Here is a 57671-nt window from a genome sequence, read left to right on the forward strand (position 1 = left end):
CGCAACGTGGAACTGGGGAGTTCATCGATCCCAAGGAGGCGGATGCCAGCAATGTGGAGGACGTACGCGGTCAGGGACATCGTGCCGACCGCGATGACCGGGCGGACCAGGCGGTGGAAGCGTGGGAAGGCGTCGACGGCGGTGAGACAGAGTGCCAGGACTGTGATGGCCACACCGGTGTTGGCGATGATCGAAAGGGTCGTCTCGCTGTGCGGGGAGGCCACCAGCAGTTCGGCCGGGGTGTGGCCGTCCGGGTAGCCCCAGGCGTTGGACCACCAGGCCGACGTGGCTGATCCGCCGTTGCTCCAGCGGGAGGCGCTGATGGCAGGTATGGCCTTGGGAAACAGGTGCAGGGCGAGCCAGGAGCCGCCGTAGCCGAGGACGGTCAGGCAGACGCCGGTGACCGCCAGGCGTATGCGGACGGCGGAGGCGGGCAGGTCGAGGCGGGCCACGGCCATACCGGCGATGACGAAGGGAATCCAGGCAAGGGCGGGGTAACCGCCGGTGAACAGCAGCGAGACGATGCCGTCGGCGTTCGAGGGCCAAGCCCAGACGCCGTCGGCGCCGTCAGCGGGGAGCACGCGCTTGATGCCGTAAAGGACCTGCGGCAGGACCAGCGCACCGGCTCCGGCGGTGATGGCCAGTGAGCGGGCGCTGAGCTGGTACAGCGGCAGGACGAGCAGGAAGTACAGACCGTAGAAGGCGAGGATCACCTCGACCGAGGTGCCGGTCATGGTGAGTGCGGTGCCCAACACCAGCAGGACGAGCGCCCGGATCACCACCTTGGCGACCGCCTGACGGCCCGCCCGGCCCGTCTTCGGGGAACGGCGGCCCATGATCAACATGATCGAGAAACCTGCCAGAAAGGCGAAGAGCGCGGACGCCCGGCCGTGCGCCAACTCCATGAGGAATCCCGTGGCACCTCCCTCGGAGGGGTTGGGGCCGACATGGGCCGCGAACATCCCGTAAACCGCGAGGCCGCGGGCCAGGTCGACACCGATAAGGCGGCCCGTCGGGGCCCGTCCACCCGGGGGATCCGCGGCCGCCGCGGTGTCGGTGGCGCCGGCCCGGGTGCTGGTCGGCGACGTGAGCGCCGGGTCGTCCGTGTTCTGGGTCATGCTTCCAGGCTGGAGAGCCGGCCGGGCGGGGAGTATCCGTAAGGTGTCCGGTCCGACCCCGTCACCCGGCGGGTGCGGCCTCTGCCGGGTGGGGCCGGCCTGGCGCGCCCACTCGCCCTGCCCCGTGATGGGGTCCGGCGGCACCTGGCCAAGCCCCCCTGACGGCTGGAGCCCACCCCCCGACTGGCGGGAGAGTTCCGCCTGGCCACCCCATGAGGCGTCCCTCGTTCTACGGTCGGAGCGTGGGAATCGACATCGATGTGCGGGCTGAACCATGCGCACCAGGACGACGAGGCGGAGCGTGCGTGATCCGGGTCATAGTTGTGGACGACGAGGCCCTGCTGCGGTCAGGATTCCAGCTGATCCTCAGCGCCGCCGCCGACATCGAGGTCGTCGCGACCACGGTCGGCGCCGAGGCCGTCGACACCGTACGGCGGGTGAGCCCGGACGTCGTCCTGCTGGACATCCGCATGCCCGACGTGGACGGACTGACCGTACTCGGGCAGCTACGAGCGCTGCCACGGCCTCCCATTGTGGCCATGCTGACCACATTCGACGCCGACGAGTACATCCTCACCGCACTGCGCTCCGGCGCGGCGGGCTTTCTCCTCAAGGACACCGAACCCGATCAACTCGCCCAGCTGGTCCGCTCGCTGGCCGCGGGCGGCGTCGTGCTGTCACCGAAGGCGTCCCGCGCCATCTGGCAAAGCCACCCCGGGGCCACCGCGGCCATCGACGCCCAGGCCGACCGCGTTCAACGACTCACCGAGCGCGAGCGTGAGGTGCTCGTGCTGGTCGCGGAGGGACTCTCCAACACCGACATCGGCACCCGCATCCATCTCAGCGCGGGCACCATCAAGGACCACGTCAGCGCGATCCTCACCAAACTACGGGTGGGCAGCCGCGTCCAGGCGGCGCTGCTCGCCCAGCGGGCCGGCCTGCTGGACGGGCACGGCCGGTCGGAGCCGGGGCGATGACCGCGCCCAGGGGAAGGTGGGCCCAAATCCCCGCCCCCATCGTCGACGCCGTCGTCGTCGCGATCGCGGCAGCGGACGTCTGGCTCAACCTGTGGGACGCTACCTCCTCGCAGACAGCGATCGCGGCCACGGGCTGTGCCGCACTCGCACTCCGGCGGCGCTTCCCCCTCGCGGTTTTCATGTGCACGCTCCCAGCCAGCCTCGTGCTGTACATCGTGTTCGCGCCGTTCGCGGCCCTCTTCACCCTGGCGGAGCGGTCTCGCAATCGCCGCCTGCTCGGCGCGTGCGCCGTACTGTTCGCCCTCGCCTCCGCTGCCCCTGGCCCCTGAACAACGCCAGCCCGCACGAGCGCACCTGGGTTCTGGTCTACTTCATCTACACACTCGCCACCGCCGCGGCACCCGTGCTGCTGGGCCAACTCGTCCAGGCACGGCGTGATCTGGCCCGTAAGCTCGTCGAGATCGAGGAAGCACGCGAACACGAGCAACTGCTGCACTCCCAGGCCGTACTCGCTCACGAACGAGCCCAGCTCGCCCGTGAGATGCACGACGTCGTCTCCCACCAGGTCAGCCTGATCGCAGTACAGGCCGGTGCCCTCCAAGTCGCCTCCAGGGACGCCGATTCCAAGGAGCGCGCCCGCACCATCCGCACGCTCAGCGTCGACACCCTTGATGAACTGCGCCACATGGTCACCCTGCTGCGTGCCTCCGGTGGACGGGACACCGAACTCACCCCGCAACCGACCCTCGCCGACCTCCAGAAACTCGTCACCACCAGTGGCATCGATACCGAGCTGACCGGTGAACTCCCGCCGAACATCGCCACCACGGCGCAACGAGCCATCTACCGCACTGTGCAGGAAGCCCTCACCAACGTCCGTAAACACGCTCCCGGTGCCGCCGCTACCGTTTGCCTCTCGCGCAACGCCGAAGCCTTCGGCGTGACAGTGACAAACACCCCGCCCACGTACCCCTCCCTCCCCCTGCCAGGATCCCACCAGGGCCTGATCGGCCTCAGGGAGCGTGCCGAACTCCTGGGCGGCACCCTCACGTCCAGGCCCACCTCCGACGGCGGTTATGAGGTGAGCCTGCGGATTCCGATCCGCACGGACTGACGGGCACGTGGGGCGTTCCGGTGCCGCTGTGCCAGGGGAGGACCTTGCCCCACTGGATGAGCTGGCCGTATTGGGCGGGGTCGGCGCTGTCGGCGAAGACGAGGTCGAGGATGCGGCGGGCGGCCTGGGCGGGAGTTTGGCAACGTCGGACGCCTGGTCGTTCGGGAGGCTCCGCGGCAGGGTTACGAAGTGACCGCAGTGGTGCGCGACCCGCTCATCGGACGGCCACCACGGCGCCCAGGTGGCCGTCCAGGGGCGCGCGCTGTCCGGACGCGAGGTCGGGGCCGTGCGCCGCCGCGCGGGTAGTTCATGAGTGTCGGGTGGTAGCAGACCAGCGGGTCCGGTGGTGCCCGGTGCTCTTTGAACCGAGCAGCGCGCGGCGATCTCGGCAGGCGAGATTTATGTGCACATGGCATGGAGAGATGTCGGTTTGATGCTGGACGTCGATTCGGTGTTGCCCGGAAACTCTCGCGTAGCGCCCCTGACCGCGCTGTCCATGCCTTGTTTCTCCCTGATGGAGGGCTGATGGTGAGCTCGTTCGCATGGTTTCGGCGCGTTCTGGCCACCTTGGCCTCGACCTCGGTGGTGCTGCTCCTGATCGTGCCGACCGTAGCCAGGGCTGACGGTTCCCGGAGCGGATGCGCCGATCTGACCGGCCTCCGGCTGCCGGACGCGACGGTGAGCGTCGCTGAGCCGGTGCCCGCCGGGCAGTACACCGCGCCCGACGGCCGGACGATGCCCGTACCGGCGTTCTGCCGGGTGCGGGGAGTCGCGAAGCCAGTACCGGATTCGGCCATCGGGTTCGAGGTCTGGCTGCCCCAGCGGGGCGGGAACGACCGGCTGGTCATGTTCGGCAACGGCGGATACAGCTCGGCCATCGACTTCGGTTCCATGGGGCGTCTGCTGTCCGCCGGATATGTCACCGTCGGCACGGACACCGGCCATACCGGCGATGACCCGGAGGTCTTCGTCCAGGGCGCGGCCAACCCGGAGATCATCGTGGACTGGGGGCACCGGGCGGTGCACGAGTCCATCGTGAACGCGAAGCGCGTGGTGAAGGCGTTCACCGGTGCGAAACCGGGCCACTCCTATTTCGTCGGCTGTTCCACGGGCGGTCAGCAGGCGCTGATGGAGGCACAACGTTATCCGGACGACTTCGACGGCATCGTGGCCGGAGCCCCCGGCAACAACCGGATCAGCCTCAATGCCGGGTTCCTCTGGCAGTACCTGAACAACCATGAGGCGGGCGATGACAGCCGTCCCGTCATCCCCGCCTCGAAGCTCCGCCCGCTCACCGACGCCGCGGTGCGGCAGTGCCGCGGCCAGGACGGCGGGAGTGCCACCGACGGCTTCCTCACCGATCCGCGGCGGTGCTCGTTCGATCCGGGGCGCCTGCGCTGTGCCACGGACGACAGGCCCTCCTGCCTGACCGATCAGCAGGTGCGTGCGGTGCGGAAGATGTACGCCGGGGCGCGTGACCCGCGTACCGGAACGCAGGTCTACCCGGGCTGGCCGGTGGGTAGCGAGGCGCCGGTGGTGGACGCCTCGGGTGGTGTGCTGTCGGGTTGGAGCAAATACTGGGGCACCACCGAACCCGCGCGGGCCAACTTCTGGCGGTACTGGGTGTTCGGCGACCGGAACTGGAACTGGTGGAGCTTCGATTACCACCGCGACATGCGGTTCGCGAAGGTCAAGCTCGGCTCGATCATCGACGCGACAGACCCCGATCTGCGCCCCTTCCGGCGCGGCGGCGGAAAACTGCTGATGTACGCGGGCTGGGCCGACCCGGTCGTCTCGGCCTACGACACCATCAACTACTACCGACAGGTGATCCGGGCCACCTCCACCGGCCCGGCCGGGAGCGCCGACGCGGTCCGGCAGACACAGCGGTTCGCCCGGCTGTTCACGGTGCCGGGCATGACCCACTGCGGCGGAGGCCCGGGGCCGAACGTGTTCGACACACTCGGGCCGGTCGTACGCTGGGTCGAACAGGGCATCGCGCCGACTGAGATCACCGCGACCAAGTACGTCAACGACGACCCGGCACAGGGCACGGCCCTGACACGGACCCTGCGCCCGTATCCATACGGGGCCACACGACAGGGTTGCGCGTGACGCCGGAGTCGGCGCGCGCTCGGAGTCGGCAGTCGGCAGAGACTCCGCCGGGTGAAGGAGCGAACGGCGAGGCTATGGCGCGCATCCGCTCCGGAGCGCTCCAGCGGCTGGCCGCGGAGCGCTCCGAGTGGCCCGGTTCAGAACGGGCAGGTGTCCATCCAGCGCGTGACCAGGGACGTGTTGTTCTTGTCGGAGTCACGCACGGCATCGCACAGGAACGGGCTGAAACGGGTGTCAGCGCGCAGCCAGCGGCTGAGGAACGACACGATCCACTTGCCCTGCTTGGCCTTGTTGCCGGATCCGGTCATCGGGCAGAGGTGGTCGCCGGGAACCTCGATGTAGAGCTTCTCGGCCTGGGCCATGGAGTTGTACCAGGGCAGCGCGTACCTGTTGCCGGGGGCGGCGACATCGCTTTGACAGGTGAGGAAGAAGGTGGGCTCGGTTACTCCGGAGAAGTTCGGGCTCATATGGAACGGGGCCGTGGGCACGCCCGCCTTGAAGCGGGAGTCGTCGCGGAGGGCCGCCATGACACCGCCGCCCCCCATCGAGTGACCGGCCGCGCCGAGTGTGCCGTTGAGCTTGCCGGAGACCGGGTTGCCGGTGGTGTTGCCGAGCGCGAGCAACTGGGTGCCGGCGGCGCTGATCTGGCGCCCGCGCGATTCGGGATCGTCGGTGAGCGTGTTGGTGCCGACGTTGATCACGACGAAGCCCCAGGAGGCGAGGCGGGGTGCGAGCCATTGCAGGTTCTGCTGGGTGCCCTGATAGCCCGGCATCAGCACGACGCCCGGGTATGACCCGGTGGCTGTCGGGTAGGTGACGGTGCCGGATCCATATCCGCTCGGGCTGGGAACGGTGTAGGCGGCAGTGGCCAGCGGCCCGCTTGCGGCCTCCAGCGAAGCGGTCGTCGGGTCCGGGATCCCGTCCCCGGGGGAGGTGCCACCACTGGACCCGTACACCTGGAACTCCCACAGCGAGTAGCCATAGGGGGTGCCGCGCTGCATGCCATAGACGCGGACGTACCGGCCACTTCCGGTGACGTCGAGGGTCTGCATGCCACCGGTGCCGGTGACGGTCGAGTGAATGGTGGTCCAGGCGGTGCCGTTGTCCGAGGTCTGGATCTGGAACGCTCGGGCGTATCCGGCCTCCCAGCGCAGGACGATTCGGCTGATGGTGGCGGTGGCGCCCAGGTCGACGCGTAGCCACTGGGGGTCGCTGAACACGCTTGACCAGCGGGTCCCGGTGTTGCCGTCCACCGCCGCGGACGCGGGGGTGGACGTGTTCTCGGTGGACGAGGCGGTCGCGGGTCTACCCTGCGACAGCAGCTCGGCGGCGGCCGCGGTCTTGTCCTGGGACAACGGCACGGCAGCGGCCGTCGGCGGGGCAGAGACGCTCAGCAGGGCCAGGGCAATGGCGGTGGCCAGTGCGATCAGCACCATTACGGCGCGGGGTCTGGTCCCTAACGGCCACGTCGCGCCGGCCGGACAATGAGATGAGCGCATTGATTTACCTCCGGTGAGGCATGCGAGTACATTTCCGGAAAACGCAGTGCGCCCACACCGTAGGCTCCGGCGTATCTACCGTGAAGCCATTCCTCTGCCCAGCGAGCGGATAAATAAATGACTGGGACGCATCAATGGTCCCAAATCGGAGCACATTTTCACACCGACCCGTCCCTGTCCCGGATTTCACGAGCGCGGTGGCGCGGTGCTGTCGCGGACGACGAGTTCGGTGGCGAGCTCCACCCGGGTCTGTGCCAGCGGTTGCCCCTGTGCAAGCTTGACCACCATCGCCGCTGCGGTGACGGCCATCTCGGTGAGCGGTTGGTGCACGGTGGTCAGTGGTGGCACGGTCCACTGTGCCGGGCGCAGGTCGTCGAACCCCACGACGCTGAGGTCGTCGGGGATGGACAGTCCGGCCTCGGCGGCGGCCCGGTACACACCGAGTGCCAGTGCGTCGTTGCAGGTGAACACGGCAGTCGGTGGACTGGGCAGGCGCAGCAGCTCGCGTGCGTGCCTGAGGCCGTCCTCCGCACGGTAGTCGCCGATGCGGACGAGGTCGGGGTCGACGAGCGCGCCTGCGGTCTCCATGGCGGTCCGGTAGCCGTCCACCCGGGCGCGGCTGGCGAGGGCGTTTTCGGGTCCGGTGATGACGGCGATGCGTCGGTGCCCGAGCCGTAGAAGATGGCGGGTGGCCGAGAGGCCGCCGTTCCAGTTGGTCGCACCCACAGAGGGGGACGCGTGGGCGGGTTCGCCATTGGGGTCGACGAGGACGAACGGAATGCCCCGGCTGCGCAGTTGGCCGCTCTGGGTATCGGCGAGGACGGAGTAGACCTCGATGATGCCTGCCGGGCGCCGGAACAGAACGTCCTCGACCCAGCCGCGTCCGGGGGTCAACCGGCCTTGCAGCTCGGAGATCACCACTGCGAGCCGGTGCTCGCGCGCCACCTGCTGCACGCCCTTGATGATCTCGACGTGGTACGCGTCCCGGATCTGGCGGAAGACGAGTTCCAGTACGGGGGCGGGGCGGGCGGCCCGCTTCTGCCTGCGGTGCCCGTGGCTGCGAATGATCTCTTCGATCCGAGCGCGGGTGTCGGACGCGACGTCCGTCCGCCCGTTGATCACCTTGGAGACCGTGGCGACGGAGACCCCGGCGTGCGCCGCTATCTCCGCGGTGGTCAGCGGCCCAGCGGCCAGGCCATCGCGAGCAAGCCTCTGATTTGTAGAGGACATGCCAGGAAGCCTAGATCCAAGAGCGAACTTTTCGAAGACCCGGGTGGCCGCGAAATTCCTTCTGTCCCATGGCCTTGACAGTCGAGAAAGCCCTTTCTACAGTCACTGCGCTTCACTGCGAAATCGCGAAAATTTCAGTGAGCCGGGTGTGGCTTCGACGTCTGTGTGGCCCACGCCGGCTGTGGCTTCGACCAGCCCTTTTCCCCCACGATGCTGGAGAAAGCATGACTTCACCTACCGCGAGCCATCGCAGAAACCGCCGCCGGCCGTACACCGTGCTGGCCGGGGCGGTCGTCCTGGGCGGCTCCCTGCTGGGTCCGCAAGCACTCTCCGAAGACGCCACCGCCGCCCCGGCCGTCAAGGCGTGGCCGGACGAGGCCGACGGGTTCGCTTCCCTGGGCGGCGGCACCACCGGCGGGGCCGCGGGCAAGACCGTCACCGTCACCTCCTTCGCCGAACTGGAGAAGTACGCCACCGCCCAAGACCCCTACGTCATCAAGGTCGGCGGGACGATCAAGTACCCGACGATGGGCAACGAGGTGCGCGTGGCCTCGAACAAGACGGTCATCGGTGCCGGAACCAAGGGAGAGATCGTCGGCGGAGGCTTCTTCCTCAAGAAGGGCGTCAGCAACGTCATCATCCGTAACCTCACCATCCGCGACACCCGGATGCCGGACGACGACCCGGACGACGACAGCTACGACTACGACGCCATCCAGATCGACACCGCCGACCACATCTGGATCGACCACAACCGCCTGGAGCGGATGAACGACGGCCTGATCGACAGCCGCAAGGACACCACGAACCTGACGGTGTCCTGGAACATCATCAACGAGAACCACAAGACCTTCGGAATCGGCTGGACGGACAACGTCACCTCCCAGATGACGATCCATCACAACTGGTTCAGTGGCACCCAGTCCCGCAACCCGAGCATCGACAACGTGGCCAACGCCCACCTGTACAACAACTATCTACAGAACACCGGCAGCGGAAACTGGTCGCGGGGCAAGTCCAACACCGTGATCGAGAACAGCTACTTCAGGGGCGTCACCGACCCGTATTACAAGGATGCCGACGCCCAACTCGTCGTCCGTGACAGCGTCGTGGTCGACAGCAAGGGCAAACAGCAAACGGGCGGTGGCGGCTTCGACCCGCGCAAGTTCTACGACTACACCCTCGACGACGCCGAAGACGTCCCCACCATCCTCAAGGACGGCGCCGGACCGCAGCCCGACATCGGCAACTAAGGCCCGCCAAGACGTTGGTTCTGACCGACGGCACGAGCACCGGGCGCACCGACGCAACCCGTCGGTGCGCCCGGTCGGAGGTGACGGCGATGCGATGGGCGGAGACTGGAACCCTGATACGTAGTTGGCGGAGCCCATCGGGCGTGGGGTACGGGTAGCACACGGGTCGCGCCGGATGAGTCGGATCGGTAGGACGGGACACATGTTGGACGCGGTCGAACGCGGGCTGCTGCAAGCGCTCCAGATCGATGGGCGGGTCGCGTTCTCGCTGGTCGGTGCGGTGCTGGGGGTTTCGGACCAGACAGTGGCGCGCCGGTACGCGCGGCTGCGGAACGAGGCGGGCGTTCGGGTGATCGGTGCGGTGTGGCCGGAGGCGGTGGGGCGGCAGCTGTGGCTGGTGCGGGTGCGGTGCGTACCGGAGGCGGTGGCGGGGCTCGCGCGAGCGCTGGCGAAGCAGGCGGAGACGTCGTGGGTGCAGATCGCCTCGGGCGGCGCGGAGGTCCTGTGCATGGTTCAGACGGTGACGGACCCGCCGGCCGCGGAGTCGACCGTGCTGTCTCGCCTGCCCCGCACGCCCCGGGTCACCGGAGTGAGTGCGCACCGCGTGCTGCACCCGTTCTTCGGTGGAAGTGAGAGTCCGCTGACGAAGAACGGGCCACTCACGGCGGAGCAGTGCGCGCGGCTGTCGCCGCCGGCGGCGAAACGCGTGTCCGGGCCGGTGGAACTGTCAACGGAGGACAACGCGTTGCTGGAGGCGCTCGCGCTGGACGGGCGGGCCGGGTTCCGGTCGCTGGCCACGGCGACGGGCTGGTCGCAGACGACTGTGCGGCGGCGGCTGGCGGAGCTGCGCTCGGGCGGGGTGGTGTACTTCGACGTGGACGTCGACCCGGCGTTGCTGGGGTCGTGGACGTCGGCGGGGTTGTGGCTGACGGTCGCGCCGGGTGAGCTGGCGGCTGCGGGTGAGGCGCTGGCGGAGCATCCGCAGGTGAGCTTCGCGGCTGCCACCACCGGCGTGTCCAACCTGTACGCGAGCGTGCAGTGCCCCACTGGCGCGGCGCTGTACGAATACCTGACGGGCCCGGTGGCGGCATTGCCCGGGCTGCTGTCGGTGGAGACCGCGCCGAGTATGCGGGTGGTCAAGGGGGCGTCTCCGATCGTCGGATAGCGCCGCGTACGAGGCCCTCCGTGTCGGATAGCGCCCACTGGGGCGGTGTTTCTGCCGCGGGGCTCAGCGCGAGGGGATTGTGGCGGGGCACGAAAACACATCGCTCCGAGAAAGAACTCCCGATGCCGAACGCATTCGACCCGATCTCCATCGGACCGCTTACCCTGCCCAACCGCGTCGCCATGGCCCCGCTGACCCGCCGCCGCGCCTACGGCGACGGCCTGTCAGCGACCCCGCTCATGGCCGAGTACTACCGGCAGCGCGCGACCGCCGGGCTGATCGTCGCCGAAGCCGCCCAACCCAGTCATGTCGGCCAGGGCTACACCGACACCCCCGGCCTGCACGACCCGGCGCAGGTCCTGTCCTGGCGCCCGGCCACCGACGCCGTGCACGACGCGGGCGGCCGGATCTACACACAGCTCATGCACGCCGGCCGTAACAGCCACCCCGAACTCCTCGGCGGCGGGCTGCACCCGCTCGCGCCGTCCGCGTGTGCCGCCGAAGGCGTCGTGCGCGTCCACGGCGGCGAACCGGCCGTGCGCAAGCCGTACCCGATACCGCAAGTCCTGACCATGCGGGGCGTCGCGGATACCATCGCCGACTTCGCCGATGCGGCCGCGAACGCGATCGACGCCGGGTTCGACGGTGTCGAACTGCATGGAGCCTACGGTTACCTCATTCAGCAGTTCCTCTCCGGCAACGCCAACCGCCGCACCGACCGTTACGGCGGCAGCGTCGCCGGGCGCGTCCGGTTCCCGCTCGACCTCGTTGACGCCGTCGCCGCGCGCATCGGATCCGAGCGGCTCGCCCTGCGGATCTCCCCCGGCTGCACCGCGTTCGGCCTCGACGAGCCGGACCTGCACGAGCTCTACCTGACCCTGGTCGACGGTCTGCCACGCGACCTGGCCTACCTGCACGTATTCGAGTTTCCGGGCCACCGCGACCTCACGGTGAAACTGCGGGAGCACTGGGAAGGAGTGTTCATGCTCAATCCGCACGAGACTCACCACGACTGGCCCGCCGGCCCCCGGCAACTGCGCCTGGTCGACGACGGGCTGGCGGACATCCTCTCGTTCGGGACGCTGTTCATCTCCAACCCCGACCTCGTGCACCGCCTCCGCCTCGGCGCGCCGCTCGCCGAGGCCGACGAGACCACGTTCTACCGCGGGGACCACCGCGGCTACACCGACTACCCCTGCCTGGGGGAAGTCCTCTCGTGACCGCTGTCCGGCTCCACATACGCCAGCTTGATCTCCATTGGAGTTCCTCCCCTTTGGCCGGGTTCGGTGCGTGTGTGCCTCCAGATTGCGTCGTGCGTTTGGACGAGGACTGGACGTCCGGTGGACACGGCCGCGCCGGGCCCCTGTCAGGGCACCTCAGGCCCGCGGTACTCGCTCATCGCGTCGATGAGCCAGCGCGCCAGATGGTCGGCGAACGAGGACCGCGGGAGGAGCCGGTACGTCGGCGCGTCGTCGAGCTGCCGGAGCAGCACCGGGACGGGGCCCACCGTGGTCGACACCGCCCGGCCGGGGCCGAAGGCCCGGGGGTGCAGGTCCAGCCGGCAGCCCTTCTCCAGCACCTGGCGGGCGGCCGGGCCGCTCAGCTCCAGCGTGGTGCGGTTGGCCGAGACGTCCACGACCGAGCCGGGGTCTCCCGCGAGCGCCTGCCGCAACTCGGCGGTGTCGATGGGCTCTTCGGACAGCACGAGCCACTCGTCGGGGCCGAGCCAGGCGACCGTGAGGGGGCCGGACCCGGTGGTGTGGCCGCACGCTCGCGGGAGTGGTGCCCCCAGGGTCTTCTCCATGCGGCCGGCCGCTTCGGACGCGGGGTCGAGGCGCAGGTTCACCATGGAGATGAACGGCCGCTCGGCCAGCGTGACGCCGCGGGCGCCGGTGACGGCGGCCGCGCGCATCCGGTCCGCCAGATGTGCCAGGGGGCTGGTGCGCAGCGCCACCGGGCTCGCGTCGGTCGGCTCAGCCATCTCGTTTGGTCCCTTCGGGGTCGTAGAGCACGGGTTCGGTGACCTGGACGGGGACGAGGTCGTCGCCGACGGGGGCGAGGAGCGTGTCCCCGACGCGGTCCCGCCCGGCGGCGACCAGGGCGAGGGCGAACGGACGGCCCAGCGCCTGGCTGTGGTAGCTGGAGGTGACATGGCCGAGCATCGGCACCGGCCCGGCCTCGGGGGTGACGGGCACGTTCGGCGCGATGAGCTGGGTGCCCTCGGGCAGCCGGGTGCCGCGATCGGTCGGCAGCAGGCCGACCAGGTGCTTGCGGTCGGGCCGGGAGGTGTCGGGGCGGGAGTACGAGCGCTTGCCGATGAAGTCCTTCTGCTTGGAGACCACCCAGGACATGCCCGCGTCCTGAGGGGTGACGGTGCCGTCGGTGTCCTGGCCGACGATGATGTAGCCCTTCTCGGCCCGCAGGACGTGCATGGTCTCGGTGCCGTACGGGGTGATGTCGTACGGTCGGCCCACCGCGTACACCTCCTCCCACACCGCCAGGCCGTACCACGCCGAGACATTGATCTCGTAGGCCAGTTCGCCGGAGAAGGAGATCCGGCAGATGCGGGCCGGGATACCGGAGGCCAGGGTGGTCTCGCGGAGGGCCATGAAGGGGAACGCCTCGTTCGACAAGTCGACGTCGGGGGCGAGATGGGCGACCACCTCGCGTGACTGCGGGCCGACGACGGCGATCGTCGCCCACTGCTCGGTCACCGAGGTGCAGTGGACGTCGAGCTCGGGCCACTCGGTCTGGAGCCACTCCTCCAGCCAGTCCAGGACTCCGGCGGCGCCGCCGGTCGTGGTGGTCATGAAGTAGCGGTTCTCCTCGAGGCGCAGCGTGACGCCGTCGTCGAAGATCATGCCGTCCGGCTTGCACATCACGCCGTAGCGGGCCATGCCGGGCCTCAGCTTCTTGAAACCGTTGGTGTAGACGCGGCCCAGGAACTCCCCGGCGTCCCGGCCCCAGATCTCGATCTTGCCGAGGGTGGAGGCGTCCATGAAGGCCACCCCCTCACGGGCGGCGCGGCACTCGCGGGCCACGGCCGAGTCCATGTCCTCACCGGGCCGGGGGTAGTACCAGGGGCGCTTCCACTGCCCGACGTCCTCGAACACCGCCCCCTGGGCGACATGCCAGTGGTGAATGGAGGTCATGCGCTCCGGGTCGAACAGCTCACCGCGCTCCCGCCCGGCGAGGGCGGCGAAGGCGACCGGCGTGTACGGCGCCCGGTAGGCCGTTGTGCCGATCTCTCCGGGTGACGCGCCCGCGCCGAGGACTTCGGCGATGACACCGATCGCGTTGACACCGGAGGTCTTGCCCTGGTCGTTCGCCGTGCCGAGCGAGGTGTAGCGCTTGACGTGCTCGACACCGCGCATGCCCGAGCCGGTGGACCGCCGGATGTCGGCGACGGTGGCATCGCGCTGAAGGTCGACGAAGTGGGTGTCCCAGCCGCCGGGCTCGCCCTCGGGGTCGGGCACCAGCCACAGTGCGCGGATCGGGCCGGCGCTTCCGGGCCGGGCCTCGTCCGGCGACGGCAGGGGGACCGGGAACCCGGCGTCCGTCGCGGCCAGCGCACCGGCCCGCGCCCCCTCGGCCAGACAGCCGTCGAGGTCGTAACGCCCCCGGGCCGCGCCGACGACCCGCTGGTCCCGTACGGTGCCGTCGGGCACGAACGCGACCAGGTCCGCGTCCCAGCGCAGCCTGCCCTGGCGCTGGCTGTGCAGATGCACCACCGGGCTCCACCCGCCCGACACGGCGAGCAGGTCGCAGTCGAACGACTCCGGCTCGCCGGTGAGTCGACCCTCCTCGTCGAGGGCCTGGACGGTGACACCGGTGAGCCGGCCGCCGCCCGCGGTGCCGACCACCGCACTGCCCGTCAGCACCCGTACCCCGGTCGCCGTCGCGACCTCGGCGGCCCGGCGGGACAGCTCGGGACGGGCGTCCACGACGGCGGCGATGCCGATCCCGGCGGCGTGGAGATCGGCGACCGTGTCATAGGCGCTGTCGTTGGTCGTGCTCACCACGGCCCGCGAGCCGGGAGCCACGGCGTAGCGGTTGACGTACGAGCGCACGGCCGCGGCGAGCATCACCCCGGGCCGGTCGTTCCCGGCGAAGACCAGCGGACGTTCGTGGGCGCCGGTCGCCAGGACCACCTGGCGGGCCCGGATGTGCCACAGCCGCTGGCGCGAGACGCCCTCGGAGGGGTCGGGCGCGTCGGCGCCGAGGTGATCGGTGCGCCGCTGCACGGCCAGCACATAGTTGTCGTCGTAGGCGCCGAACGCCGTGGTGCGGCGCAGGACGACGGCCTCCGGGGCGGCGTCGAGCGCCGCGCGGACCTCGGCGACCCACTCGAGGGCGGTCTGCGCGCCGACCCTCTCGGCGCGCCCGGACAGCAGCGAACCACCGGGCTCGGGCTGGTCGTCGAGGAGGATCACCCGGGCGCCGGAGCCGGCGGCAGCGGCGGCGGCCGCGAGCCCGGCCGGTCCGGCGCCGATGACCAGGACGTCGGTGTGGACGTACTTCTTGTCGTACACGGCGGGGTCGGGAGTGGGGTCGAGCCGCCCCATCCCCGAAAGCGTCGTGGCGGACAGCCCGTCGTACAGCTCAACGGCCGTCGCCGGAAGCATGCCCTCCGAGCAGGAACCGGCGAGCTGCACCAGGGCGTTGGGCTCCTCGACGCCCGCGGCGACGATGGAGCGCGGGCGGCCGCGGTAGATCGACGGGGCGACCTCGGCGACCCCGTTCGCCAGCATCGCCGAGGCCACGGTGTCCCCGGGATGCCCGGTCAGCTCCCGTCCGTCGACGGTGAACCGCAGTACGGTGCCGCGCTCGATACGGCCCCCCTGCCGGAGCCGACAGGGCTGGTCGGGCCGGCGGGGCTGGTCGGTCATCGGTTTCCTCCGGCCTGTGGCAGTTCGGGGCGGGGCGCGTCGAGCCGGTAGGAGGCCAGCACCTCGTAGCTGACGGTGTCGCGCAGGACGTTGAACCAGCGGCGGCAGCCGGTGCTGTGCGTCCACCGCTCGGCGAAGGGGCCCTTGGGGTTGTCCCGGTAGAAGACGTACGCGGCCCACTGCTCGTCGTCGAGGTCGGCGGGGCGCTCGGGGTAGGGGACATGGGCCTGTCCCCCGTAGTGGTACTCGGCCTCGTCGCGAGGACCGCACCATGGGCAGGTGATCAGCAGCACGGTGTCCTTCTCTCAGCGGGTTCTCGGCGGGCGCTCGGTGGGTGCTCGGTGGGTGCTCGGCCGGTTGTCAGTGGGCCACGGCCGCGGCGCCGTGTTCGTCGATCAACGCGCCCGTCGCGAAGCGTTCGAGCGCGAAGGGGGCGTTCAGCGGATGCGGCCCGCCCGTGGCGATGGTGTGCGCGAAGGTCCAGCCGGCGGCCGGGGTGGCCTTGAACCCGCCGGTGCCCCAGCCGCAGTTGACATAGAGGTTCTCGACGGGGGTGGTGCCGATGATGGGGGAGGCGTCCGGGGTGACGTCGACGATGCCGCCCCAGGTCCGCAGCACATGCGCGCGGGCGAAGACGGGGAACAGCTCGACGGCGGCGGCCATCTGCTGCTCGATGACGTGGAAGGAGCCGCGCTGCCCGTAGCCGTTGTACGAGTCGACGCCCGCGCCCAGCACGAGTTCGCCCTTGTGCGCCTGGGAGACGTAGACATGCACATGGTTCGACATGACCACGGTCGGGTGGACCGGCTCGTGCAGTTCTGAGACCAGCGCCTGGAGCGGATGGGACTGCACCGGCAGCCGGAAACCGGCCAGTTCGGCCAGCACACTGCTGTGCCCGGCGGCCGCGAGCCCGACCCGGCCGGCGTGGATGCGGCCACGGCTGGTCTCGACGCCCACCACCCGGTCGCCGTCCTTGAGGAAGCCGGTGACCTCGCACCCCTGGATCAGGTCCACCCCCATGGCGTCGGCCCGGCGGGCCAGCGCCCAGGCGACGTGGTCGTGCTTGGCGATACCGGCCCGCGGCTGGAAGGTGGCGCCGAGGACCGGATAGCGGGTGCGGGGCGAGACGTTGAGGATGGGGCAGACCTCGGCGACCTCGTCCGGTGCCAGCCACTGGGCGTCCACGCCGTTGAGGCGGTTGGCGCCCACCCGGCGCACGCCCTCGCGGACGTCCTGAAGGGTGTGTGCGAGGTTGAGGACGCCGCGCTGGCTGAACAGGAAGTCGTAGTCCAGCTCCTCCGGCAGCCCCTCCCACAGCTTGAGCGCGTGCTCGTAGATCGCCGCGCTCTCGTCCCACAGGTAGTTGGAGCGGATGATCGTGGTGTTGCGCGCCATGTTGCCGCCCGCCAGCCAGCCCTTCTCCAGGACGGCGACGTTGGTGATGCCGTGGTTACGGGCCAGGTAGTGGGCGGTGGCCAGGCCGTGGCCGCCCGCGCCGACGATGACGACGTCGTACGAGGAGCGCGGCTCGGGGTTGCGCCAGAGGAAGTCCGGGTGCTCCGGCAGCGGCTGGGCGGTCATGCCGCGGCTCCGTTCAGACGGGGGTAGAGGGGGAAGGCGGAGGCGAGCTTGTCGACCCGGTCGCGCAGCGGCCCCACGCGCTCGTCGTCGAGCCGCTCGTCCTTCAGGGCCTGGGCGATGATGTCGGCGACCTCCCGGAACTCGGCCTCGCCGAAGCCGCGGGTGGCCAGGGCCGGAGTGCCGATCCGCAGCCCCGAGGAGACCATCGGCGGACGGGGGTCGAACGGCACCGCGTTGCGGTTGACCGTGATGCCGACGCGGTGCAGCCGGTCCTCGGCCTGCTGCCCGTCGAGCGTGGAGTTCCGCAGGTCGACCAGGACCAGATGGACCTCGGTGCCACCGGTCAGCACCGTGATCCCGGCCTCGGCCACATCGTCGGCCAGCAGCCGCCCGGCGAGGATGCGGGCGCCGTCCAGGGTGCGCCGCTGGCGCTCCTTGAACTCCTCGCCCGCCGCCACCTTGAAGGCCACCGCCTTCGCCGCGATGACATGCTCCAGCGGGCCGCCCTGCTGGCCCGGGAAGACCGCGGAGTTGATCTTCTTGGCCAGATCGGCGCGGCTGAGGATGACCCCGCCGCGCGGGCCGCCGAGGGTCTTGTGCGTGGTGGTCGTCACGACGTCGGCGTACGGCACCGGGTTCGGGTGGAGGCCCGCGGCCACCAGCCCGGCGAAGTGCGCCATGTCGACCATCAGGTACGCGCCGACCTCGTCGGCGATCCGGCGGAAGGCGGCGAAGTCCAGCCGGCGGGGGTAGGCCGACCAGCCCGCGACGATCATCTTGGGCCGGTGTGCGAGCGCGAGCCGCTCGACCTCGTCCATGTCGATGCGCAGATCGGACTCGCCCACGTGGTAGGGCACCACGTTGTAGAGCTTGCCGGAGAAGTTGATCTTCATGCCGTGGGTCAGATGGCCGCCGTGCGCGAGGTCGAGGCCGAGGATGGTGTCGCCGGGGGAGAGCAGGGCGAACATCGCGGCCGCGTTGGCCTGGGCGCCCGAGTGCGGCTGGACGTTGGCGGCCTCGGCGCCGAAGAGCTCCTTGACCCGGTCGATGGCGATCCGCTCGACCACGTCGACGTGCTCACAGCCGCCGTAGTAGCGGCGGCCGGGGTAGCCCTCGGCGTACTTGTTGGTCAGGACCGAGCCCTGGGCCTCCATGACCGCCGACGGAGCGAAGTTCTCCGAGGCGATCATCTCCAGGGTGGACTGCTGGCGGCGCAGCTCGGCCTCCACCGCGGCGGCGACGTCCGGGTCGAGTTCGCTGAGCGGGAGGGTGAGCGGGGAGGCGAATGTGCTGGTCGACGGAGTGATTGCCATCTGTGCACCATCCTGAGAGCCAACTAATGGGCAACTGATATATCAGCCTCTGCGGTAAGGTATGAGAGCTCGCGAGACAGGTCAAGGGGGCATTTCATGCAGCAGGTGGCGACCGAATCCGCGGGCGAGGAGCTCTCCCTCGCCGAGCGCGCCTATCGCGCCATCCGCGACCGGCTCGTCATGCTCGAGATCCGCCCGGGCGCGCCGATCAACGAGGACCAGCTGGCGCAGTCCCTCGGCGTCGGACGCACTCCGGTGCGCGAGGCGCTCAAGCGGCTCCAGTACGAGCGCCTGATCACGACCTACCCCCGGCGCGGCACCTTCGCCACCGAGGTCAACATCACCGACCTGGCCTATATCTCCGAGGTGCGCCAGGAGTTGGAGCCCCTGGCCGCCGCCCTGGCCGCGCGGCGCGCCACGGCCGCGGACCGCGCGACCCTGACGGCCGCCCTGCGGGAGCTGGAGGGCGCGGAGTCACCTCAGCGCGACGCCGCCGAGCTGATGCGCCTGGACCTCCAGGTCCACCGCGCGATCTACGCCGCCACGCACAACCCGTACCTGGAGGACACGCTCGTCCGCCACGACAATCTGGCGACCCGCATCTGGTGTCTGTTCATCGACCGCCTGTCCGACATGGCCGGTCACGTCGGAGAGCACGGGCCGTTGATCGAGGCGGTCGTCGCCGGTGACCCCGACAAGGCGGCACAGCTCGCCCACAGCCATGTCGAGGGCTTCGAACGGGCGATTCGCGCCGCCATCTGAGACGGGGGCCGGGCGTCCGCGGCGTCCGGCCGCACTCAGTGCGTGGCGCCCCGCGCATCCTCCCGGTGCAGCCGGGGCCTGCCCGCCAGCGTGGTCCACAGGTGCGGGGCGACATCGTCCTCGGGGAGTTGGGCGATCATGAAACGGACACAGCGTTCGATCTTGACCCGCCACAGGCGGGCCGCCTCGTTGCCGTCGGCGTTGCGCAACGCGTCGAAGACGGCGGTGTCCTCGTTGGTGATGGCGTCGCACGCCTGGCTGTAGTCCATGCGCAGAACCGTGACGAACATGCGCAGCCGGGCCGTGAGGCGTTCGAAGGTCTGAGCGGCCTGCGGGAGGTCCGCGGTGCGCGCGAGCGCGTCCTGGAACCGCAAGTCGACTTCGCGGATGCGCACATGATCGTCGTCCCGGGCGGCGGCCCGGACCTCTCCTGTCGGCCGGTGGCGACGGCTGGCGGTGGATGCTCGCCAGCGCCACGCTGCCCGCCACCTTCATCGTGCTGCTGCGGCTGGGCATGCCCGAGTCCCCGCGCTGGCTGGTGAACAAGGGGCGCGCCGAAGCGGTCAGCGCACAGCGCTGGCGAGGGCGTTCGGATGCGCGCGGGTGGTCTACAACGACGCGCTCCGCGCTCGGGAGACCGCCCGTAGCGAAGGCATGCCGTTTCCGAAGACCGGCGACCTGTCCAAGCGGCTCATCACCGGGGCCAAGCAGACACTGGAGCGGTCCTGGCTCGGCGAGGTTTCGGCGGTCGTCCTCCAGCAGTCCCTGAGGGACCTGGACACCGCGTACCGGAACTTCTTCGACGGTCTGAAGGGCAAGCGCCCGCGCATGGGCGCGCCCCGGTACAAGTCGCGCAAGGACACCCGGCAGGCCGTCCGGTTCACCGCGAACGCCCGCTGGTCGATCACCACGGGCGGAAAGCTGCGCCTGCCGAAGATTGGCGACCTGAAGGTGAAGTGGTCCCGCGCGTTGCCGTCGACGCCGTCCACGGTGACGGTGGTCAAGGACTCGGCGGGCCGGTACTTCGCGTCCTTCGTCGTGGAGACCGGTCCGGAAGAGGTGCTGCCGGAGACGACGCCCGAGCTGGGCATCGACCTCGGCCTCGGGCACTTCGCGGTCCTCTCCGACGGCCGGAAGGTCGACAGCCCGCGCTTCCTGCGCCGGGCCGGGAAGCGCCTGAAGAAGGCGCAGCGCGCGCTCTCCCGCAGGGAGCAGGGCAGCAGGAACAGGGACAAGGCCAGGGTCCGCGTCGCTCGGGCACACGCCCGTGTCGCGGACGCGCGCCGCGAGTTCCACCACCAGCTTTCCACGAGGCTGATCCGCGAGAACCAAGCGGTCGCCGTGGAGGATCTGGCGGTGAAGGGACTCGCCCGCACGCGCCTGGCCAAGTCCGTTCGCGACGCGGGATGGTCGGCGTTCGTGAGCATGCTGGAGTACAAGGCCGCCCGGTACGGGCGCACCTTCATCCGGATTGGCCGGTTCGAGCCCACGTCGCAGGTGTGCTCGCGGTGCGGAGTGAAGGACGGGCCCAAGCCCCTGCACGTGCGCGTGTGGACCTGTGGGGCATGCGGGGCGGTTCTGGACCGGGACATCAACGCGGCGGTCAACGTCGCCAAGGCGGCCGGACTGGCCGTGACAGCCTGTGGAGCGCGAGTAAGACCGGGACTCCTCCCGGCACCGCGCAGCGAAGCAGGAACCCACTCGACACCGCAGCGTTCAAGGACGCGGTAGGCGGGAATCTCCCACCTACAAGGGGAGAGGATGTCAATTCAGCCTGGTGTGGAACATCGGGGCCGGTCTTTCCCAGAGCATCCTCGGCGGGGCGTCCACCCTCACCGAGAGCATTGCCGCGGCGCTGTCGGACCGGGTGCGACTGAACGCGAGCGTCGACGAGATCGTCCAGAAGAAGGCGTCGGTAATCGTCCGCTACCGGCAGGACGCCGCCGAGCAGGAGGTCGAGGCGCGCTGCGTGCACCGCCGGTCCCACGACGGCCACCGTTCGACGCGCGGCAGACGCACCGCCCCTGATCACCGGGGCCGACCTCCCTCCGGCCCGGCACTTCGTCGACGGGCCCTTCCCCGAGTGCCCACCCCGAAGGAGCCGAAGTCGCCCGCGAGGAGGTCTTCGGCCCCGTGGTCACGGTCGAGACCTTCGCCGACGAGGAGGAAGCGGTACGGCGGGCCAACGACGTCCCGCTCGGCCTGTCGGCCTCCGTATGGACCGAGAACGCCCGCCGCGGCCACGACGTCGCCGCGCGCCTGGACTTCGGAACCGTCTGGGTCAACTCGCATCTGGTGCTGGCCGCCGAAGTCCCCTGGGGCGGATTCAAGGGATCCGGCTACGGCCGGGACCTGTCGCCCTACGCGCTGGACGACTACTCGCGCACCAAGCACGTCATGCACCACCACGGTCGCTGATCCCGTCCCCGTCCTTCGCCCACGGCGTCCGGCTGCCTCGACTCCTTCAGGGGTGGCTGGTCAGATAGCCGCCCATGGAGGTGAAGTACTCCGTGGCGCCCATCTCGCGGCCGTCCTCGGTCCGTACGCGCGTGATGGCCAGACCGTGATTGCGGCCGGTGCGGGCGTCGGCTCCGGCGACGATCGCCACGCCGTCGCCCTCGCGGTAGAAGATGCGGCCGGGGGTGCCGCCGTACCGGCCCCGGGAGACGACCGCGGTCAGGATCTCGAGGCGCTTGCCCTTGTGGAAGGTGTAGGTGCTGGGGTAGGGCTCGGACTGGGCTCGGACCAGGCGTTCGAGGTCCTCCGCCGGCCAGGTCCAGTCGATGCGGCTGTCCTCGATGGACCGCTTGTGGAAGAAGCTCGCCTGGGACCGGTCCTGCTTGGTGAACTCCGTCTGCCCGGCGGCGATGAGACCGAGCGCGCCGATGGTGACCGGCGCGATGAGGTCGACGGTCTTGTGGAAGAGGTCGGTGGCGGTGTCCGTCGGTCCGACCGGCACCGCCTCCTGCCGGACGATGTCGCCGGCGTCGAGTTCGTCGTTCATCATGTGCGCGGTGACGCCCACTTCGCGCTCGCCGTTGATCAGGGCCCAGATCAGCGGGGAGAAGCCGGCGTACTTCGGCAGCAGCGCGTCGTGGACGTTCAACGTGCCGTGGCGCGGCAGGCCGAAGATGCGCGGAGGGATCCAGGTCCGCCAGTTGTTCGCCACGATGATGTCCGGGTCGACCTCCTTGAGGCGCTCGAACAGCTCGTCGTCGTCGGGGCGGTTGCGGAGCAGTACCGGGACGCCGTGCTCTTCGGCGAGTTCGGCGACGGAGTCACTCCAGATCTTCTCGTACGCGTGCTCGCTCTTGGGGTGTGTCACGACCAGTACCACGTCGTGTTCGGAGTCCAGGAGGGCTTGCAGGGTGCGGTGCCCCCAGGTCTGGTAGCCGAACATGACGACCCGCATGGGGTTCCTCCTCGAAGCAGGGGATGGCCGAGCAGTAAGTAAAGCAAGGCTTACCTTAGTCCGCAACGGTCCCATCTGATCTCTTAGTTGGTGAGTGCGGACGCTTGAGCGGCGCTATCGACAGTCTCGCGGGTTTAGCTTAGGCTCGCCTAAGTTGCCGCCATGTCGCCCGTCGGCGTGGCCACCGCGACTTCCCCATGCCTGACAGGCGATTGCCCCGCACGATGGGAGTGACATGTCACAGGTTCTTCCTGGTGACGCTCTACCGGTCCACGACCTCATTGGCATCGGCTTCGGACCGTCCAATGTGGCCATGGCGATCGCACTCAGCGAGCACAACGCACGCGTCGGTGGGCGAGAGGCGATCACCGCTCAATTCTTCGAGCAGCAGCCGCGCTTCGGCTGGCACCGAGGCATGCTGATCGACGACGCCACCATGCAGGTGTCCTTCCTCAAGGACCTGGTGACGCTGCGGAACCCGGCCAGTGAGTTCAGCTTCCTCTGCTATCTGAAGAGCAAGGGGCGGCTGATCGACTTCATCAACCACAAGAACCTCTTCCCGCTGCGGGTGGAGTTCCACGACTACTTCGAGTGGGCCGCGGCCCAGGTCGGGGACATGGTCTCCTACGGCCACGAGGTCGTCGGCATCGTGCCCGTCGTCCGCGACGGAGCCGTGGAGTACCTGGACGTGACGGTCCGGTCGGGGGAGGGGCTCGCGGTCCACCGGGCCCGCAACCTCGTCATCGGTACCGGGCTGCGTCCCCTCATGCCCGAGGGCGTGGAACGCGGCGACCGCGTCTGGCACACCTCCGAACTGCTGGCGAGGGCCGACGAGTTGGAGGGCACCTCGCCCTCCCGGTTCATCGTCGTGGGCGCCGGACAGAGTGCCGCCGAGAACGTCGCCTACCTGCACCGCCGTTTCCCCGGGGCCGAGGTCTGCGCGGTCTTCTCCCGATACGGCTACAGCCCCGCCGACGACAGCGGTTTCGCCAACCGGATCTTCGACCCCGGGGCGGTCGACGACTACTTCGCCGCGCCCGAGAAGGTGAAGCGCCGGCTGATGGACTACCACGGCAACACCAACTACTCCGTGGTGGACATCGACCTGATCGACGACCTCTACCGGCAGATGTACCAGGAGAAGGTCCTCGGCGTCGAGCGGCTGCGCTTCCTCAACGTCTCCCGGCTCGCCGACGTCAAGGAGACGCCGACGCAGGTCCGTGCCACCGTGAAGTCCCTCGTCACCGGCGAGGAGACGCTTCTGGACGCGGACGTCGTGGTCTTCGCCACCGGCTACCGCCCGGCCGACCCCCTGGGCCTCCTCGGCGAGGTCGCCGACCGCTGCCTCAGGGACGACGAGGGCCGCTTCCGCGTCGAGCGTGACTACCGCATGGTGACGGACCCCGGGCTGCGCTGCGGCATCTATCTGCAAGGCGGCACGGAGCACACGCACGGCATCACGTCGTCCCTGCTGTCCAACACCGCGATCAGGGTCGGCGAGATCCTGGACTCGCTGCTCGACAGGGGCGTCACATCCGCGTCCGGGGAGGCCCGGCCGACCGCCGACGGCGTCGGCTGCACCACCCGGTAGGGATGACGTACTGAGACATGGGCACGAGTGCGATTGAACGCCCCTTGGCCAGGGGCACGACGGAGGCCCGACGGCGGCGGGTCGTGGGGATCGGCACGCTCGTGGCGCTCCTCGTGTTCGCGGGGGCGGTGTCGCTGGCCGTCGGTGCGCGCGCGTTGAGCCCCGGCGAGGTGTGGCACGGGTTGTTCGCGGCGCCGGACTCCGACCAGCGGCTCACCGAGATCAGGCTCATCGTGCGGACCGTGCGGGTGCCCCGGACGGTGCTCGCGATCGTGGCGGGCATCGCCCTGGGCGTCGGCGGGGCGTTGATCCAGGGGTACACGCGCAATCCGATCGCCGACACGGGACTGCTGGGGGTGAACGCCGGCGCCTCGTTCGCCGTGGTGTCGGTGATCGCCCTGTTCGGGTTCACCGACCCCATCCAGTACGTCTGGTTCGCGTTCCTTGGGGCGGCGGTCGCCGGTGTGGTGGTGTTCGGGCTGGCGAGCATCGGCCGGGGGGCCGGCAACCCGTTGACGCTCGCACTGGCCGGACAGGGGATCACGGTGTTCCTGGCGGCGATGACCACGGCGGTCGCCCTGTCGGACCAGGCGTCGCTGAACGCGCTGCGGTTCTGGAACGCGGGCTCCGTGGCCGGTGTCGGATTCGATGTCATCCGGCCGGTGACCCTGTTCATCGCCGTCGGGCTGGTGCTGGCGCTGACCACGCTGCCCGCCCTCAACCTGCTCAACCTGGGTGACGACGTGGCGCGGGGGCTGGGCGTGAACATCGCGCTGAGCCGGACCGTAGGCATCGTCGCCATCACCCTGCTGGCCGGCGCGGCGACGGCGGCGTGCGGCCCCATCGCGTTCCTCGGGCTCATGGTGGCCCATGTGGCCCGGTATCTGACCGGGCCCGACTACCGCTGGCTGGTGCCGTACGCGGGTCTGCTCGGGGCCGTCGTCCTCCTGGTGTGCGACATCGTGGGGCGTTTGGTGGTGCGGCCGGGTGAGTTGGACGCGGGTGTTGTCGTGGCCCTCCTGGGTGCCCCCTTCTTCGCGGCCCTGGTGTGGCTCGGAAAGTTCAAGAGCACATGAGCGGGACGGATATGAAGCCATCGGTGGCACCGGGCGTGCGGCTCGGTCAGGTGTCGTTCGTGTGGCGGCCCTGGCTCGTGGGCGTCACGCTGCTGTTGGCCGCGGCCACCTTCCTGGTGTTCTGCCTGTCCATCGGCGTAGGGGACTTTCCCATCGGCCTGTCCCGGGTGATCGCGACGATCCTCGGCGGGGGCGAGCGGGTCGACCAGTTCGTGATCATGGACTTGCGGATGCCGCGTGCCCTGGCCGGGCTCATCGTGGGGGTCGCGCTGGGGGTGTCCGGGGCGCTGACTCAGTCCATCGCCCGCAATCCGCTGGCCAGCCCGGACATTCTGGGGATCACCGGGGGCGCCGGCGCGGTCGCGGTGTTCCTGGTGACGGTGTCGGGCGGGACCGCCGCGGCGGTCGTCAGCGCCGTGGGCCTGTCCGCGGCGGCGCTCGCGGGCGGCCTCGGAACCGGACTGCTGGTGTACTTCCTGGCGTGGCGGCGCGGTATCGACGGCTTCCGGCTCATCCTCATCGGCATCTCGGTGAGCGCCGTGATGGAGGCGATCACCACATGGCTGCTGGCCACGGCCGACATCAAGGACGTGGCACGGGCCCAGGCGTGGCTGGTCGGCTCGCTGGAGGGCCGCTCGTGGGGCGAGGTCCGGGTGGCGCTGTGGTGCACGCTCGTCCTCCTGGCCGTCGTGTCCTGTGTCGCGTTCCAGTTCAAGCCGATGCACTTGGGCGATGAGGTGGCCGCCGGCCTGGGCGTCCGGTACTCGATGGTGCGGGCGGTCCTGTTGTTGTGCGCGGTCCTGCTGGCCGCCGTGGCGGTCAGCGCCGCGGGCCCGGTCCCGTTCGTCGCGCTGGTGGCGCCGCAGGTGGCGATGCGTCTGGCGAGGTGCCCGACGCCGCCGTTGGTGGCCTCCGGCATGGTGGGAGCGTTGCTGCTGATCGGTTCTGACCTGGTCGCGCGCACGGCGCTGCCGATCACTCTCCCGGTCGGCGTGGTCACCGCCGCGATCGGCGGCCCCTTCCTCGTCTATCTGCTGGTGCGGGCGAACCTCAGATAGATGGCAATGACGTCAGGCGAAACCTTGAAACAGGGGGGCTTGTGAGAGCCGAGCGCAGCACCGACATCGAGTCCGCGGCCCAGGGCGGTGCGCGGCTCGCGGCCAGAGGCGTCACGGTCGGGTACGGCGGCCGGACCGTCATCGACAACCTGGACGTGACGATCCCGCCCGGCGTGATCACCACGATCATCGGTCCCAATGGCTGTGGCAAGTCCACCCTGTTGCGCACCCTGACGCGGCTGCTCAAACCGGCCAAGGGGGCCGTGGTGCTGGACGGTGAGGACATCGCGGGGCTCAGGACCAGGGATGTGGCGAAGAAGCTGGGCCTGCTGCCGCAGGCGCCGGTCGCGCCGGAGGGGCTGACGGTGGCCGACTTGGTCGCCAAGGGGCGTCATCCGCATCAGAGCTGGCTGCGGCAGTGGTCGTCGGACGACGCCGGTGTGGTGGAGCGCGCGCTGGCCATGACCGGAGTGTCGGAACTGGCCGACCGCCCCGTCGACTCGCTCTCCGGCGGGCAGCGCCAGCGGGTCTGGATCTCGATGACCCTGGCCCAGGGCACCGATCTGCTGCTCCTCGACGAGCCGACCACCTATCTGGACCTGGCGCACGCGATCGACGTGCTCGATCTGGTGGACGACCTGCACGAGTCGGGCCGCACCGTGGTCATGGTGCTGCACGACCTCAATCTGGCCACGCGGTACAGCGACAACCTCATCGTGATGGGGGCGGGTTCGATCCTGGCACAGGGGCACCCGCGTGAGGTGATCACCGCCGAGTTGCTGGACGCGGCATTCGGGCTGCGTGCCACGGTCATTGACGACCCGGTGGGCGACCGGCCGCTCATCGTGCCGATCGGCCGTACCCATGCCCGGCTCGACCAGGTTCCGGGAAGAGAGTCTCAAGTAAGGCTAGGCTAGCCTCACTTGCGCGGGATAAGGTTTGCCTGCCCTTAGTCATGGGTCCAACGGACGGCGCGATAGCAAGGGATTCCGGATGCTTCTCCATCGAACGACGCGTATGGCGCCATGGCGGCGGTTGGCGGCGGCGCTGTCCGCGGCGGCCCTCGGCGTCGGCCTCCTCGCGGGATGTGGTTCCGACTCGGCGGACGAAGCGAGTGACGACGCCCCGGCCGCCGCCTCCGGCGCGTTCCCGGTCACCGTGGAGCACGCGTTCGGATCCACGAAGATCACCAAGGCCCCCCGGCGGGTCGTCTCCGTCGGTTACACGGACGACCAGGCCATGCTGGCGCTTGGTGTCAGACCGGTCGGCATGGTCGACCAGTACCCGAACCCGGCGGGCAAGGAGCCGGACATCAACACCCAGTGGCCCTGGGTGAAGGACAAGTGGGGCGACACCCGGCCCGAGGTCGTCATGAAGAACGGCGACTCCGGCCCCAACTACGAGAAGATCGCCGCCCTGCGGCCGGACCTGATCGTCGCGGTCTACTCCGAGATCGACAAGGCCGCCTACGACAAGCTCTCCCAGATCGCCCCGACCGTCGGCCGCACCAAGGGCGAGAAGGAGCCGTTCAGCGCCCCCTGGCAGGACAACGCCGTGCAGATCGCCAAGGCGCTGGGCAAGGAGGACGAGGGCGCCAAGCTGGTGGAGGGCATCCAGGACAAGCTCGACGCGGCCAAGAAGGCGCATCCGGAGTTCGCGGACCAGACCGCCGTCGTGCTGTCCTGGTACAAGAACTCGGTGGCGCCGTTCACCTCCACCGATGTGCGCGGACGGCTGGTGACGGGCATCGGCTTCAGCTACCAGACCAAGATCGACAAGGCCGCGGGCGGGAAGTTCTTCACCGTCCTTTCCCCCGAGCGCGTCGACCTGGTCGACGTCGACCGCGTCTTCGTCGTCAACGACAAGGCGGACCAACGGGCGCTGAAGAAATTCCAGCTGTTCACCAACCTGGACGCCGTGAAGAAGGGCAAGGTGTCGTATCTGCTGGACAGCGAGGGCCCGGCCGTCGGCGCGGCCATCTCCCAGGGCACCCTGCTGTCCCTGCCGTACGCGATCGACGAACTCGTCAAGTCGGCCGGCCGGGGGTGAGCGCCACCGACGCGCGTGTCACCCCGGCCCCGACAACCCTGCGCACGGCCACCGGACGCGTGGCCACCCGATGGGTCACGGCACACTGCCGCCAGGTTCCCTGGCTGACGGCCGCCACCGTGCTCACCACGGTGGCCGGGGCGGCGCTCCAGGTGCTCCCGGTGCTGCTGCTCGGCAGGGTGGTCGACGGGGTGGCCGAGGGTGAACCGCGCTCGGCCCTGGTCACCATCGGGGTGCTGATGGGAGCCGCCGCGCTGCTCGGCGCGGCGGCCACCGCGGTGTCGACCTATCTCATCGGGCGGCTCGGCGCGGATCTGCTCGCGACACTGCGGGAAGGCGCCGTCCGTGCGGTGCTGGGGATGCCGAGCGCGCGGATCGAGCAGGTCGGCCGGGGCGACGTGCTGTCCCGGGTCGGTGACGATGTGGCCGTGCTGTCCAAGGGCATCCGCACCGCCGTCCCCACCGTGTTCTCGGCGGGAGTGCTGGTCCTCATCGCGACGGCCGGCATGTTCGGACTGGACTGGCGGCTCGGCCTGGCGGGCGCCGGCGCGCTGCCCGCGTACGCGCTGGCCCTGCGCTGGTACCTGCCCCGGTCCGCCCCGCTCTACCAGAAGCAGCGGGCGGCCCAGGCCGACCGCGCACAGGCGCTGATCAGCGGCCTCAACGGGATCGACACGGTCCGGGCGTACCGCCTCGAGGGCGCCTTCCGCGAGCAGGTCACCAGCGAGTCATGGCGAGTGCGGAATCTCGGTATCGAGGTGTTCCGGTTCTTCGGCCGGTTCGTCGGCAGGGAGAACCGCGCCGAGTTCATCGGGCTGATCCTGATCATCGTGGTGGGGTACGCCCTGCTGGAGGCCGATGCCGCCAGCCTGGGCGAGGTGTCGTCGGCCCCGCTGATGTTCCACCGGCTGTTCACCCCGCTGGGCTCCATCATGTTCACCTTCGACGAGGCACAGAAGTCGGGCGCGAGCCTGACCCGGCTGGTCGGGGTGGTCGGGGAGGCCGGGCAGGAGCGGCTGGTGGGCGACGCGGCCGTCGCACCGGTGGACGCCGTTCCGTACCCGGTGACGGTGAAGGGGCTGACGTTCCGCTACCCCGACGCCGAGGAGCCGGTCCTCCGGGACGTCAGCCTGACGATCCCGGCGGGCGGCTCGCTCGCGCTGGTGGGGGCGACGGGCGCGGGCAAGACGACCCTCGCCGCGCTGATCGCGGGCATCGGGACCCCGCAGGCCGGGTCGGTGCGCATCGGGCCGACTGACCTCGCCGGTCTGGACGAGGCCGGGGCGCGGGCCATGGTGAGCATCCTGACGCAGGACACGCATGTGTTCTCCGGCCCGCTCGCCGACGACCTGCGGCTGGCCGCGCCGGAGGCGACCGACGCCGAGCTGATGGACGCGTTGCGCACGGTCGGCGCCGACGGGTGGGTCGACGCGTTGCCCGACGGGCTGAACACCATGGTCGGCGAGGGCGGAGAGCGGCTGGACGTCACCAAGGTCGCCCAGATCGCCCTGGCCCGGCTGGTGCTGGCCCGGTCGCCGGTGGTGGTGCTCGACGAGTCGACCGCGGAGGCGGGCAGCGAGGGCGCCGCCGAGCTGGAACGGGCCGTGCTGGCCGCGTGCTCGGGCCGGACCACGTTGTTCGTGGCGCACCGGCTGACCCAGGCGATGGCGGCGGACCGGATCGCCGTACTGGATACCGGACGCGTGGTGGAGCAGGGAACCCACGAGGAGCTGGTGGCCCTGGGCGGCCGGTACGCGCGACTGTGGCGGGCCTGGCGGGAAGGCAGTTAGCCACCTCTGGTTCAGATGAGCTTTTCATGACGCGGAAGGGATGCTGAGTCTTCGATGGTGGAACCGAGCGCTCGTCGCGTACTGCTTTCTCCCACACGTGTCGCCGACGTACGCCGGCGGATCGGTGACTTCTCCGACCGGACCATCGCCGAAGCGTGCGCCATCGGGCTGTCGTACTGGGCGACGGGCCGGAGCCCCGACGGTATCGACCTCACCCCCGGCACACTGTTCGCCGACATCCTCGGATGGGTCGACAACGGCGGTACGGCGCCCGGCGGTTGGGAAATCGGCGCGGACGAGCGGAGCATCGTCCTCCCGGAAGGCGTCGGGCCGGCCGATGCGCAGCTCGCGCTGGACGACCTGGCCGACTTCCCGGACCGGCCCATCGGCACCATCGGCCCGGCCGACGTGGCGGCGAGGCTCGAGGCCCTGGCCCGGTGGAACGACACCGAGGCCGACCGGATCCGCCCGACCATCGTGGAGATGTTCCATGAGCAGGCGCGGACCAGGCCGGACGCCGTCGCCATCGTCGACGAGCGCCGGTCGCTGACCTACCGTGAGGCGTCCGGGCTGGCCGGCCAGCTGGCCCACCACCTCATCGCCCGAGGACTGGGCCCCGAACAGGTCGTCGGCATCTCACTGCCTCGCTCGGCCGACATGGTGATCGGGCTGCTCGCCGTACTCCAGGCGGGGTGCGCGTTCGTGCCCCTCGATCCGAAGTGGCCGGCCGCGCGCCGGGCCGTCGTCATCGATGACGCCAAGGTCGTGGTGCAACTCAACGACTCGGGCGAACGCGATCCGGCCGAACCGGACGCCGTGGCCGTCGACCTCGGCGACTGGCGCTTCGGTTCCCACCCCACCGAGGGCACCGTGGTCACCGTCCCCGGCGACGCCCTGGCATACGTGATCTTCACGTCCGGTTCGACCGGACGGCCCAAGGGCGCGATGATCCGGCACGCGGCGATCAGCGAACGCCTGCTGTGGCAGCGTAACGAGATCCTGGGCTTCGGCCACGACGACGCATCGCTGTTCAAGGCGCCGTTGTCCTTCGACATCTCCATCAACGAGATCTTCCTGCCACTGGTGTCCGGCGCCAGGCTGGTGATCCTGCGGCCCGGCGGCGAACGCGATCCCCACCACCTGCTGAGCGTGATCGCCGAACAGCGCGTCACCTTCACATACCTGGTGTCGTCCATGCTGGACGTGCTGCTGGAGATCGCGGGCGACTCCGGGAGGCTGGACAGCCTGCGGCATGTGTGGTGCGGCGGCGAGGTGCTGACCCCGGAGCTGTACGAGAGGTTCCGCACCAAGCTCGATATCCCCATGTACCACGGCTACGGCCCGGCCGAGACGACGATCGGTGTCTCGCACGTCATCTACCGAGGGGCGGCGGAACGGCTGTCGACGTCGATCGGCAAGGCCAACCCCAACACCCAGCTGTACGTGCTGGACGACGAACTGCGCCCGGTCCCGGTCGGGGTCGGCGGCGAACTCTACGTGGGCGGGTTCCTGCTGGGACGCGGATACGTGGGCGCGCCCGGCCTGACGGCGTCCCGGTTCGTGGCGAACCCCTTCGCCGCGGACGGGTCCCGGCTGTACCGGACCGGTGACCTCGCGCGGTACACCCCGGACGGATCCCTGGACTTCCTCGGCCGGGCCGACAACCAGATCAAGATCCGTGGTATGCGGCTGGAGATCGAGGACGTCGAGGCCGGTCTCGCGGAGCACCCCGGAGTACGGCACACCTGCGTCGTCGCGAAGAAGAACGCGACCGGCGGCACCTACCTGGTGGGGTACGTGATCCCGGCCACCGGCAGCGAGGAGCTGCGGGCGGACGAGGTCAAGGCGTGGGCCACCGAGCACATGGTGGAGTACATGGTGCCCACCCATGTCGTCGTGATGACGGAGTTCCCGCTCACCGCGAACGGCAAGCTCGACCGGGGCGCGTTGCCCGAGCCCGCGGTCCCGACGGGCTCGCTCCTACAGCCCACCACCGAGGACGAGCACGCGGTGTGCGCGGCCGTCGCGGCGGTGCTGCGGCTCGACGAGGTCGGTGTCGACCAGGACTTCTTCCAACTCGGCGGAGACAGCATCCTGGCGATCTCCCTGCTGAGCGCACTGCGCGACGCGGGGCTCCATGTCACGGCAGGGCAGATCTTCACCCACAGCGGTGTCGGGGCCCTGGCAGCGGTGGCGAGCCGCGAAGACCTCTCCACCGTGGACCACCGCGATATCGCGACCGGCTTCGTCGTGGGATCGCCCATCGTGCGGTGGCTCGGCGACACCACGGACGCGATCCATGGCTTCGCACAGTCGGTGGTGCTGAACACCCCGGCGGACCTGACCGCCGACGCGCTCGACGAGATCCTCACCGCCCTGCTCCAGCGGCACGACATGCTGCGCGCCAAGCTGGTGCGCGGCGACCGCTGGAGCTTCGACATCCCGGAGGCGGACCGGACCGCCCCGGGGTGGCAGGAGAGCGACCGGCCGCTCGACGAGTGCGTGGCGCTCGCCACCGAAGGGCTGGACCCGGCGGACGGTGTGATGCTGCGTGCGGTCTGGCGCCGCGAGGCGCGGCAGCTGGTCCTCAGCGCCCATCACGTGGTGATCGACGGAGTGTCCTGGCGGATCCTGATGGACGACCTGGCCACCGCATGGCGGCAGCTCGCCTCGGGCGCGCCGATCGAGTTGCCCCCGGTGGGCACGTCGTTCAGGCGCTGGACGCAGTTGCTGGAGCGCGCGGCGTTCGACGCGGACGGCTCCTCCTACCGGCGTCCGCTGCCGGGGGAGGACCAGCCGCTGGGCAGGCGTCCGCTCGCCACGGCCGACACCGTGGCGACGGAGCGGCTGAAGACCATCTCGGTCGGCCCCGAGGTCACGGCCGCGCTGCTGGGCGGGACACCCGCGAAGTTCCACGCGGGTGTCAACGACGTACTGCTGACCGGACTCGCCGTCGCCCTCGCCCGGTGGCGCCGCGACCTGGGGCAGGAGCAGACGTTCGCGCACATCGAACTGGAGGGCCACGGCCGCGAAGGACGCTTCGTGGCGGACGCCGCCGGATTCGAACCGGAACTGTCCCGGACCGTGGGCTGGTTCACCACCCTGTTCCCGGTGACCGTGGATCCCGGCGCGGCGGCCGACTTCACCGCCCCCGAGTACCTGACCGCCGCGCTGAAGGCGGTCAAGGAAGACCTCGCCCGGGTACCGGACAACGGCGTCTCGTACGGCGCCCTGCGGTACCTGGCCCACGTCGAGTTCGACACCCCCGCACCACAGGTGCTCTTCAACTACCTGGGCCGCTTCGCCGCGGGAGCCACCGACGACTGGCAACTCGCGGTCACTACAGCCCAGTTGGGCGAGAAACGCGATCCGAGGATGCGGCTACCGCGCCCCCTGGAGTTCAACGCGATCGCCGAACCCGCCGCCACCGGCGAGTACGAACTGGTCACCACCATCTCCTGGCCCGACGGCATGTTCACCGACGAGGACATCGCGACCCTCGGCGGGTACTTCCGGACGGCCCTGGCCGGGCTGGCCTCGCTCGACCGGGGCGGCCACTCTCCCAGTGACTTCCCACTCGTGCCCCTTGCGCAGGCCGACGTCGACGCCCTGGACGGCCCGGCCCTGCGCGACATCCTGCCGCTGACCCCGTTGCAGGAGGGCCTGTACTTCCACTCCGTCTTCGACGACGACTCGGCCGGCGCCTACGTCGAACAGCAGCTGCTGACCCTGGACGGCGAGGTGGACGCCGACCGGCTCGCGGCGGCGGCCACCCGGGTGCTCAGCGTGTACCCGAACCTGGCCGCACGGTTCGTGGCCCTCGCCGACGGCCGTGTGGTCTCCATCCTGGAGAGCGGTGTGGAAGCGCCCTTCAGTACGGTGGACCGCCTCGGCGTCACCGACGAGGAGGTCCGCGACCTGGCCGAGCGGGACCGGCGAGCCGGGTTCGACCTGGCCGACGGTCCGCTGATGCGGTACACGCTCATCCGCGGGGGCCCCGGTCGTAACGTCCTGGTGCAGACCGTGCACCACATCGTCGCCGACGGCTGGTCGGTGCCGCCCATGCTCCGGGCGCTGCTGGCCGAGTACCACGCGCCGGGCACCGTGTACCCGAGCCCCGGCTTCTCCGAATATGTGCGCCGGCTCGCCGGCCGTGACGACGAGGAGAGCGACCGCGTATGGCGCGAACAGCTCGCCGGGCTGCCCGGCCCTTCGCTGGTCGCCGAGGGCCACACCCCGTCCGACCGGTTCGCCGACACCGCCGTGGAGCCGGCGGACGACATCGACGCGGCCGTCCGGGCGGCCGGTGTGCCGCTGAGCGTGGCCGTGCACGGCGCCTGGGCGGTGACCCTGGGCTCCATCCTGCACGGCAGGGACGTGGTGTTCGGCTCCACGGTGTCCGGGCGTGACGCCGAGTTGCCCGGCATCGAGGACATGGTGGGACTGTTCATCAACACGATCCCCGTGCGGGCCCGTTGGTCCCGTACCACCACCGCGCGTGATCTGCTCGCCTCGGTACGGGAACACCAGAGCGCGGTGCTGCCGCACCAGCATGTCTCGCTGGCCGGGATCGGCCGCCAGGCCGGTGTGGGCTCCCTGTTCGACACCCTGGTGGTGTTCGACGTGGCGACCGACGTGGACGCCCTGCGGCGGCCCGGCGACACACTGGTCATCACCGACATCGTCAACGAGGGCGCCCCGCACTACCCGCTGACGCTGGTGGTGGAGCGCGCACTGGACGGCCGTCCGCGCTTCAACCTGATCTACGACGGCGAACTGCTGCGGGAGTCGATCGCCCAGGCGATCCTGCGCACGTTCGCCCACACGTTCACCCGCCTGCTCACCCGGCCGGACACCCTCGTCGACGACCTGGCGTCCGAGGGCGACCGGCGTCCCGAGCGGATCACCCCCACGACCCTGGGAGCACTGTTCGACGCCGCCGCGCACCGCGACCCGGCCGCCACCGCCGTGACCCAGTGCGCCCTCGACGGCGGCACCCGGTCACTGACCTACGGCGAACTGGCCGATGCGAAGGACGAGTTGGCCCTGGTCCTGCGTGCCGCCGGTGTCCGGCCCGGCAAGCGGGTCGCCATCGCCGTCCCACGCTCCGTCGAGCAGGTGGTCGCCCTGGTCGCGACCGTCACCGCGGGTGGGGCGTACGTACCGCTGGACCCGGCGTACCCGGACGAACGACTGGAGTACATCCTCGCCGACGCCGCCCCGCAGGTCGTACTCGTGGACCGTGAGCAGCGGGACCGCTTCACGGAACTGCTGGCTCGGGCGGGCGTATCGGCCAGTGTGCTCGTGCGGGGGGACGAGCCGCCGGTGGGGGACGCCGCCGAGCCCGAGGTGAGTTGGCACGACCCCGCGTATGTCATCTACACGTCCGGGTCGACCGGCCGGCCCAAGGGTGTCGTCGTCCCGCACTCCAGCGTGGTGACGCTGCTCGCGAACACCCGGCCGGACATGGACTTCGGACCCCACGACGTATGGGTCCAGTTCCACTCCTTCTCCTTCGACTTCGCGGTCTGGGAGCTGTGGGGCGCGCTGGCGCACGGTGGTGAGCTGCTGGTGCCGGAGTACGGGCTGACCCGCTCGCCGGTCGACTTCCACCGGCTGGTCCGCGAGCGCGGGGTGACCGTGCTCAACCAGACCCCGTCGGCGTTCTACCAGTTCATCGAGGCCGACCGGCAGGCCGGCGAGCCGCTGCCCGCGCTGCGCCGGATCATCTTCGGCGGCGAGGCGCTGGACCTCGGTCGGCTGCGCGGCTGGATCGAGCGGCACGGCACCGGCTCACCCGAGCTGGTCAACATGTACGGAATCACCGAGACCACCGTCCATGTCACCCACCGGGTACTGACCGACGAGGACTTCGGCGACGGTGACGACGTGAGCCCGATCGGCGGCCCGATTCCCGGCCTGGCCATCCATCTGCTGGACGACCACCTCCGGCCGGTGCCGCCGGGCCGGGTGGGCGCCATCTACGTCGCCGGCGACCAGGTGTCGCTCGGCTACCTGGGCAGGCCGGGGCTGACCGCGGGCCGTTTCGTGGCGAACCCGTTCGCGGGCGACGGCTCCCGCATGTACCACACGGGCGACCTCGCCATCCGCACCCTCGACGGTGGGCTGGAGTTCACCGGACGCTCCGACGATCAGATCCAACTCAAGGGATTCCGCATCGAGTTGGGCGAGGTGGAAGGCGCGGTCAGGGAGCTCGACGGCGTGGTCGACGTGGCCGTCACGGTGGCCGAGAGCGGGGACCACCTGGTCGCGCACATCGTGGGCCAGGTGCCGGGTGACTTCGTCGAGTCGCTGTCCACGAAGCTGCCCGGGCACATGGTGCCGGGGCGGATTCTGCCGGTCGAGGCATTGCCGTTGACCGTCAACGGCAAGCTCGACCGGAGAGCGTTGACAGGGAGCGCCGGGACAGGGCCTTCTCCGTCTGACCGTGCGTCGTGGCCGGGCGCGCGGTTCCCCGCGCCCCTGAGGGGCGCACCCGCGGCCGAAGACGCCGCGCTCGACGCGCTGGTCCGTATCTTCGCCGAGACACTGCCAGGCGCCGCCGCCGACGCCGACACCGACTTCTTCCGCGCCGGAGGCGACAGCATCGTCGCCATCACCGTGATCAACCGGGCCAGGGCGCTCGGCCTCGCGATCGTGCCACGGGACGTGTTCCTGTTCAGGACCCCGCGTGCGCTCGCCGAGCACCTGGAAACGCGCACACCGCGGGCCGCCCCCGCGCCCGCCCGCCGCGAGGACGGCCCGCTGACGCCGACGCCGATCATCCTGCGCCAGCGGGAACTGGGCGGCTCACTCGCCCGGTTCGCCCAGGCCAGAACGCTGGTGGCCCCGGAGGGTACCGGATTCGCCGAGGTCGAGCGCGCCGCGAACGCCGTCGTGGCCGCGCACCCGGTCCTCCGGCTGCGGCTGCGCGTCGAGCAGGGCGTGTGGGCCCTGCGCACCGAGCCCGCCCGTCGGGCGACGGTGGTACGGGCGAACACGGCCGACGCGACGGCCGTGGCGAACGAGGCCGCCGGACGGCTCGATCCCGAGTCCGGGGACGTGGCCGCGTTCTCGTGGCTGGAGGCGAGCCGGACCCTGGTGGTCACCGTGCACCACCTCGCCGTCGACTCGGTTTCCTGGCTGGTCCTGCTGGACGACCTGGCCACCGCCCTGCGCGGGGAGACCCTGCCGCCGCCGACCACGTCGTACGCCGAGTACGCCGAAGCGCTGACCCTCCAAGCCACCCATGCCATCGGCGACCTCGGGCACTGGGTCACCACCCTCCAGGCGCCCGAACTGCTCCCGACAGTCGGGGGCTCGCGCGAGACCACCGTCGTGCTCGCCCCCGACGTGAGCGACCGTGTGACGCGCACCGCGCCCTCGGCACTCGGCGTCGGTCTCACCGAGCTGCTGTGCGGCGCGCTGCGCACCGCGCTGACCCGCGTCCAGCCATCGCCCACCGATCTCGCGATCGAGCTGGAGCGGCACGGCCGGGTCCCGGCGCTGGACCACCACGACTACTCACGCACGGTCGGCTGGTTCACCTCCATCGCGCCCGTACGGCTCACGGCGCACATCGACCCCGTCGCGGCGGCGTACGAGGTGGCCGCGCGCCAGCCGGACGAGCGGGCACACGTCGCCTACGGCCAGCTCAGGTACCTCACCCCGCAGACGGCCCCGCTGTTCACCGCACGCCCCCAGGTGCTGTTCAACTACCTCGGCCGGGGCGGCGAGTCCCAGGCACCGCGCCTCACCGGCGGCGATCAGAGCAGCCCGTACGCCGTGGAGGTCAACGCCTGGACCGACGCGGCCACCGGAAGTCTGCACGCGGACTTCACCCTCGCCGAGGGCATCCCGGACGAGATCACCGAACACTGGCGGCGCGCGCTGGAACACATCGCGGACGCCTCCGCCACGGCCGAGCGCACGGCACCGGTCACCCCGCTCCAGCGGGGCCTGTTCTTCCAGGCCCAGATGGCGGGCCCGGCCGGACACTATGTCGCGCAGAGCTGGTTCACCTTCGACCGCCGCCTGGACACCGACGCGCTGGCCGAGGCGATGGCGTATGTGATCGCCCGATATCCGGTCGTGGGCGCCGGATTCGCCACCGACGACGACGGAAACCCGGTCCAGGTCCTGAGGGCGGGCCGACGGGTCGATGTCCGCACGGTCGTACTCGCCACGGACGAGGAAGTCGAAGCCCTGCGCACCCGGGACCGCGACACCGGATTCGACCCGGGGGAGCCGCCGCTGATCCGGCTGACCGTGGTGCGGCTGCCCGACGACCGCGACGGGCTGCTGCTCAGCTACCACCTGCTGCTGTGGGACGGCTGGTCCCGTGAGATCGTGCTGCGGGACCTGTTCGACGCCTACCAGGCCGTCCTCGCGGGCGAGCTGCCCGCCGCGGTCCCCGCCACGCCCAGCTTCGAGGACCACGCCCGGGCGCTCGACGCCAGGGACTCCGCCGCATCGGAGCGCTTCTGGGCGGAGCACCTGGCCGGGCTCCCCGGCCCGACGCTGCTCGCCGGACCGGCGCCCTCCCTCTCGGACGGCCTGCCGCGCGCGCTCGTGCACACGCTGTCCGCCGAGCGGTCGGAGTCGCTGAGGGAGGCGGCCAAAGTGCACGGCGTCACGCTGAACTCGGTGCTGACCGGCGCGTTCGGCCTGCTGCTGGGCGCCCATACGGGCCGCGGCGACGCCGTGTTCGGCGTGACCGTCTCCGGCCGGGAGGGCGAGGGCCTGAACGGCATCGTCGGCGTACTGCTCAACACCGTGCCCATGTGGACGCGGGCCCGGCCGGACGCCACGGTCGGCGCGTATCTGTCGGCCGTACAGGCGGCCAGGGTCGAGGCGATGGTCCACGAGCACCTGGGACTCGGCGAGATCCAGCGGGCCAGTGGGCACGACACCCTCTTCGACAACCTGTTCGTGCTCCAGAACTTCCTGGACATGGACGCGTTCGCCGAGATGAACGCCCGGCACGGCATCACCTCGGTGGCAGCCGATGACTCCACCCACTACCCCTTCACCTGGGTCGTCACGCCCGGCGACCGGCTCACGGTCAAGCTGGAGTACCGCGACGAGGACACCGACAACGCCCGCCGTCTCCTCGACGACTACCTGCGTGTGCTCGAAGACCTGGTCCGGTCGACCGGGCCGGTCGGCGCGCTGCGGGGGTTGGGACCGGAGCCCGTGCGGGGGGAGCGGACGGACATCGGCACGGACACCGTGGTCGACCGGTTCGACCGGGCGGCGGACCGTGACCCGCGGCGGGTGGCGCTCGTCGCCCATGGCGCGACGATGACGTTCGCCGAGCTGCGGGACCGCAGCCGCGCGGTGGCCGGTGTGCTCGCCGGGCGCGGCATCGGCCCCGAGACGACCGTGGGCCTCGCGGTCCCGCGCTCGCTCGACTCGATCGTGGCGCTGTTCGCCGTGCTGCGCGTCGGCGCCGCGTACGTTCCGCTGGAGCTGGACCACCCGGACGAGCGGATCGCCGCGATCGTCGCGGACGCCCGCCCGGATGTGATCCTCACCGTGAGCGCGGTGTCGCCCCGGCTCACCGGCGACCTGATCGAGCTGGACCGGCCACTCCCCGAGGCCGAGCCGTTCGTGACCTTCGCGCCGGACGATCCGGACCGGCTGCGGCACCCCGCGTACACCATCTACACCTCCGGGTCGACCGGGAAGCCCAAGGGCGTGGTGACCGAGTACGCGGGGCTCACCAACATGCTGATCAACCATCAGCGCCGGATCTTCGAACCGGTGCTGGCCGACCACGGCCACCGGGTCTTCCGGATCGCGCACACCGTGTCATTCGCCTTCGACATGTCGTGGGAGGAGCTGCTGTGGCTCGCCGACGGCCATGAGGTGCACATCTGCGACGAGGAGCTGCGCCGGGACGCGCCCCGGCTGGTCGAGTACTGCCTCGAGCACGGCATCGACGTCATCAACGTGACCCCGACCTACGCGCAGCAGTTGGTGGCCGAGGGCCTGCTCGACAACCCGGAACGGCGGCCGGCGCTGGTGCTGCTGGGCGGCGAGGCCGTCACCCCGGCGCTGTGGCGGCGGCTGGCCGAGACCGAGGGGACGGTCGGCTACAACCTCTACGGACCCACCGAGTACACCATCAACACCCTCGGCGTCGGCACCTTCGAATGCCAGGATCCGGTGGTGGGCGTGGCGATCGACAACACCGATGTGTACGTACTGGATCCATGGCTGCGGCCACTGCCGGACGGAGTCCCCGGCGAGCTGTACGTCTCGGGCATCGGCATCGCGCGCGGCTATCTCGGGCAGCCCGCCCAGACCGCGCACCGCTTCGTGGCGTGCCCCTTCGGCGCACCCGGCGAGCGCATGTACCGCACCGGGGACCTGGTGGCCCGTCGACCCGACGGCAACCTGATGTACCTGGGCCGCACCGACCAGCAGGTCAAGATCCGGGGACACCGGGTCGAACTGGGCGAGGTCGAGGCCGTGTTCGCGGCACACCCCGCGGTCCGGTTCGTCGCCGCGGTCGCCCAGCCCGATCCGCAGGTCGACGGCGCCTACCGGCTGGCCGCCTATCTGGTGCTGGAGGGCGCGGAGCTGGCGACGGTGGCCACCGAAGTGGGCGCCGGGCTGCCGGACTTCCTGCGCCCGACGCACTATGCCCAGGTCGACAGCGTCCCGCTGACGGTGAACGGGAAGGCCGACACCAAGGCGCTGCCGGAGGCCAAGCCGCTGGGCGCGCTGACCACGGCGGGGGAGCGGGGGCCCGCGACGGCGACCGAGACCGTGGTGTGCGAGTTCTTCGCCGAGGCACTGGACCTGGACGACGACGAGGTGAGCGCGGTGAGCGACTTCGTGTCCCTGGGAGGCCACTCCATGCTGGCGGTGCGGCTGATCGGGCTGCTCCGCCGCGAGTACGGTCCGGTGATCACCATCCGAGACCTGTTCACCCTGCGCACCCCGGAAGCGATGGCCCGCCACCTCGATGCCCGTCACAACGATGCCCGAGTCCTCGATGACAACTCCTGACACGCGGCGGCCCCGGCCGGGGTCCGACATCCTCCGGACCGCACTGCGCCGCAACATCGGTGCCATGGCCTGCGGCACCGTCCTCATGGGCCTGTACCAGGCGGGTGAGACGACCTTCCCCATCGCGCTCGGCCTGATCGTCGAGCACACGATGCGCCACCGGAGCCTCGGCGCGCTGGGCCTGTCGATCGCCGCGTTGGCGGTGATCATCACGACGGTGTCGCTGTCGTGGCGGTTCGGGATGCGCGTCCTCCAGAAGGCCAACACGACGGAGGCACACCGCTGGCGGGTGAAGGTCGCGGCCTGTGGCCTTCAGCCGGTGGCCAGGGACGTGGACCTCAAGTCCGGCGAGGTGCTGACCATCGCCACCGAGGACGCCGACCAGACCGCCGACATCATCGAGGTGGTGCCGCTGCTGATCAGCTCGCTGGTCGCGGTGCTGGTCGCGGCGGTCGCCCTCGGCCTGGCCGATGTGCGGCTCGGCCTGCTGGTGATCGTGGGAACCGTCGCGATCCTGTCGATCCTGAGCGTGCTGTCCAAGCGGATCGGCTCCAGCACCCGCGAACAGCAGGCCCGGGTGGCGCGGGCGGGCGCGAAGGTCGCCGACCTGATCACCGGGCTGCGCCCGCTGCACGGCTTCGGCGGCAACCACGCGGCGTTCCGGTCCTACCGTGAGGTCAGCGCGGAGGCGAAGCACCAGGCCATCACGGTCGCCAAGGTCAACGGCGTCTACGCGGGCACCGCGCTGGCGCTCAACGCGGTCCTCGCCGCCGCCGTGACCCTCACCGCGGGCTCGCTGGCGTGGAGCGGCCGGATCAACATCGGCGAACTCGTCATGGCGGTGGGGCTGGCGCAGTTCATCATGGAACCGCTCAAGCTGTTCTCGGAGATGCCGAAGTACGTGATGATGGCGCGCGCCTCGGCCGAGCGGATGGCGCTGGTGCTGGCCGCGCCGCCGGTGACGGCTTCGGGGGCGGAGCACCCGGCCGCGGGCGGAGACCTCGACATCGACTGCCTCCGCTACGGCTCCCTGCGCGAGCTGAAGTTCCGGGTGAGCGCCGGCGAGTTCGTGGCGATCGCCGCCTACCAGCCGCGCGCGGCGGCCGACCTGGCGTCGGTCCTGGCCGTCACCGTCCCGCCCGACGCGTACGAGGGAGCGGTGCGGGTGAGCGGGCACGAGCTCAGGGACCTGTCGGTCGAGGCGGTCCGCGCGCACATGCTGGTGAACCCGTACGACGGGGAGATCTTCGCGGGCACCCTCCGTACGAACATCGACCCGTTGGGCACCAGCCGTATGGTCCCCGAGGCCATCGAGGCGTCCATGCTGACCGACGTGGTCGCCCTCCACCGTGAAGGACTCGACTACGGTGTCCGCGACCGCGGTGCGAACCTCTCCGGGGGCCAGCGGCAGCGGCTGTCCCTGGCCCGCGCCCTCGCCGCCGACACCGATGTCCTCGTCCTGCACAACCCTACGACGGCCGTCGACGCGGTCACCGAGCAGCTCATCGCGCGCAATGTCGCGAAGCTGCGCCGGGGCCGGACCACCATCGTGATCACCAGCAGCCCGGCCCTCCTGGACGCCGCCGACCGTGTCCTCGCGCTGGACGACGGCGTCATCACCGCCGAGGACACCCATCGCAACCTCCTCGCCACGGACGAGGACTACTGCGCGGCGGTGGCGAGGTGAGCCGGACGGTCAGCCGAGTGCCCAGGCGACATCCCTGAGCAGGGCGTGCCGCCAGCCCGCCCGGTCGTGGCCCGACGCCGACCGCGAGACCCGTACGGTCGCGCCGGTTCGTGTCGCCAGGGTCTCGGTCAGCTCGCAGTGGGGGAGCATCCGGGTCTCGTGCTCCCCCACGTCGAACGCGACTCGCAGACCGGACAGGTCGGGACGCTCGCGCAGGCGCGTGGCGAGGGTGCCGCCGACCGGGCCGCCCAAGGGGTCCGGCAGGTCCATGGCGTCGGGTGTCCACCAGAAGGACCCCGACTGGCAGGCGACGCGGGACACCAGGTCCGGGAACTCCAGTGCCGCGTACACCGCGCTCAGTCCGCCCATGCTCTGCCCGGCGACCACCAGTTGGTCCACATCGGCGGGCACGCCGGATTCCGCCACCAGCGGCAGCAGCTCGTCCCGGATCGCCTCCCACAGAGCGGGTCGGCAGCCGAACTCGGTCTCCCTGTCCTTGCTCGGCAGGAAGACGATCGTGACGGCGGGCATCTCGCCACTGGCGACGGCCGAGTCGAACGCGGTCATGGCCGGGTGCAGGTACAGCCAGTCGTCCCCATCGAGCAGCAGTACCACGGGTCCGCCACCGCCCGCCGGGTGGACCCGCACGGTCCGCCGCCCGCCGAGCCGTTCGCTGCTCCAGCGGATCCGGGTGCGCGGGAGCGGCAGTACGGCGTCGGTACCGGCGCCGATGACGGGCCAGTGCGGCTGGGCCGGGGCGTCCGGGGTCGCGGCGATGGATCGGTCACCACCGGCGCCGACCGGGTTGAACGGGTCGGCGTGCGCGGCGTCACCCACGAGGAATTGATAGGTCACCCGCAACCGCTCGGGCATGCGCACCTCGGCGTACCAGCAGTCCGTATCACCCCACCTGCGCAGGGGGACCGGCTCGGACCAGCTCTCGAAGCCGATGCCGGCAGCGGAGCCGCGCCACAGGAACAGGGTCACCCAGCCACCGCCGTCGGCGGGCACCGACGCGGGTGACCTCGCCGCCGCCCAGAACTCGTCGGTGCCGGGTGCGCCGGGCAGCCCGAACCCGACGAAGGCGTTCTCCCCATCGGCCGCGCCCAGGCGCATGAACGTCTCCTTGTGAGAGGGAAGGGACGGAGCTAAACTCCCGTCAATTAGGCGAGCCTAACCTAAGTCGGCTCTTCGTAGGAGGCGCTGGGCATGAGCACAAACCCTTTCGACGACACCGAAGGCCGTTTCCTGGTTCTGGTGAACGACGAGGGCCAGCACTCACTCTGGCCCGCGTTCGCCGAGGTGCCCGGAGGATGGACGATCGTCTTCGACGAGGACACCCGCGAGGCATGCCTGGAGTTCATCGAGGCCAACTGGACCGACCTGCGCCCCCGATCCCTGGCGGAGACCGTGGAGGACTGACTCGGGCCGACACCCGACCCCTCGTCGTCGCACGTCGCCCAGGCACCGAGGAGAGCCCCGGCAGATGCTCCGCACCAGACTGACGAACGCCCGCTTCCGCACCATGGACCCGGACCACCCCGTCGCCCACGACCTGGGCATCTGGCGGGGCCGGATCGTGGGCCTGGACGAGGCCGTGACCTCCCTGCCCGCCCGCGAGGTGATCGACCTCCAGGGCGCCACCGTGCTCCCCGGGTTCATCGACCCCCATGTGCACCTGGCCTGGACCGGGTTCAAGCAGACGACTCCGAGCATCGCGGGACGCACTCGGATCGACGACGTGCTCGCCACCGTGGAGGAGGCCGTCACCCGGAACAGCGCGCCCGGAGCCTGGGTGAGCATCGTCGGCTACGACCAGCGAGCCCTGGGACGCCATCTGACCGCCGCCGAACTGGACAAGGTCAGCCACGGGCGCAAGCTGATGGTGACGCACGATTCCGGGCACGGCTGCCTCGTCAACTCCGCCGCGCTCGACCTGCTCCCCGCCGACATCCCGCACGAGAACGGCTTCCTCGCCGAGGGCGCCATGGGCGCCGCCCGCGCCCTGCGCCTCCCGTACTCCCAGCGGGAACTGGCCGAGGCGATCGCGCGCGCCGCCCGCACCTGCCTGACCGAGGGCGTCACCGCCTGCGCCGAGGCGGGTATCGGCGGCGCCCTCTTCGGCCACAGCCCGGTCGAGCTGGGCGCCTACCAACTCGCCCACGAATCGGGCCTGTTGCCGCTGCGCGTACAAGTCATGGTGTCCGCCGACCGGTTGCACCCGGTCGCCGCGCACGAAGCCGACGGCATTCCCCGGGCCCTCGACCTCGGACTGCGCACCGGGTTCGGCGACGACCGGCTCTCCGTGGGCGCGCTGAAGATCTACACAGACGGCGGCATGATGGCCAGGACCGCCGCGCTCAGCAGCCCGTACCAGGGCCTGGATCACATGGGTGAGCTCCAGGACGACCCGGAGGTGCTCGCGGACACGATCGTGGACGGCCACCTGGCCGGGTGGCAGCTCGCGGTCCACGCGATCGGCGACCGCGCCGCCGACGTGGCCCTGGACGCCCTGGAACGGGCCCAGCGCCTCCGGCCACGCCCCGGCGCCCGGCACCGCATCGAGCACGCCGGCCTGATCCGCCCCGACCAGCTTCCGCGCCTCGCGCGACTCGGCGTCAGCGCGGTCGTCCAGCCCAACTTCCTGCGCTACTTCGGCGACGACTACGCGTCGATCATGGGCGAGGAACGGGCCCCGTGGCTCTACCGCGGCAAGGCGTTCCTGGACCACGGCATCCCCCTCGTCGGCAGCTCCGACCGCCCCGTCACGGACGGATCTCCGCTGAGGGCCATCCAGTTCATGGTCGAGCGGACCTCCGAGTCGGGTCAGGTGATCGGCCCGGACGAGGGGATCACCCTCGACGAGGCCCTGCGGGCCTACACACTCGCAGGCGCGTTCGCCTGCCGCTGGGAGGACAGCCTGGGAAGCCTCACCCCGGGCAAGCTCGCCGACCTGGTCGTGCTCGGCGACGACCCCGGGCGCGTCGATACGTCGCGTATCGGGGACATCGAAGTGGTGGCGACGTACGTCGACGGTCGAGAGACCGGGGACCTCGGCTGACCCGATATGGCTCCGTGAGCCCGTAGTCCGCGAAGCCGGAGCCGGCACACCGATAGCCTTGGCCGCTATGACGCGCGCTTGGATCCTGCCGATAGTCCTCGTGCTCTGTGGCGCAGCCCTCGCCACTGGCCTGGCCTCCAGCGGAAACCCCGGCACGGCCGTAGCGCCCCTGCTGGTGTTCGTAGCTCTCGCAGTCGTGAACTCGCCCCTGATCTTCCCGAGGTCGATCAGCGCATCCGAGGCACAACGACGCAGCGCGGCAGACGGCCGCCCCGTCGTCTTCTGGCGACCGGGCTGCGCGTTCTGCCTCCGCCTGCGCATCCGCCTGGGCCGCGGCGCCCGCCAGGTGCACTGGGTCAACATCTGGCGTGACCCGGATGGTGCGGCAGCGGTGAGGGCGGCCAACGACGGCAACGAGACCGTACCGACCGTCGTCGTGGCAGGCCGGCCACACACCAACCCCGACCCCGCATGGGTGCGCCAACAGCTCTCCCGAGCGGGCGGTTGGCCGATGGCGGGGTGAATCACGGTGTCGGTCCCGGGCCGCGACTCCGCGATGGTCAGGTCGGACCAGGGGCAGAGGCGCGGCAGGGGAGGTACGACCACGGTCCGATCCGGAAGTGTGGTCCGTGCTCCGACGACGTGGCGGGTGCGGTGGCGACATCGTTTGCCTCATGACCGTCACTTCTCCGTCAATCGCCGCGCCGCGGACTCTCTTTCCGGGACGCTGGGTGGGCGCGGCATCCCTCGTCGTCGGGCCCTTGCTGGTGCTTGCCGGTGTGCTGCTCCGCATGCGCTTCGGCTTCTTCTTTCCCGCGCAGCTGAGCGCCTACGAGCGCCATCCGCACCTCATGACCGCCTCGTACAGCCTTGTCGCGGCGGGGTGGGTACTGCTCTGGCCGGGAGTGGCGCTCCTGGCCGCCCGGATCGGTGCGCGGTACCGGGAGATGGCTGTGTGGGGTGGTGTTCTCACCGTCCTCGGCCTGTTCGCCCGGGCGTTTCACGCAGGTGTGGATCATGCGGACTTCCAACTGGTGACGGCCCAGGGCGCGGCGTCGGCGGCCCGGACCGTGAGCGAGACCTATGGCGCCTTCCACGTCTTCAGCGCGCTGAACGCCGCCATCATGGGCGGCTGGGTCCTGCTGGCCGTCGGCGCCTACCGCGCACGGGTGCTCGGGCCCCTGCGTGCGGTGGCCCTGGCCCTGGTGTCGGCGATGCCACTGGGGGTGCTGAAGGGGACGACCGCGTGGTCGGTCGCGGCCGCCACGGGGCTGTGCGTCGCGCTCGTACCGCTGGGCGTGGCCGCATGGCGTACAGGGCCGACTCCGCGGATGGCCACGGTCATCGGGAGGCTTGTGCTGGTGGGCGCGGTGGGCACCGCGATGTTCTGCTTCGGGCAGGCGGGATGAGCGCTCGGTATGGTCGTGCGGTGCGCATTGTGCGGTGGCGCCCGAGGACCGGGCCACATCTGCTGGCAGTCGACGCCTGCGTGGCGGGCGTGGCGACGGCCGCGTATGGGGCACTGGCCGGGCAGGGCGGGTCCGACGGCCTGCCCCGGTTCTCCGGCCCGATGTGGTTGGGCTGGCTGGTGGCGGCGGGTGTGGGAGTGCCGCTGGCCGTCCGGCGCCGGTGGCCCCTGCCCGCCCTCGCGGTGGTGCTGGGTGCCACGGCGGCGGCGACGCTCCTCGACATCACCCGCGACCCCTACCTCGCCACCGCCCTCGCCCTCTACGCGGTGGCGCTCCTGGCACCGCCCCGCCGGGCCGTGGCGGCGCTGGCACTGACCCTGGCCGTCTCGGCGGCCGCGGTCATCACGGGAGAGGCGGTGCTCACCCCGTCCGGCCCGTGGCCGGAAGCGGTCGGAACCGCGGCGCTGGTGTGGCTGGTGGCCGGTGGCGCATGGGGAGCGGGCCGTGCCGTACGTCAGCGGCGGGCTCGGGCGGCGCGGCGCGAGCGGCGCCTGGCCGAGGAGGCGCTGGCCGAGGAACGCCTGCGTATCGCCCGGGAGTTGCACGACATCGTCTCGCACAGCCTCAGCGTGATCGTCGTCAAGGCGTCCGTCGCCAACCACGTGGCCAAGGAACGTCCCGAGGAGACACGGGACGCCATCGGCGCGATCGAGCGGACCGGCCGGGAGGCGCTGACCGAGATGCGGCGCGCCCTGGGCATGCTGCGCGGCGACCCCGCCACACCGCACGCTCCGGGTGCCGGCGCCACACCGCACACTCCGGGGGCCGACGCCGGATTCCACACACCAGGCGCCGACTCGGCGCAGATGGCACCGCCTCCCGGACTGGACGACCTGCCCGCCCTGGTCCGGCGCGCCGAGCAGGCCGGCATCCGCACCAGGCTCCGCACCCGGCCGGCGGCCGACCTGCCCGCGGGGACGGCGCTGACCGTCTACCGCATCGTCCAGGAGGCGCTGACCAACGTCGTCAAGCACGCCGGCGACGGAACGCACTGCGAGGTCACCGTCACCGCGGACACGCGCGGCCAGGTGCACATCGAGGTGGTCGACGACGGGGCGGGGAGGGCGCCCGTGTCCGGCCGGGCGGACCTCAGGGGCGGTCACGGACTGGTGGGGATGCGGGAACGGGTGATGATGTACGGGGGGACACTTCAGGCCGGGCCGCGGCCCGGCGGCGGGTTCGCCGTCTCGGCCCGCCTCCCGGCCGAACCAGCGCACGGGACCGTACCGGACCGAAGGGAGCCGACCGCGTGACCGAACCGATCCGGGTCCTGGTCGCCGACGACCAGTCCCTGCTCCGGGGCAGCTTCCGCGTGCTCATCGACACCGCGCCCGGACTGACCACGGTGGGCGAAGCCGGAACCGGCACCGAAGCCGTCGAGAGCACCCGGCGGCTGCGCCCGGACGTGGCGCTCATGGACATCCGGATGCCCGGCATGGACGGGATCGAGGCAACGCGGCACATAGCCCGGTCGCCCGAGACAGCACGGACACGAGTCCTCATCCTCACCACCTTCGACCTCGACGAGTACGTGTACGGCGCGCTGCGGGCCGGGGCGGCGGGGTTCCTGCTGAAGGACACCTCGCCCGACGTCCTGCTGGCCGGTATCCGCACCGTCGCCGCCGGAGAGTCCCTTCTGGCTCCCTCGGTGACCCGGCGCCTGATCGCCGCGTTCGCCCGCCTTCCCCACGCGTGCCCGGCGCCCGGCTCTTCGCTGGAGAACCTCACGGACCGCGAGCGAGAGGTTCTGCTGCTGGTGGCCCGCGGCCTCTCCAACACCGACATCGCCGAATACCTCCACCTCAGCCACGGCACCGTCAAGACACACATCGGCCGGCTGCTGAGCAAGCTGGAGGCGCGCGATCGTGCGCAACTGGTCATCAGCGCCTACGAATCAGGGCTCGTCACGGCGACCAGCAGCCGCTGACCAGCCGGGCGGGGATGCCGACCGTATCGACACCTCCGCTCGCGGCGAGGAACTGTCAGGGGCTGCTTGCGGAGTGGTGCTCGGCCCACCCGGTGGCCGTCACCACCTCGCGCGCGATATCCACGACGGCACGCCCGTCCGTCACCACCCGTACGGTCTCCGCGGTGGCCCGCTGGTCCAGCAGCCGTGCCTTGCGAGCACTGCTCTCCAGCTCCTGCTCCAGCTCCGAGCCGAGTTCCCGGCGCACCAGCCGCTCTCGGGCGGTGGCATCGGAGGCGGTGAGCAGCACCCGTATGATCCGTGTCCCCGTTCCCATGGCGCGCTCGAACATTCCCGTGGACTCAGGCAGCACACTCACGGTGTTGGTGTAGATCAGCCGGCGGTAGCCGCGGCGGGCGAAGTTCGCCCACACGGCCGTGAGGTTGCTTTCGGTGATTTCCGAGCAGTGGGGATCCCCCACCGGGGCCGGATGGACCTGCCCCATGAAGTCGCCGTCTATGACCGCGTGCGAGACGGCTGCGGCCCGCAGTACGGCCGATACCTCCCACCCCACCGTCGTCTTGCCGACTCCGGCCCGCCCTCCGATGAGCAGTACTTCCGCGTGATCCATGGGAGTAGCCTGCCATCACACCTCCGTCTGATGTGCTGGGTCTACTCGCCTCCGGTGAACATGTTGATCAGGCCGTGGGGCGCGTCGGCTCCGTAGAACAACTCGTGGACGTAGGTGCCTTCGGTGGCGGCCGCGGCGCTCCGGGGGAACATGGCCCGCTCGTACTCGGTGAGCGCGGTCTCGACGTCGTCGGGGTGTGCGGCGAGGGCCTTGCCGAGCTCGGCGGCGTCGTACATGGCCAGGTTGGCGCCCTCGCCGTTCGGGAGCGAGAGGTGGGCGGCGTCGCCGAGCAGGGTCACCCCCGGCACCCGCTCCCACCGGTGCTCGACGGGCAGGGCGTAGAGGGGCCGCGGCACCGGGGCGGTGTCACCGTCGGCGATCAGCGCGGTGAGCTCCGGTGCCCAGCCGGTGAACTCCCGCGCGATCCGTGCGGTGGCCGCGGCGGAATCGGTGAAGTCGATGTCCGCGAACCAGTCCCGCGGCCGGGCGAGCATCACATAGGTGTGCAGGGTGCCGCCCTTCTCCCGGTGGGCCAGGAATCCCTTGCCCGGCGCGAGCGCGAACAGCGACCCGTCGCCGACCGCTTTCGCGCTGGCCGGGTGGCGGGTGTCGGCGTCGAACAGGTAGGTCTCGACGGCCGACATGCCGATGTACTCGGGGGTGGCGTCGGACAGCAGTGGCCGGACTCGGGACCACGCGCCGTCCGCGCCGACCAACAGGCCGGTGGTGACGGTGCTGCCGTCGGCGAACGTCACCTGGTGGCGGCCGCCGCCGAGGGCACGGGTCCCGCTGACCTTGTGGCCCCACCGGACGGTGTTGGCCGGGAGCGAGTCGAGGAGCATCTGCCGCAGTTCGCCGCGCAGCACCTCGGGGCTGCCACCCGTACCGTCGTCGGCCTTCTCGAACAGGACGGCCCCGTGCCGGTCGGGGACCCGTATCGCCTGGCGGCCCTCCAGAACGAGGCCGCGGAACTCGTCCATCAGACCGGCCGCCTCGAGCGCCGGCTGTCCGCTGTCCTCGTGGATGTCGAGCATCCCGCCCTGCGTGCGCGCCGTCGCGGAGGCCTCCGCCTCGTAGACGGTGGCCGGGATGCCGTGGACGTGCAGGACGCGGGCGAGCGTGAGGCCGCCGAGTCCGGCACCGATGATGGTGACGTCAGTGGTCATGATGGTCCCTTGCTGTCGCACGCCTGCCGGATGGGCGCCCGGCAGGATCTGTGTGGAAGGTTCCAGGCCCCACCGACCGGCCACCGACAACGGACCGACAGCCACCGATGTGTGACCGACACCGCGGCTCTTCCGTCCGATCACCCCAGTTCAAAGCGTTGACCGGCGAGGGAAGGCGCAGCCTGTCCGGTCGGGCGATCCGGGCCGTAGAGGAGGCCGGGAGGGAGCCGGACCCCCTCGCGAAGCGACGGGCCGGGGCGGCTATGGTTCCATCACCCCGGCGCCACTGCGGGACGCGTCGGCAGGAATCCGGACGGGGGAAGCGCGCCGGGCGGTATCGCGCCGCTCGGCCGACCGCGCCCAGTGGGAGAGGCACATCACGATGACGAGCGGTGACACCGCGGCACTCGACGACCCGGTGGGCGAGTCGCTGCGCGGCCGCCATGTGGGCCTTGGGCGCCGGCTCGGCCGGGCTGCCACCTACCTGCCGGGAGTCGCGACCTTCTCGGCGGTACCCGCCGACGCGGACGCGGCGGACTGGACCGGTCTCGCGCGGCTCCTCGGACGGGACGCGTTCGCCGACATGTTCAGCTGCCAGGCGTCCCCTCCTCCGGACTGGGAGCAGGTCTTCGTCCTCGAAGGGCGGCAGATGGTCTGGTCCGGCGACGGCCGTCCCGGCCAGGCTCTTGCCGCGACCGGCACCGACGTGGCCGAACTGGGCGCGGCCGATGTGCCCCAGATGCTCGACCTGGTCGCACAGACCCGACCGGGACCGTTCTGGCCGCGCACCCACGAACTCGGCACCTACCTCGGCATCCGCGAGGGCGGCAGACTGGTGGCCATGGCGGGCGAACGGCTCCGGCCCCCGGGGTGGACCGAGATCAGCGCCGTCTGCACGGCCCCCGAGGCCCGCGGACGAGGCCACGCCGCCCGTCTGATCAGCGCCCTCGCCGCCCGCATCCTGGCTCGGAACGAACGCCCCTTCCTGCACGTGGCCGAGACGAACGGTGGCGCGATCGCGCTCTATGAACGGCTCGGTTTCGCGAGCCGGAAGCACGTGACCTTTCGCGGCTTCCGCACTCCCTGACGCCACCGCCACCCGGATCGGGTACCGGGCGGTCCCTCCCAACGCGCTTACGTGCTGAGGGAGCTTGCGAGCATATTCCGTTGACTGAGGGACGGCCCAGGCACAACACTGTCGCACTGGTCGGGATCAACGGCATACATGGGGCGGTGTGCGGTGGCTGGCTCGGACATGGCCCGTGACCTGCAAGTCAAGGAGACCACGTCCGATCCGTCGCTGTGGAGCGCGGACTTCCGGCTGTTCTTCACGGCCCGTACCACCTCTCTGCTGGGCGACGCGATGCTCCCCGTCGCGATCACGGCCGCGGTGATCCGGGCGGGCTATGGGGCGAGTGGGGTGGGCTATGCGCTCGCCGCGCTCGTAGCGCCGTTCGCGGCACTGATCATCTTTGGCGGGGTGCTGTCCGACCGCTTCGGCGCCCGACGGCTGATGGTTGTCTCGGACACGGCTCGGCTGTGCTCTCAGGCGGTGCTCGCGCTGCTGTTCCTGCTGGGTACGGTGCGGCTGTGGCAGATCCTGGCGCTGCTGGCCCTGATCGGGGCGGGCAGCGCGATCTTCCAGCCGGGAGTCGCCAGCATCACCCCGCGCATAGCCCAGGACGTACAGAAGGCCAACGCCACCCTCCGCATCTCGGAGTCCGTCACCGCCGTGATCGGCCCGTCGCTGGCCGGCCTGCTGCTGGCGGTCTCCTCACCGGCGACGGTGGTCGCCCTCGACGCCTTGACCTACGGGGTCAGCGGCGCCTGCCTGCTGCTGCTCCGCACGGTCCCGATGGGCCCGGCCGCGCGGGACGGCGAACCGTCGTTCCGGGCCGATCTCGTCGAGGGATGGCGGGAGTTCCGGGCCAGGACCTGGCTGTGGAGCGTCATCGTCGTCTTCATGCTCTGGCAACTGGCCGGTGCGGGCCCCACCATGACCCTCGGCAACAGCACGCTCGTCACCGACTACGGAACATCGACGTTCGGCTTGGTCATGTCGTCCCTCGGGGTGGGAAGTGTGCTGGGCGGGATCGTCGCGATCAGATTCCGCCCGCGGTATCCGCTCCGGGCCGGCGCCCTCTCCATGATCCTTTGGGCGCTCATGCCGTTGGGCGTCGCTCTCGGCCTTCCCGCGCCGCTCATCGCCGGGTGCTACGGGGTGAGCGGTGTGGGCATGGCGTTCTGGATCGTCATGTTCCACACGAGCGTACAGACGCACATCCCGCAGGACGTCCTCGGCAGGGTGCACGCGTACGACGCGGCCGGCTCGCTGGTGATGAAGCCGGTCGGGCAGGCCCTGGCGGGGCCGCTCGCGGTCGTCGTGGGGACGGTGCCGCTGCTGGGCGTGTCCGCGTCGACGGCGCTCGTCGCCTGCGCCCTGCTGCTGGCAATCCCGGCCGTGCGCGGCCTGAAGCGTGCCGAGGGTTAGCAGCCCGTACCTCCGCGGCGGGGTTTATGGGCGAACACCCATCGGTTGCCTGCCAGTGCGTCGTTCTGTTCGGGACGTGGGCCGCGGCCGTGTTGGCGGGTGTAGTCGAAGGGGGTCCGGACGGTTGTGGTCCAGCCCCTGCCCGCGAGGTCGCCCGCGGAGTCGGGGCGTGGTTCTCGGCTGAAGAGGTTGAGCAGGTCGATGCCGATCTGGTGTTTCGTCGCGGTGTAGAGGGGGCTGTCGCGGTATTCGAGGAGGTCTTTGTCGAGCTTGACCTCGAACGCCAGCGTGCTTCCTCCCGCGCTCAGCCGGTCCACCGTGTGGATGAGGTTCGTCTCGGAGGTGTTGGGCAGGTAGAACAGCAGCCCTTCGGCCAGCCAGGCGCTTGGTGCGGCGGTGTCGAAGCCCGCGTCGGTCAGCGCTGCGGCCCAGTCGGCGCGCAGGTCGACCGGGATCGGTACGCGGGCCGCTTTCGGGGTGGTCGGCAGTCCGCCGAGGACCTTGTGCTTGAACTCCAGCACGCCTTCCCTGTCGATCTCGAAGACCACACAGCCGGGAGGCCAGTCGAGTCGGAACGCTCGCGTATCCAACCCCGCCCCGAGCAGGACCACTTGGCGGGCTCCCGCCGCGCGCACCGACCGGAGGAGGAAGTCGTCGAGGACCCTCGTTCGCAGACCGAAGTAGCGGGCGAAGCGTCCCCACAGCGGGTTCGCGTCTCCGTCCGCGACCTGGTGTATGCGTACCGGCCATTCCGCGCAGGCCGGTGCACCGGCCATTCCGCGCAGGCCGGTGCGGCGTGGACGAAGTGCTCCGCGTAGATGTCCTGGGCCAGGCTGTCGTGGCGGTGGGTCTCGATCGCCCGGGCCGCGGCGACCATGAGAGCGGTCAGGCCGACACCCCCTTCCACGCCTTCCACACCGGTGTTGTGATGCGCTGTGTCGGTCATGTGTCCTCTCTCGGCCTCGCGGGAATCAGGACGGGTTTGACCACGCGGCCCGCGTCGCAGTCGCGTTCGGCCTGGTTGATGTCGGTGAGGGGGTAGGTGCGGATCAGCTGGTCGAAGGGGAACCGCCCGGCCTGCCAGAGCCTGGTCAGCCGGGGGATCAGCAGTCCCGGCACCGCGTCCCCTTCGCAGATGTGGGAGATCCTCCGGCCCCGGTCCAAGGTCCCCGGTTCGAGTGGCAATGGGGTGTTGAGGCGTGCGACCAGGCCGAGGTGACCGGTCGGGCGCAGGGCCCGTAGGGCGTTGTTGATCAGCTGGGGGGAGCCTGTGGTGTCCAGGGCGTACTGTGTGCCGCCGTCCGTCAGTTGCTGGATGCGGTCGGCCAGGGCAGGCAGGCCGGACGGGCGGGCCGATGCGGCGTGCAGCGGGATCGCGTGGAGCCGCTCGGCGAGGGCCAGCCGCTCGGGGTGCCGGTCGACGGCCACGGTCACCGCTCCGGCGGCGGTGGCCGCCATCACCGCGGCCAGGCCGACCGCCCCGGCGCCGTAGACCGCGATGGTGTCGTCGGGGCCGATGCCGAAGGAGTGGAAGACCGCTCCGGCACCGGTGAGGAAGCCGCAGCCGAGCGGTCCGAGGAGTTCGATGGGCAGTGACGGATCGACCCGGACGGCGTTGCGGGCCGGGACCAGGGCGTATTCGGCGAAGGAGGACTGGCCGAACCACCGGGGCGCCAACGCGCCTCCGTCCGCGTCGGTGAACCGCGCCGTGTGCTCCTTGCGCCCGCCGAAGAGGTTGAGCGCGGGGAAGGAGTCGCAGTAGGCGGGGGCCGCGCCCATGCAGTTCCGGCAGTGTCCACAGGAGTCGAAACTCAGAACGACGTGGTCGCCGGTGCTCAGGCCGGTGTCCGGGCCGCCCGTCTCCACCACGACTCCGGCTCCTTCGTGGCCGAGCACCGCGGGCAGTGGTGAGCGGCCTGCCGAGTGCCGGACCGCGAGATCGGTCCGGCACATCCCGCAGCCCGCGATCCGCACCAGGATCTCGCCGTCGCCCGGCCCCGAGTGCAGCATCACCTCCTCGAGGCCGAACCGGCTCTCGTACGAGCGCAGTACCGCCGCGGTGAACCTCATCCGTCGCACCTCAACCGGACGGTGCACGACGAACGGGCTGAGGTCGCCGTACAGCCCCCACGGCCCAGGCGACGGACCGCCCGGTGGGAGCCGGGCCGGTGCAGGTCATGTGGCGGACCCCGGATGGGAGGCGAGGCGGGCGCCGAGCGGTTCGCGGGCGGTGGCGATGGTCATCGGCGGTCAGCCCGCGGTGGCGACCGCGGCCGCGTGTTCCCGGGCGTGCCGGTCCATCTCCGCCCGGAAGGCGGCCACCAGCCGCGGCTGGATCCTTCCGGCGGTGCGGTCGCCTCCCTCGCAGACCGCGCCGCGCACCCCCACGATGTCGGTGCCGATGCGGGTGAGCGCGCCGAGGTCGTCGGCTTTGACACTGCCCGCGAGGGCGGCGCGCAGACCGGCCTCGTGGGCCTGCCGGACAAACTCCGCGCAGAGGTCGGGCGGAACGTGGTCGAACAGCCGTGTCCCGTCCTTGACCGCGGTGTCGAGCATGGCCGCGTCACAGCCGGAGCGGCGGGCGATGTCGGGCAGCGCCAGCGGGTTGACGCAGCCGATCCGATGGGCGTCGGCGTAGCCGGAGGCGACGACGAACGCGTCCGGCCGATGGTCCTTCACCGCCCGGACGACCCCGCGCATGACATCCATGGCCTGTTCGGGCGTCGTGCACCCGTAGAGGCCGACCTTGATGTAGGTGGCGCCGGAGACCGTTGCGCCCAGTGCCGCCTGGGCCACTGTGCCGGGCTTGTAGGGGACGTCTCCCACGGTGGCGGAGACCGGCTTGTCCGCCGGGACCGCGTCGCGGATCTGCCGGATGACCCAGGGGAAGTTCGCGCCGAGCGAGCCCTCGTCGGGCTTCTTGACATCGACGATGTCGAGGTGATCCGCCGCCTTCGCGCAGTCGAGGGCCTCCTCGACGCCGTCCGGGGAGATGAGAAGCAACAACGTGGATTCCTTCCACCGCATGCCATCTGCCCAGCGGGCAGGTATGCGGAGTCGTGTGGATCACGCGCGGTCCGCTCATCATTGCCGCGTGCTGTGGCGCATGGGCAGGGCGCGCGGAGTCCGGACGGGGCACTGCCATGACGTTCCGCGCCCCCGGCGCACCGGACACGCCGGTAGCCGGTAGCCGGTGCGGCGTTCGAGACTAGGCGCTCTGCGCCGATTGCCGAATGATCAGGTCGGTCAGCAGGGCCAGCGGAGGCCAGCCGTCGTGACCCCGGCGGGCGACGGCGAAGGCGCGCAGGACGACGTCCGGCGCGGTGAGCGGCACCAGATGGACACCGGGCAACGTGGAGATGCCCATCGGCAGCAGTCCGACCCCCATCCCTGCCGCGATCATGCCCTGGACGAGGTCGAGGTTGTCCGCCTGGTGAGTGAGGTGGGGAGTGAAGCCGGCCATGGAGGCGAGTGTCCGGATGACGGTCTCGTCGCCGGTGTTGCGCGAGTTGCCGATCCAATCCGCCGTGCGGAACCAGCGGAAGACCTCCGGGGCGCCCGGTGCTGAGGGACGGGCGGCGTGGTCGGGAATGCCCAGGCCCCAGGGAGCGGTCCACAGTGGGGTGATCACGACCGTGGGGTCCGGCTCGGCCGGTGCCAGGTTGTAGTCGTAGGTGAGCGCGAGGTCGGCGTCGTCGTTCGCCAGCAGATGGAGGGCCTCGGCGGGTTCGTGCTCACGGACCAGGATGCTGAGCTCAGGGTGGCTTGTCGACAAGTCGCTGATGATGGGCAGCAGTTGGGCCCGGATCGCCATGGCGAAGCCCGCCACGCGCACCGTGCCGGTCGGCGGGGCGTCGGGACTCAGGTCCCGCTGTGCGGCCTCGACCGCCGCAAGGATCGTCACGGCGTGTTCCGCCAGCCGGCGGCCCGCCGGGGTGAGCCTGACCCTGCGCCCATGCGGCTCGATCAGTGCCGTGCCCATGTCCTGGGCCAAGGCGGCGACCTGCTGAGAGACCGTAGATGTGGTCGTGCCGGTGGCCTCGGCCACCGCGCGCATCGAGCCTCTCCGGGCCAACTCGGCCAGCATCTGGAGGCGGCGTGTTTCCATCCCTCCATTGTCCATGAATCCCGAACGAATCATTCGGGATCGGCACGTGGACGTGAACGGTGTCGAGGATCTCTACTGGAGCCCATGAACGCTCCCGTACCGCCTCAGGCTCGTCCTTCCCGTCGCTCGCGCCATGCCGGC

40 protein-coding genes and 3 pseudogenes (1 of these 43 running past the window's edge) are annotated in these 57671 nt (G+C 70.7%); 26 read left to right on the top strand and 17 right to left on the bottom strand.

The genetic code is table 11. The features are described from left to right. On the bottom strand, positions 1–1118 hold the 5' portion of the coding sequence (locus ACJX2R_RS47955; RefSeq protein ID WP_413105278.1) for a DUF418 domain-containing protein. It extends 124 nt beyond the left edge of the window; the window shows 1118 of its 1242 coding nt (coding positions 1–1118); it begins with the start codon at positions 1116–1118; its stop codon lies off the left edge, out of view. Between the two features lie 305 nt (positions 1119–1423). On the opposite strand from ACJX2R_RS47955, the gene ACJX2R_RS47960 reads away from it, so the two are divergent. From ACJX2R_RS47960 to ACJX2R_RS47970, 3 genes and pseudogenes are all read left to right on the top strand, one after another. Further along, a complete protein-coding gene (locus ACJX2R_RS47960; protein ID WP_413105279.1) occupies positions 1424–2095 on the top strand; it encodes a response regulator in 672 nt (223 codons plus the stop codon). Next, positions 2092–3209 (top strand): annotated as a pseudogene (locus ACJX2R_RS47965) (sensor histidine kinase). Before ACJX2R_RS47960 ends, ACJX2R_RS47965 begins: the two are co-directional and overlap by 4 nt. 525 nt (positions 3210–3734) lie before the next feature. Further along, positions 3735–5324 (top strand): tannase/feruloyl esterase family alpha/beta hydrolase, encoded by a 1590-nt coding sequence (locus ACJX2R_RS47970; RefSeq protein ID WP_413105280.1) that lies wholly within the window; start codon positions 3735–3737, stop codon positions 5322–5324. 137 nt (positions 5325–5461) lie between these two features. Here the strand turns inward: ACJX2R_RS47970 and ACJX2R_RS47975 are convergent, their stop codons facing one another. Together ACJX2R_RS47975 and ACJX2R_RS47980 are read right to left on the bottom strand one after the other, a co-directional pair. After that, positions 5462–6760, bottom strand: a complete 1299-nt coding sequence (locus tag ACJX2R_RS47975; protein WP_413102329.1) for a discoidin domain-containing protein — start codon at positions 6758–6760, stop codon at positions 5462–5464. A 249-nt stretch (positions 6761–7009) separates the two neighbouring features. Continuing rightward, the gene (locus tag ACJX2R_RS47980; RefSeq protein WP_413105281.1) at positions 7010–8053 is read right to left on the bottom strand and encodes a LacI family DNA-binding transcriptional regulator; all 1044 of its coding nucleotides are present in this window, start codon (positions 8051–8053) and stop codon (positions 7010–7012) included. 224 nt (positions 8054–8277) lie between these two features. On the opposite strand from ACJX2R_RS47980, the gene ACJX2R_RS47985 reads away from it, so the two are divergent. The 3 genes from ACJX2R_RS47985 to ACJX2R_RS47995 all read left to right on the top strand — a co-directional run bounded on the left by ACJX2R_RS47985 (position 8278) and on the right by ACJX2R_RS47995 (position 11691). After that, positions 8278–9306 (top strand): pectate lyase family protein, encoded by a 1029-nt coding sequence (locus tag ACJX2R_RS47985; protein WP_413105282.1) that lies wholly within the window; start codon positions 8278–8280, stop codon positions 9304–9306. Positions 9307–9508: 202 nt separating this feature from the next. Further along, on the top strand, positions 9509–10471 hold the full coding sequence (locus ACJX2R_RS47990) for an Lrp/AsnC family transcriptional regulator (protein WP_413105283.1): 963 nt from the start codon (positions 9509–9511) through the stop codon (positions 10469–10471). 122 nt (positions 10472–10593) lie between these two features. Continuing rightward, positions 10594–11691, top strand: a complete 1098-nt coding sequence (locus ACJX2R_RS47995) for an alkene reductase (protein ID WP_413105284.1) — start codon at positions 10594–10596, stop codon at positions 11689–11691. 146 nt (positions 11692–11837) lie between these two features. Here ACJX2R_RS47995 and ACJX2R_RS48000 read toward each other — a convergent pair whose 3' ends face one another. From ACJX2R_RS48000 to glyA, 5 genes are all read right to left on the bottom strand, one after another. Beyond that, a complete protein-coding gene (locus tag ACJX2R_RS48000; RefSeq protein WP_413105285.1) occupies positions 11838–12452 on the bottom strand; it encodes a sarcosine oxidase subunit gamma in 615 nt (204 codons plus the stop codon). Further along, the gene (locus ACJX2R_RS48005; RefSeq protein WP_413105286.1) at positions 12445–15360 is read right to left on the bottom strand and encodes a sarcosine oxidase subunit alpha family protein; all 2916 of its coding nucleotides are present in this window, start codon (positions 15358–15360) and stop codon (positions 12445–12447) included. Before ACJX2R_RS48005 ends, ACJX2R_RS48000 begins: the two co-directional genes overlap by 8 nt. Further along, positions 15357–15653 carry a sarcosine oxidase subunit delta gene (locus ACJX2R_RS48010; protein ID WP_020865506.1) on the bottom strand — a complete coding sequence of 99 codons (297 nt, stop codon included), beginning with the start codon at positions 15651–15653 and terminating at the stop codon, positions 15357–15359. The genes ACJX2R_RS48005 and ACJX2R_RS48010 overlap by 4 nt, the downstream gene beginning before the upstream one ends. A 67-nt stretch (positions 15654–15720) precedes the next feature. Continuing rightward, positions 15721–16941: a sarcosine oxidase subunit beta family protein gene (locus tag ACJX2R_RS48015; RefSeq protein ID WP_413105287.1), complete on the bottom strand. Its 1221-nt coding sequence runs from the start codon at positions 16939–16941 to the stop codon at positions 15721–15723. After that, entirely contained in the window at positions 16938–18254 is a 1317-nt protein-coding gene (gene glyA, locus ACJX2R_RS48020; RefSeq protein ID WP_413105288.1) for a serine hydroxymethyltransferase, read from the bottom strand. Before glyA ends, ACJX2R_RS48015 begins: the two co-directional genes overlap by 4 nt. 96 nt (positions 18255–18350) lie before the next feature. On the opposite strand from glyA, the gene ACJX2R_RS48025 reads away from it, so the two are divergent. Further along, entirely contained in the window at positions 18351–19016 is a 666-nt protein-coding gene (locus ACJX2R_RS48025; RefSeq protein ID WP_413105289.1) for a GntR family transcriptional regulator, read from the top strand. Between the two features lie 35 nt (positions 19017–19051). On the opposite strand, the gene ACJX2R_RS48030 is transcribed toward ACJX2R_RS48025, so the two are convergent. Continuing rightward, on the bottom strand, positions 19052–19411 hold the full coding sequence (locus ACJX2R_RS48030; RefSeq protein ID WP_413105290.1) for an FCD domain-containing protein: 360 nt from the start codon (positions 19409–19411) through the stop codon (positions 19052–19054). Positions 19412–19476: 65 nt separating this feature from the next. Here ACJX2R_RS48030 and ACJX2R_RS48035 point away from each other — a divergent pair. The 3 genes and pseudogenes from ACJX2R_RS48035 to ACJX2R_RS48045 form a co-directional block, all read left to right on the top strand. Then, positions 19477–19530: pseudogene (locus ACJX2R_RS48035) on the top strand (hypothetical protein); the annotation flags it as partial. Between the two features lie 17 nt (positions 19531–19547). Further along, positions 19548–20747, top strand: a complete 1200-nt coding sequence (locus ACJX2R_RS48040; protein WP_413106139.1) for an RNA-guided endonuclease InsQ/TnpB family protein — start codon at positions 19548–19550, stop codon at positions 20745–20747. A gap of 402 nt (positions 20748–21149) precedes the next feature. Next, complete coding sequence (locus ACJX2R_RS48045; RefSeq protein ID WP_413105291.1) at positions 21150–21434, top strand: aldehyde dehydrogenase family protein; 285 nt, start codon at positions 21150–21152, stop codon at positions 21432–21434. A gap of 46 nt (positions 21435–21480) precedes the next feature. On the opposite strand, the gene ACJX2R_RS48050 is transcribed toward ACJX2R_RS48045, so the two are convergent. Further along, positions 21481–22428 carry a methionyl-tRNA formyltransferase gene (locus tag ACJX2R_RS48050; RefSeq protein ID WP_413105292.1) on the bottom strand — a complete coding sequence of 316 codons (948 nt, stop codon included), beginning with the start codon at positions 22426–22428 and terminating at the stop codon, positions 21481–21483. A 235-nt stretch (positions 22429–22663) separates the two neighbouring features. Here ACJX2R_RS48050 and ACJX2R_RS48055 point away from each other — a divergent pair, with 235 nt between their 5' ends. The 8 genes from ACJX2R_RS48055 (at position 22664) to ACJX2R_RS48090 (ending at position 42698) form a co-directional block, all read left to right on the top strand. Beyond that, on the top strand, positions 22664–24019 hold the full coding sequence (locus ACJX2R_RS48055) for a lysine N(6)-hydroxylase/L-ornithine N(5)-oxygenase family protein (RefSeq protein WP_413105293.1): 1356 nt from the start codon (positions 22664–22666) through the stop codon (positions 24017–24019). A 17-nt stretch (positions 24020–24036) separates the two neighbouring features. Then, complete coding sequence (locus ACJX2R_RS48060) at positions 24037–25095, top strand: FecCD family ABC transporter permease (RefSeq protein WP_413105294.1); 1059 nt, start codon at positions 24037–24039, stop codon at positions 25093–25095. Then, complete coding sequence (locus ACJX2R_RS48065; protein ID WP_413105295.1) at positions 25092–26153, top strand: FecCD family ABC transporter permease; 1062 nt, start codon at positions 25092–25094, stop codon at positions 26151–26153. Before ACJX2R_RS48060 ends, ACJX2R_RS48065 begins: the two co-directional genes overlap by 4 nt. 41 nt (positions 26154–26194) lie before the next feature. Continuing rightward, positions 26195–27070: an ABC transporter ATP-binding protein gene (locus ACJX2R_RS48070; protein WP_413105296.1), complete on the top strand. Its 876-nt coding sequence runs from the start codon at positions 26195–26197 to the stop codon at positions 27068–27070. 76 nt (positions 27071–27146) lie between these two features. Beyond that, a complete protein-coding gene (locus ACJX2R_RS48075; protein WP_413105297.1) occupies positions 27147–28202 on the top strand; it encodes an iron-siderophore ABC transporter substrate-binding protein in 1056 nt (351 codons plus the stop codon). Further along, the gene (locus tag ACJX2R_RS48080) at positions 28199–29992 is read left to right on the top strand and encodes an ABC transporter ATP-binding protein (protein WP_413105298.1); all 1794 of its coding nucleotides are present in this window, start codon (positions 28199–28201) and stop codon (positions 29990–29992) included. The genes ACJX2R_RS48075 and ACJX2R_RS48080 overlap by 4 nt, the downstream gene beginning before the upstream one ends. Positions 29993–30046: 54 nt before the next feature. After that, complete coding sequence (locus ACJX2R_RS48085) at positions 30047–41011, top strand: amino acid adenylation domain-containing protein (RefSeq protein ID WP_413105299.1); 10965 nt, start codon at positions 30047–30049, stop codon at positions 41009–41011. After that, a complete protein-coding gene (locus tag ACJX2R_RS48090) occupies positions 40998–42698 on the top strand; it encodes an ABC transporter transmembrane domain-containing protein (RefSeq protein ID WP_413105300.1) in 1701 nt (566 codons plus the stop codon). The genes ACJX2R_RS48085 and ACJX2R_RS48090 overlap by 14 nt, the downstream gene beginning before the upstream one ends. Positions 42699–42707: 9 nt before the next feature. Here ACJX2R_RS48090 and ACJX2R_RS48095 read toward each other — a convergent pair whose 3' ends face one another. Beyond that, positions 42708–43814, bottom strand: a complete 1107-nt coding sequence (locus ACJX2R_RS48095) for an alpha/beta hydrolase-fold protein (RefSeq protein WP_413105301.1) — start codon at positions 43812–43814, stop codon at positions 42708–42710. Between the two features lie 93 nt (positions 43815–43907). Between ACJX2R_RS48095 and ACJX2R_RS48100 the strand changes: the two genes are divergently transcribed. The 6 genes from ACJX2R_RS48100 to ACJX2R_RS48125 all read left to right on the top strand — a co-directional run bounded on the left by ACJX2R_RS48100 (position 43908) and on the right by ACJX2R_RS48125 (position 49155). Next, a complete protein-coding gene (locus ACJX2R_RS48100; protein ID WP_413105302.1) occupies positions 43908–44120 on the top strand; it encodes an MbtH family protein in 213 nt (70 codons plus the stop codon). A 64-nt stretch (positions 44121–44184) separates the two neighbouring features. Next, positions 44185–45759, top strand: a complete 1575-nt coding sequence (locus tag ACJX2R_RS48105) for an amidohydrolase (protein WP_413105303.1) — start codon at positions 44185–44187, stop codon at positions 45757–45759. Positions 45760–45826: 67 nt separating this feature from the next. Continuing rightward, on the top strand, positions 45827–46282 hold the full coding sequence (locus ACJX2R_RS48110) for a glutaredoxin domain-containing protein (protein WP_413105304.1): 456 nt from the start codon (positions 45827–45829) through the stop codon (positions 46280–46282). Positions 46283–46433: 151 nt separating this feature from the next. Further along, positions 46434–47168 (top strand): hypothetical protein, encoded by a 735-nt coding sequence (locus ACJX2R_RS48115; RefSeq protein WP_413105305.1) that lies wholly within the window; start codon positions 46434–46436, stop codon positions 47166–47168. Positions 47169–47188: 20 nt separating this feature from the next. Then, positions 47189–48481 (top strand): sensor histidine kinase, encoded by a 1293-nt coding sequence (locus tag ACJX2R_RS48120; RefSeq protein WP_413105306.1) that lies wholly within the window; start codon positions 47189–47191, stop codon positions 48479–48481. Beyond that, positions 48478–49155, top strand: coding sequence for a response regulator (locus ACJX2R_RS48125; RefSeq protein ID WP_413105307.1), 678 nt, complete (start codon positions 48478–48480; stop codon positions 49153–49155). Before ACJX2R_RS48120 ends, ACJX2R_RS48125 begins: the two co-directional genes overlap by 4 nt. A gap of 55 nt (positions 49156–49210) precedes the next feature. Here ACJX2R_RS48125 and ACJX2R_RS48130 read toward each other — a convergent pair whose 3' ends face one another. After that, on the bottom strand, positions 49211–49765 hold the full coding sequence (locus tag ACJX2R_RS48130; RefSeq protein WP_413105308.1) for a hypothetical protein: 555 nt from the start codon (positions 49763–49765) through the stop codon (positions 49211–49213). Positions 49766–49806: 41 nt separating this feature from the next. Beyond that, positions 49807–50931 (bottom strand): FAD-dependent oxidoreductase, encoded by a 1125-nt coding sequence (locus ACJX2R_RS48135; protein WP_413105309.1) that lies wholly within the window; start codon positions 50929–50931, stop codon positions 49807–49809. Between the two features lie 382 nt (positions 50932–51313). Here ACJX2R_RS48135 and ACJX2R_RS48140 point away from each other — a divergent pair, with 382 nt between their 5' ends. Together ACJX2R_RS48140 and ACJX2R_RS48145 are read left to right on the top strand one after the other, a co-directional pair. Then, positions 51314–52018, top strand: a complete 705-nt coding sequence (locus tag ACJX2R_RS48140; protein WP_413105310.1) for a GNAT family N-acetyltransferase — start codon at positions 51314–51316, stop codon at positions 52016–52018. 168 nt (positions 52019–52186) lie between these two features. Beyond that, entirely contained in the window at positions 52187–53422 is a 1236-nt protein-coding gene (locus ACJX2R_RS48145; protein WP_413106140.1) for an MFS transporter, read from the top strand. Here ACJX2R_RS48145 and ACJX2R_RS48150 read toward each other — a convergent pair. The 4 genes and pseudogenes from ACJX2R_RS48150 to ACJX2R_RS48165 form a co-directional block, all read right to left on the bottom strand. Then, a pseudogene (locus tag ACJX2R_RS48150) lies at positions 53419–54368 on the bottom strand (class I SAM-dependent methyltransferase). The gene ACJX2R_RS48145 and the pseudogene ACJX2R_RS48150 sit on opposite strands and share 4 nt — an antisense overlap. Then, positions 54365–55492: an NAD(P)-dependent alcohol dehydrogenase gene (locus ACJX2R_RS48155; protein WP_413105311.1), complete on the bottom strand. Its 1128-nt coding sequence runs from the start codon at positions 55490–55492 to the stop codon at positions 54365–54367. Before ACJX2R_RS48155 ends, ACJX2R_RS48150 begins: the two are co-directional and overlap by 4 nt. 180 nt (positions 55493–55672) lie before the next feature. Then, positions 55673–56449 (bottom strand): (5-formylfuran-3-yl)methyl phosphate synthase, encoded by a 777-nt coding sequence (locus tag ACJX2R_RS48160; protein WP_413105312.1) that lies wholly within the window; start codon positions 56447–56449, stop codon positions 55673–55675. A 181-nt stretch (positions 56450–56630) separates the two neighbouring features. Then, the gene (locus tag ACJX2R_RS48165; RefSeq protein WP_413105313.1) at positions 56631–57530 is read right to left on the bottom strand and encodes a LysR family transcriptional regulator; all 900 of its coding nucleotides are present in this window, start codon (positions 57528–57530) and stop codon (positions 56631–56633) included. Positions 57531–57671: the final 141 nt, after the last annotated feature.

The sequence above is a fragment of the Streptomyces sp. Inha503 genome (assembly GCF_047215865.1).
Classification (GTDB): Bacteria; Actinomycetota; Actinomycetes; order Streptomycetales; family Streptomycetaceae; genus Streptomyces; species Streptomyces lycopersici.

Bases quoted from the DNA above. Each gene is read 5' to 3' on its own strand.
- ACJX2R_RS47985 (WP_413105282.1), top strand. From the start codon at position 8,278: ATGACTTCACCTACCGCGAGCCATCGCAGAAACCGCCGCCGGCCGTAC.
- ACJX2R_RS48155 (WP_413105311.1), bottom strand. From the start codon at position 55,492: ATGAGGTTCACCGCGGCGGTACTGCGCTCGTACGAGAGCCGGTTCGGC.
- glyA (WP_413105288.1), bottom strand. From the start codon at position 18,254: ATGGCAATCACTCCGTCGACCAGCACATTCGCCTCCCCGCTCACCCTC.
- ACJX2R_RS48065 (WP_413105295.1), top strand. From the start codon at position 25,092: ATGAGCGGGACGGATATGAAGCCATCGGTGGCACCGGGCGTGCGGCTC.
- ACJX2R_RS48025 (WP_413105289.1), top strand. From the start codon at position 18,351: ATGCAGCAGGTGGCGACCGAATCCGCGGGCGAGGAGCTCTCCCTCGCC.
- ACJX2R_RS48100 (WP_413105302.1), top strand. From the start codon at position 43,908: ATGAGCACAAACCCTTTCGACGACACCGAAGGCCGTTTCCTGGTTCTG.
- ACJX2R_RS48160 (WP_413105312.1), bottom strand. From the start codon at position 56,449: ATGCGGTGGAAGGAATCCACGTTGTTGCTTCTCATCTCCCCGGACGGC.
- ACJX2R_RS48000 (WP_413105285.1), bottom strand. From the start codon at position 12,452: ATGGCTGAGCCGACCGACGCGAGCCCGGTGGCGCTGCGCACCAGCCCC.
- ACJX2R_RS48050 (WP_413105292.1), bottom strand. From the start codon at position 22,428: ATGCGGGTCGTCATGTTCGGCTACCAGACCTGGGGGCACCGCACCCTG.
- ACJX2R_RS48055 (WP_413105293.1), top strand. From the start codon at position 22,664: ATGTCACAGGTTCTTCCTGGTGACGCTCTACCGGTCCACGACCTCATT.
- ACJX2R_RS48005 (WP_413105286.1), bottom strand. From the start codon at position 15,360: ATGACCGACCAGCCCCGCCGGCCCGACCAGCCCTGTCGGCTCCGGCAG.
- ACJX2R_RS48145 (WP_413106140.1), top strand. From the start codon at position 52,187: ATGGCCCGTGACCTGCAAGTCAAGGAGACCACGTCCGATCCGTCGCTG.
- ACJX2R_RS48105 (WP_413105303.1), top strand. From the start codon at position 44,185: ATGCTCCGCACCAGACTGACGAACGCCCGCTTCCGCACCATGGACCCG.
- ACJX2R_RS47975 (WP_413102329.1), bottom strand. From the start codon at position 6,760: ATGGTGCTGATCGCACTGGCCACCGCCATTGCCCTGGCCCTGCTGAGC.
- ACJX2R_RS48095 (WP_413105301.1), bottom strand. From the start codon at position 43,814: ATGCGCCTGGGCGCGGCCGATGGGGAGAACGCCTTCGTCGGGTTCGGG.
- ACJX2R_RS48085 (WP_413105299.1), top strand. From the start codon at position 30,047: ATGGTGGAACCGAGCGCTCGTCGCGTACTGCTTTCTCCCACACGTGTC.
- ACJX2R_RS48130 (WP_413105308.1), bottom strand. From the start codon at position 49,765: ATGGATCACGCGGAAGTACTGCTCATCGGAGGGCGGGCCGGAGTCGGC.
- ACJX2R_RS48075 (WP_413105297.1), top strand. From the start codon at position 27,147: ATGCTTCTCCATCGAACGACGCGTATGGCGCCATGGCGGCGGTTGGCG.
- ACJX2R_RS47990 (WP_413105283.1), top strand. From the start codon at position 9,509: ATGTTGGACGCGGTCGAACGCGGGCTGCTGCAAGCGCTCCAGATCGAT.
- ACJX2R_RS47980 (WP_413105281.1), bottom strand. From the start codon at position 8,053: ATGTCCTCTACAAATCAGAGGCTTGCTCGCGATGGCCTGGCCGCTGGG.
- ACJX2R_RS48140 (WP_413105310.1), top strand. From the start codon at position 51,314: ATGACGAGCGGTGACACCGCGGCACTCGACGACCCGGTGGGCGAGTCG.
- ACJX2R_RS48060 (WP_413105294.1), top strand. From the start codon at position 24,037: ATGGGCACGAGTGCGATTGAACGCCCCTTGGCCAGGGGCACGACGGAG.
- ACJX2R_RS48015 (WP_413105287.1), bottom strand. From the start codon at position 16,941: ATGACCGCCCAGCCGCTGCCGGAGCACCCGGACTTCCTCTGGCGCAAC.
- ACJX2R_RS48090 (WP_413105300.1), top strand. From the start codon at position 40,998: ATGACAACTCCTGACACGCGGCGGCCCCGGCCGGGGTCCGACATCCTC.
- ACJX2R_RS48115 (WP_413105305.1), top strand. From the start codon at position 46,434: ATGACCGTCACTTCTCCGTCAATCGCCGCGCCGCGGACTCTCTTTCCG.
- ACJX2R_RS48110 (WP_413105304.1), top strand. From the start codon at position 45,827: ATGACGCGCGCTTGGATCCTGCCGATAGTCCTCGTGCTCTGTGGCGCA.
- ACJX2R_RS47970 (WP_413105280.1), top strand. From the start codon at position 3,735: ATGGTGAGCTCGTTCGCATGGTTTCGGCGCGTTCTGGCCACCTTGGCC.
- ACJX2R_RS48135 (WP_413105309.1), bottom strand. From the start codon at position 50,931: ATGACCACTGACGTCACCATCATCGGTGCCGGACTCGGCGGCCTCACG.
- ACJX2R_RS47995 (WP_413105284.1), top strand. From the start codon at position 10,594: ATGCCGAACGCATTCGACCCGATCTCCATCGGACCGCTTACCCTGCCC.
- ACJX2R_RS48165 (WP_413105313.1), bottom strand. From the start codon at position 57,530: ATGGAAACACGCCGCCTCCAGATGCTGGCCGAGTTGGCCCGGAGAGGC.